At 34.2% G+C, this 57,671-nt stretch carries 56 protein-coding genes and 1 riboswitch (2 of these 57 only partly in view); of the genes, 29 read left to right on the top strand and 27 right to left on the bottom strand.

Annotation, left to right across the window (positions count from 1 at the left end; all coding sequences use genetic code 11):
* Positions 1 to 196 carry the 5' end (the start) of a DUF4199 domain-containing protein gene (locus M666_RS18205; protein WP_029445730.1) on the bottom strand. Its footprint begins 311 nt before the window's first position, so 196 of the gene's 507 nt are visible here — the first part of the coding sequence; its start codon is at positions 194 to 196; the stop codon falls past the left edge of the window.
* A 31-nt stretch (positions 197 to 227) separates the two neighbouring features.
* Positions 228 to 734, bottom strand: a complete 507-nt coding sequence (locus M666_RS18200) for a DUF4199 family protein (RefSeq protein ID WP_158400258.1) — start codon at positions 732 to 734, stop codon at positions 228 to 230.
* Positions 735 to 900: 166 nt separating this feature from the next.
* On the opposite strand from M666_RS18200, the gene M666_RS18195 reads away from it, so the two are divergent.
* The 3 genes from M666_RS18195 to mtaB all read left to right on the top strand — a co-directional run bounded on the left by M666_RS18195 (position 901) and on the right by mtaB (position 3,748).
* Positions 901 to 1,152, top strand: coding sequence for a type B 50S ribosomal protein L31 (locus M666_RS18195; RefSeq protein ID WP_024479823.1), 252 nt, complete (start codon positions 901 to 903; stop codon positions 1,150 to 1,152).
* Positions 1,153 to 1,240: 88 nt separating this feature from the next.
* Positions 1,241 to 2,416 (top strand): GlmU family protein, encoded by a 1,176-nt coding sequence (locus tag M666_RS18190; RefSeq protein ID WP_029445732.1) that lies wholly within the window; start codon positions 1,241 to 1,243, stop codon positions 2,414 to 2,416.
* 3 nt (positions 2,417 to 2,419) lie between these two features.
* A complete protein-coding gene (gene mtaB / locus M666_RS18185; RefSeq protein ID WP_024479825.1) occupies positions 2,420 to 3,748 on the top strand; it encodes a tRNA (N(6)-L-threonylcarbamoyladenosine(37)-C(2))-methylthiotransferase MtaB in 1,329 nt (442 codons plus the stop codon).
* A gap of 33 nt (positions 3,749 to 3,781) precedes the next feature.
* Here the strand turns inward: mtaB and M666_RS18180 are convergent, their stop codons facing one another.
* Positions 3,782 to 4,078, bottom strand: a complete 297-nt coding sequence (locus M666_RS18180) for a GNAT family N-acetyltransferase (RefSeq protein ID WP_024479826.1) — start codon at positions 4,076 to 4,078, stop codon at positions 3,782 to 3,784.
* A 168-nt stretch (positions 4,079 to 4,246) separates the two neighbouring features.
* On the opposite strand from M666_RS18180, the gene M666_RS18175 reads away from it, so the two are divergent.
* Both M666_RS18175 and M666_RS18170 read left to right on the top strand, forming a co-directional pair.
* Positions 4,247 to 4,924 (top strand): alpha/beta hydrolase, encoded by a 678-nt coding sequence (locus tag M666_RS18175; RefSeq protein ID WP_029445733.1) that lies wholly within the window; start codon positions 4,247 to 4,249, stop codon positions 4,922 to 4,924.
* A 29-nt stretch (positions 4,925 to 4,953) separates the two neighbouring features.
* Positions 4,954 to 5,901 (top strand): lytic transglycosylase domain-containing protein, encoded by a 948-nt coding sequence (locus M666_RS18170; protein WP_024479828.1) that lies wholly within the window; start codon positions 4,954 to 4,956, stop codon positions 5,899 to 5,901.
* A 77-nt stretch (positions 5,902 to 5,978) separates the two neighbouring features.
* On the opposite strand, the gene M666_RS18165 is transcribed toward M666_RS18170, so the two are convergent.
* Complete coding sequence (locus M666_RS18165) at positions 5,979 to 6,494, bottom strand: hypothetical protein (protein WP_024479829.1); 516 nt, start codon at positions 6,492 to 6,494, stop codon at positions 5,979 to 5,981.
* A 195-nt stretch (positions 6,495 to 6,689) separates the two neighbouring features.
* On the opposite strand from M666_RS18165, the gene rpmH reads away from it, so the two are divergent.
* Both rpmH and carB read left to right on the top strand, forming a co-directional pair.
* Positions 6,690 to 6,857, top strand: a complete 168-nt coding sequence (rpmH, locus tag M666_RS18160; RefSeq protein WP_013548937.1) for a 50S ribosomal protein L34 — start codon at positions 6,690 to 6,692, stop codon at positions 6,855 to 6,857.
* A gap of 107 nt (positions 6,858 to 6,964) precedes the next feature.
* On the top strand, positions 6,965 to 9,817 hold the full coding sequence (gene carB / locus M666_RS18155) for a carbamoyl-phosphate synthase large subunit (protein WP_029445734.1): 2,853 nt from the start codon (positions 6,965 to 6,967) through the stop codon (positions 9,815 to 9,817).
* 92 nt (positions 9,818 to 9,909) lie between these two features.
* On the opposite strand, the gene M666_RS18150 is transcribed toward carB, so the two are convergent.
* Positions 9,910 to 13,185 carry a ligand-binding sensor domain-containing protein gene (locus M666_RS18150; protein ID WP_029445735.1) on the bottom strand — a complete coding sequence of 1,092 codons (3,276 nt, stop codon included), beginning with the start codon at positions 13,183 to 13,185 and terminating at the stop codon, positions 9,910 to 9,912.
* Positions 13,186 to 13,580: 395 nt separating this feature from the next.
* Here M666_RS18150 and M666_RS18145 point away from each other — a divergent pair, with 395 nt between their 5' ends.
* Positions 13,581 to 15,152: a sulfatase gene (locus M666_RS18145; RefSeq protein ID WP_039326016.1), complete on the top strand. Its 1,572-nt coding sequence runs from the start codon at positions 13,581 to 13,583 to the stop codon at positions 15,150 to 15,152.
* A gap of 38 nt (positions 15,153 to 15,190) precedes the next feature.
* Here the strand turns inward: M666_RS18145 and M666_RS18140 are convergent, their stop codons facing one another.
* From M666_RS18140 to gndA, 3 genes are all read right to left on the bottom strand, one after another.
* Complete coding sequence (locus tag M666_RS18140) at positions 15,191 to 15,592, bottom strand: DUF4345 domain-containing protein (RefSeq protein ID WP_024479833.1); 402 nt, start codon at positions 15,590 to 15,592, stop codon at positions 15,191 to 15,193.
* Positions 15,593 to 15,669: 77 nt separating this feature from the next.
* The gene (locus tag M666_RS18135) at positions 15,670 to 16,053 is read right to left on the bottom strand and encodes a DUF805 domain-containing protein (protein WP_029445737.1); all 384 of its coding nucleotides are present in this window, start codon (positions 16,051 to 16,053) and stop codon (positions 15,670 to 15,672) included.
* 134 nt (positions 16,054 to 16,187) lie between these two features.
* On the bottom strand, positions 16,188 to 17,600 hold the full coding sequence (gene gndA, locus M666_RS18130; protein ID WP_029445738.1) for an NADP-dependent phosphogluconate dehydrogenase: 1,413 nt from the start codon (positions 17,598 to 17,600) through the stop codon (positions 16,188 to 16,190).
* 216 nt (positions 17,601 to 17,816) lie between these two features.
* Between gndA and zwf the strand changes: the two genes are divergently transcribed.
* Together zwf and pgl are read left to right on the top strand one after the other, a co-directional pair.
* Positions 17,817 to 19,349, top strand: coding sequence for a glucose-6-phosphate dehydrogenase (gene zwf, locus M666_RS18125; protein WP_025614427.1), 1,533 nt, complete (start codon positions 17,817 to 17,819; stop codon positions 19,347 to 19,349).
* Between the two features lie 13 nt (positions 19,350 to 19,362).
* Positions 19,363 to 20,073 carry a 6-phosphogluconolactonase gene (gene pgl / locus M666_RS18120; protein ID WP_029445739.1) on the top strand — a complete coding sequence of 237 codons (711 nt, stop codon included), beginning with the start codon at positions 19,363 to 19,365 and terminating at the stop codon, positions 20,071 to 20,073.
* 1 nt (position 20,074) lies between these two features.
* Here pgl and M666_RS18115 read toward each other — a convergent pair whose 3' ends face one another.
* The 9 genes from M666_RS18115 to M666_RS18075 form a co-directional block, all read right to left on the bottom strand.
* Positions 20,075 to 20,590 (bottom strand): GNAT family N-acetyltransferase, encoded by a 516-nt coding sequence (locus M666_RS18115; protein ID WP_029445740.1) that lies wholly within the window; start codon positions 20,588 to 20,590, stop codon positions 20,075 to 20,077.
* A gap of 196 nt (positions 20,591 to 20,786) precedes the next feature.
* Complete coding sequence (locus M666_RS18110; RefSeq protein ID WP_029445741.1) at positions 20,787 to 21,332, bottom strand: acyl-CoA thioesterase; 546 nt, start codon at positions 21,330 to 21,332, stop codon at positions 20,787 to 20,789.
* Positions 21,333 to 21,334: 2 nt separating this feature from the next.
* Complete coding sequence (locus M666_RS18105) at positions 21,335 to 21,700, bottom strand: hypothetical protein (protein ID WP_024479840.1); 366 nt, start codon at positions 21,698 to 21,700, stop codon at positions 21,335 to 21,337.
* A 90-nt stretch (positions 21,701 to 21,790) separates the two neighbouring features.
* Entirely contained in the window at positions 21,791 to 23,185 is a 1,395-nt protein-coding gene (gene rmuC, locus M666_RS18100; RefSeq protein ID WP_029445742.1) for a DNA recombination protein RmuC, read from the bottom strand.
* A 119-nt stretch (positions 23,186 to 23,304) separates the two neighbouring features.
* Positions 23,305 to 24,039, bottom strand: a complete 735-nt coding sequence (locus M666_RS18095; protein WP_029445743.1) for an SDR family oxidoreductase — start codon at positions 24,037 to 24,039, stop codon at positions 23,305 to 23,307.
* Between the two features lie 84 nt (positions 24,040 to 24,123).
* Entirely contained in the window at positions 24,124 to 24,822 is a 699-nt protein-coding gene (locus M666_RS18090) for an ABC transporter ATP-binding protein (RefSeq protein ID WP_316932442.1), read from the bottom strand.
* A 98-nt stretch (positions 24,823 to 24,920) separates the two neighbouring features.
* The gene (locus tag M666_RS18085; protein WP_029445745.1) at positions 24,921 to 25,964 is read right to left on the bottom strand and encodes a serine hydrolase domain-containing protein; all 1,044 of its coding nucleotides are present in this window, start codon (positions 25,962 to 25,964) and stop codon (positions 24,921 to 24,923) included.
* 9 nt (positions 25,965 to 25,973) lie between these two features.
* A complete protein-coding gene (locus tag M666_RS18080; protein ID WP_029445746.1) occupies positions 25,974 to 27,005 on the bottom strand; it encodes a FecCD family ABC transporter permease in 1,032 nt (343 codons plus the stop codon).
* The gene (locus M666_RS18075) at positions 27,006 to 28,151 is read right to left on the bottom strand and encodes an ABC transporter substrate-binding protein (protein WP_029445747.1); all 1,146 of its coding nucleotides are present in this window, start codon (positions 28,149 to 28,151) and stop codon (positions 27,006 to 27,008) included. It lies immediately after the preceding gene.
* A 228-nt stretch (positions 28,152 to 28,379) separates the two neighbouring features.
* Positions 28,380 to 28,613, top strand: a riboswitch (cobalamin riboswitch).
* Between the two features lie 73 nt (positions 28,614 to 28,686).
* Between M666_RS18075 and M666_RS18070 the strand changes: the two genes are divergently transcribed.
* Positions 28,687 to 30,546, top strand: a complete 1,860-nt coding sequence (locus M666_RS18070) for a TonB-dependent receptor plug domain-containing protein (RefSeq protein ID WP_029445748.1) — start codon at positions 28,687 to 28,689, stop codon at positions 30,544 to 30,546.
* 129 nt (positions 30,547 to 30,675) lie between these two features.
* Positions 30,676 to 32,577 (top strand): DUF5011 domain-containing protein, encoded by a 1,902-nt coding sequence (locus tag M666_RS18065; RefSeq protein WP_029445749.1) that lies wholly within the window; start codon positions 30,676 to 30,678, stop codon positions 32,575 to 32,577.
* A gap of 81 nt (positions 32,578 to 32,658) precedes the next feature.
* On the opposite strand, the gene M666_RS18060 is transcribed toward M666_RS18065, so the two are convergent.
* A complete protein-coding gene (locus M666_RS18060) occupies positions 32,659 to 34,146 on the bottom strand; it encodes a GFO_1087 family putative carboxy terminal peptidase (protein ID WP_029445750.1) in 1,488 nt (495 codons plus the stop codon).
* Between the two features lie 210 nt (positions 34,147 to 34,356).
* On the opposite strand from M666_RS18060, the gene M666_RS18055 reads away from it, so the two are divergent.
* The 6 genes from M666_RS18055 (at position 34,357) to M666_RS18030 (ending at position 38,019) form a co-directional block, all read left to right on the top strand.
* Complete coding sequence (locus tag M666_RS18055) at positions 34,357 to 34,866, top strand: GFO_1088 family ECF-type sigma factor (RefSeq protein WP_029445751.1); 510 nt, start codon at positions 34,357 to 34,359, stop codon at positions 34,864 to 34,866.
* Positions 34,853 to 35,287 (top strand): PG0215 family putative anti-sigma factor, encoded by a 435-nt coding sequence (locus tag M666_RS18050; protein WP_029445752.1) that lies wholly within the window; start codon positions 34,853 to 34,855, stop codon positions 35,285 to 35,287. Before M666_RS18055 ends, M666_RS18050 begins: the two co-directional genes overlap by 14 nt.
* A 10-nt stretch (positions 35,288 to 35,297) precedes the next feature.
* On the top strand, positions 35,298 to 35,840 hold the full coding sequence (locus M666_RS18045) for a GFO_1090 family protein (protein ID WP_029445753.1): 543 nt from the start codon (positions 35,298 to 35,300) through the stop codon (positions 35,838 to 35,840).
* A 28-nt stretch (positions 35,841 to 35,868) separates the two neighbouring features.
* Entirely contained in the window at positions 35,869 to 36,414 is a 546-nt protein-coding gene (locus M666_RS18040; protein WP_029445754.1) for a GFO_1090 family protein, read from the top strand.
* Between the two features lie 59 nt (positions 36,415 to 36,473).
* Positions 36,474 to 37,010 carry a GFO_1091 family lipoprotein gene (locus tag M666_RS18035; RefSeq protein ID WP_029445755.1) on the top strand — a complete coding sequence of 179 codons (537 nt, stop codon included), beginning with the start codon at positions 36,474 to 36,476 and terminating at the stop codon, positions 37,008 to 37,010.
* A 166-nt stretch (positions 37,011 to 37,176) separates the two neighbouring features.
* Positions 37,177 to 38,019: a mechanosensitive ion channel family protein gene (locus M666_RS18030; RefSeq protein ID WP_029445756.1), complete on the top strand. Its 843-nt coding sequence runs from the start codon at positions 37,177 to 37,179 to the stop codon at positions 38,017 to 38,019.
* 69 nt (positions 38,020 to 38,088) lie between these two features.
* Here the strand turns inward: M666_RS18030 and purB are convergent, their stop codons facing one another.
* The 3 genes from purB to M666_RS18015 all read right to left on the bottom strand — a co-directional run bounded on the left by purB (position 38,089) and on the right by M666_RS18015 (position 40,788).
* Entirely contained in the window at positions 38,089 to 39,432 is a 1,344-nt protein-coding gene (gene purB, locus M666_RS18025; RefSeq protein WP_024479857.1) for an adenylosuccinate lyase, read from the bottom strand.
* Between the two features lie 94 nt (positions 39,433 to 39,526).
* Positions 39,527 to 40,087: a hypothetical protein gene (locus M666_RS18020; RefSeq protein WP_029445757.1), complete on the bottom strand. Its 561-nt coding sequence runs from the start codon at positions 40,085 to 40,087 to the stop codon at positions 39,527 to 39,529.
* Complete coding sequence (locus M666_RS18015; protein WP_029445758.1) at positions 40,087 to 40,788, bottom strand: SIR2 family NAD-dependent protein deacylase; 702 nt, start codon at positions 40,786 to 40,788, stop codon at positions 40,087 to 40,089. Before M666_RS18015 ends, M666_RS18020 begins: the two co-directional genes overlap by 1 nt.
* A gap of 59 nt (positions 40,789 to 40,847) precedes the next feature.
* Here M666_RS18015 and M666_RS18010 point away from each other — a divergent pair, with 59 nt between their 5' ends.
* Positions 40,848 to 41,504, top strand: coding sequence for a TrmH family RNA methyltransferase (locus M666_RS18010; protein WP_029445759.1), 657 nt, complete (start codon positions 40,848 to 40,850; stop codon positions 41,502 to 41,504).
* A gap of 17 nt (positions 41,505 to 41,521) precedes the next feature.
* Here the strand turns inward: M666_RS18010 and M666_RS18005 are convergent, their stop codons facing one another.
* From M666_RS18005 to M666_RS17985, 5 genes are all read right to left on the bottom strand, one after another.
* On the bottom strand, positions 41,522 to 42,346 hold the full coding sequence (locus M666_RS18005) for a metallophosphoesterase (RefSeq protein ID WP_029445760.1): 825 nt from the start codon (positions 42,344 to 42,346) through the stop codon (positions 41,522 to 41,524).
* Between the two features lie 85 nt (positions 42,347 to 42,431).
* Positions 42,432 to 44,123, bottom strand: a complete 1,692-nt coding sequence (locus M666_RS18000; RefSeq protein ID WP_029445761.1) for an alpha-amylase family glycosyl hydrolase — start codon at positions 44,121 to 44,123, stop codon at positions 42,432 to 42,434.
* A 75-nt stretch (positions 44,124 to 44,198) separates the two neighbouring features.
* Positions 44,199 to 44,984 (bottom strand): carboxypeptidase-like regulatory domain-containing protein, encoded by a 786-nt coding sequence (locus M666_RS17995; protein ID WP_024479863.1) that lies wholly within the window; start codon positions 44,982 to 44,984, stop codon positions 44,199 to 44,201.
* Between the two features lie 166 nt (positions 44,985 to 45,150).
* Positions 45,151 to 47,064, bottom strand: coding sequence for a DEAD/DEAH box helicase (locus tag M666_RS17990; protein ID WP_024479864.1), 1,914 nt, complete (start codon positions 47,062 to 47,064; stop codon positions 45,151 to 45,153).
* Between the two features lie 213 nt (positions 47,065 to 47,277).
* Positions 47,278 to 47,856 (bottom strand): non-canonical purine NTP diphosphatase, encoded by a 579-nt coding sequence (locus M666_RS17985; protein WP_025614453.1) that lies wholly within the window; start codon positions 47,854 to 47,856, stop codon positions 47,278 to 47,280.
* Positions 47,857 to 47,913: 57 nt separating this feature from the next.
* Here M666_RS17985 and M666_RS17980 point away from each other — a divergent pair, with 57 nt between their 5' ends.
* The 6 genes from M666_RS17980 to M666_RS17955 all read left to right on the top strand — a co-directional run bounded on the left by M666_RS17980 (position 47,914) and on the right by M666_RS17955 (position 53,627).
* The gene (locus tag M666_RS17980) at positions 47,914 to 48,366 is read left to right on the top strand and encodes a methyltransferase family protein (protein ID WP_029445762.1); all 453 of its coding nucleotides are present in this window, start codon (positions 47,914 to 47,916) and stop codon (positions 48,364 to 48,366) included.
* 81 nt (positions 48,367 to 48,447) lie between these two features.
* Positions 48,448 to 49,053, top strand: coding sequence for a SatD family protein (locus M666_RS17975; protein WP_025614455.1), 606 nt, complete (start codon positions 48,448 to 48,450; stop codon positions 49,051 to 49,053).
* A 1-nt stretch (position 49,054) separates the two neighbouring features.
* Positions 49,055 to 49,753, top strand: coding sequence for a DUF3307 domain-containing protein (locus tag M666_RS17970; protein ID WP_029445763.1), 699 nt, complete (start codon positions 49,055 to 49,057; stop codon positions 49,751 to 49,753).
* Positions 49,754 to 49,757: 4 nt separating this feature from the next.
* Positions 49,758 to 50,543, top strand: coding sequence for an alpha/beta fold hydrolase (locus M666_RS17965; RefSeq protein ID WP_029445764.1), 786 nt, complete (start codon positions 49,758 to 49,760; stop codon positions 50,541 to 50,543).
* Positions 50,544 to 50,713: 170 nt separating this feature from the next.
* Positions 50,714 to 52,606 carry a phosphoglycerate dehydrogenase gene (gene serA, locus M666_RS17960; RefSeq protein WP_025614458.1) on the top strand — a complete coding sequence of 631 codons (1,893 nt, stop codon included), beginning with the start codon at positions 50,714 to 50,716 and terminating at the stop codon, positions 52,604 to 52,606.
* A 172-nt stretch (positions 52,607 to 52,778) separates the two neighbouring features.
* A complete protein-coding gene (locus M666_RS17955; RefSeq protein WP_029448470.1) occupies positions 52,779 to 53,627 on the top strand; it encodes a type IV pili methyl-accepting chemotaxis transducer N-terminal domain-containing protein in 849 nt (282 codons plus the stop codon).
* A gap of 2 nt (positions 53,628 to 53,629) precedes the next feature.
* Here the strand turns inward: M666_RS17955 and rlmH are convergent, their stop codons facing one another.
* Complete coding sequence (gene rlmH, locus M666_RS17950; protein WP_029445766.1) at positions 53,630 to 54,103, bottom strand: 23S rRNA (pseudouridine(1915)-N(3))-methyltransferase RlmH; 474 nt, start codon at positions 54,101 to 54,103, stop codon at positions 53,630 to 53,632.
* Positions 54,104 to 54,212: 109 nt separating this feature from the next.
* On the opposite strand from rlmH, the gene nadC reads away from it, so the two are divergent.
* The 4 genes in view from nadC to priA are tightly spaced (at most 11 nt apart) and all read left to right on the top strand, a layout consistent with a single transcriptional unit that may run on beyond the window.
* The gene (gene nadC / locus M666_RS17945; protein ID WP_029445767.1) at positions 54,213 to 55,070 is read left to right on the top strand and encodes a carboxylating nicotinate-nucleotide diphosphorylase; all 858 of its coding nucleotides are present in this window, start codon (positions 54,213 to 54,215) and stop codon (positions 55,068 to 55,070) included.
* Positions 55,071 to 56,051, top strand: a complete 981-nt coding sequence (locus tag M666_RS17940; RefSeq protein ID WP_029445768.1) for a YihY/virulence factor BrkB family protein — start codon at positions 55,071 to 55,073, stop codon at positions 56,049 to 56,051.
* The gene (locus tag M666_RS17935; RefSeq protein ID WP_029445769.1) at positions 56,038 to 56,475 is read left to right on the top strand and encodes a DUF2147 domain-containing protein; all 438 of its coding nucleotides are present in this window, start codon (positions 56,038 to 56,040) and stop codon (positions 56,473 to 56,475) included. The genes M666_RS17940 and M666_RS17935 overlap by 14 nt, the downstream gene beginning before the upstream one ends.
* 11 nt (positions 56,476 to 56,486) lie before the next feature.
* On the top strand, positions 56,487 to 57,671 hold the 5' portion of the coding sequence (gene priA / locus M666_RS17930) for a replication restart helicase PriA (protein WP_029445770.1). The gene runs 1,272 nt beyond the window's last position; 1,185 of the gene's 2,457 nt are visible here — the first part of the coding sequence; the start codon lies at positions 56,487 to 56,489; its stop codon lies off the right edge, out of view.

Raw genomic sequence — 57,671 nt, 5'->3', positions numbered from 1 at the left:
TTTTCTTTTTAAATATATAGATAGCTGTGATTATGGGAACAATTAAAACGACGAAACCACTAAGGGTCTTTTCTATAGATTGATTATAAAGCACGTTTAAAGCAATCAATACCACTGTAAAAATAATGCCAATAACTCCAGTTATGATGCCGTATTTTGTTCCAAATTTTAAAACTTCAATTTGATGTGGTTTCATATGTTGCTATATATAAATGGATGTCCTTGTTTTAACGGTTTCTTACTATAGTTCCTACGATAAAAGAAACTAGAATGCCAAGTAAAGAGAATTTAAGAATGCTACTGATAATGCTAAAAATAGAACTCGTCTCTTGAATACGGTCTCCTTCATTCATCATTTTTTCTACATCCCCACTTTTTCCATAGAGGTTAGCCCATTCCAAAGCGGTCTCTCTTTGAAACTCTGGATCTATATATACATCATATAAATACGATTGAATGGCGTATAAACCACCCACTATTACCATAAACATAACACCAACAATTAAGGCTTCTTTTAGATTTATGCTGTTATTTTGACTTTTCTTGTACTTTTTTATGATATAAATGATGGCTAGTACCTCAAAAACAAAAGCAACTAAAAAAGTAGCGTAGTAAACTTTACTATTGGCGCCTGCTATTTTGGGAATTAAATCGAAGATAATTCTTCCAGCCCCGAATATAAGGGCTATTGGTAAAACTATTTTTTTAATTGCACTAGAGTTATCTGATTCCAAAATTTGCTTATTTTTGACTTTAATAGCACAAAAATAGGCTTTAATTCTTGGGAAAGAATCACTCAGAATATTTTTTATTGAATTTTTAGTGATTAATAATTGTAGGTTTAAGAAAAAAACATAAATTTGCATTCTCTAAAAATAGAAGTTATTAAGTTTTTTAAAAATGAAAAAAGATATACACCCACAGAATTATAGATTAGTTGCTTTCAAAGACATGTCTAATGAGGATGTTTTTATTACGAAATCTACTGCAGATACGAAAGAGACGTTAGAAGTTGAAGGTGTAGAGTATCCTTTAATTAAATTAGAAATTTCAAGAACATCACACCCTTTTTATACTGGTAAAGCTAAATTAGTGGATACTGCAGGGCGTATTGATAAGTTCAAGAACAAATACAAGAAGTTCGAAAAATAATATTTTTTGCTACTTTTAGCAATTAAGTCACGTTCCGTTAAACAACGGAACGTGACTTTTTTTATTTTTACCAAAAAATTACTGACTGATGAATTACATTCTTTTTGATGGTACCGTACGGACAGCGCTTTTGCCTTTTACTTTTACAAAGCCTGTGGCCGATATCCGTGTTGGGATTTTTACGATTCGTGAAAAGTGGGAAAATTATTTAAAAAGTACGACCACGTCCATTACTGAGGAATATTTATCGGAAAAATACCCAATGGTAGAGTTGGAAGAGAATGTGTTGATTAATGCGTCTTTTTTGCCGAATGAAACCTTGGTGACTATGGTTACTGAGTTGTCAGAGAACCAAGCTATTTTTTTTGGAGAAGAAGTTATTGCATTTTATACTAAAGAGTCGCAAGAGGAGGTAGATTTAGCTACCTATGAGGCTATTGAATTTGATGGTGACGTACTACGTATCGAAAATTCATGGGATATTTTTTCTAAGAATGCAGCGGCGATACAAGAAGATTTTGATTTTATTACAGAAGACCGTAAGAGTCAGCCTATTTCTAAAACAAATACAGTAATTAATCCTGAGAACATATTTTTAGAAGAAGGTGCTGTGGTTGAGTGTAGTATCTTAAATGCATCTTCAGGACCAATTTATATTGGTGCTAATGCTGAAGTTATGGAAGGTGCTATGATACGTGGCGCTTTTGCATTATGTGAAGGAGCTATAGTGAAGATGGGGGCTAAAATATATGGAGCAACTACAGTAGGACCACATTCTCGTATAGGAGGAGAAGTTAATAATTCTGTTTTGTTGGGATATGCTAATAAAGGTCATGATGGTTATTTAGGGAACTCGGTAATTGGGGAGTGGTGTAATTTAGGAGCAGATACCAATAATTCTAATCTAAAAAATAATTACGATCATGTCCGATTATGGAATTATGAAACCGAGGATTTTTCGAAAACGGGGCTTCAGTTTTGTGGTTTAATGATGGGTGATCATAGTAAATGTGGCATAAATACCATGTTTAATACAGGAACTGTAGTTGGGGTAAGTACAAATATTTATGGAGCAGGTTTTCCTAGAAATTTTGTGCCGAGTTATAGTTGGGGCGGTGCTTCTGGCTTTACAGAATATTTGCCTAATAAAGCATTTGAAACTGCAAGATTAGTGATGTCTCGCAGGGGAATAGAATTTGATGAAAAAGAAGAGGCAATTTTAACCCATGTTTTTGAGGAAACTAAAAAGTGGAGAAATTACTAAGCGATGAAAAAGAAAGTTGCATTTTATACCTTAGGATGTAAATTGAATTTTTCAGAAACATCTACAATTGCGAGAGATTTTCAAGAAGAAGGTTTTGATCGTGTAGATTTTTCTGAACATGCAGATATGTACGTTATAAATACATGTTCTGTTACAGAAAATGCAGATAAACGTTTTAAAAGTATTGTAAAACAAGCGCAAAAAGTAAATCCAGATGCTTTCGTTGCGGCTATTGGTTGTTACGCGCAATTAAAACCAGAAGAATTAGCGTCTGTGCACGGTGTAGATTTGGTTTTAGGAGCTACCGAAAAATTTAAAATTACAGATTATATAAACGATTTGTCTAAAAATGATTTTGGAGAAGTGCATTCTTGTGAAATTGTTGAGGCAGATTTTTATGTAGGGAGCTATGCTATTGGCGATAGAACCCGCGCTTTTTTAAAAGTGCAAGATGGTTGTGATTACAAGTGCACCTATTGCACTATTCCTTTAGCTCGTGGAATTTCGCGTAGTGATACTTTGCAGAATGTGCTTAAAAATGCAAAAGAAATTGCAGCGCAAGACATTAAAGAAATTGTACTTACCGGTGTAAATATTGGTGATTATGGTAAAGGGGAGTTCGGGAATAAGAAACACGAACATACTTTTTATGATTTGGTAGAAGCTTTAGATGCTATTGAGGGAATCCATAGGCTTAGGATTTCTAGTATAGAACCTAATTTATTGAAAAATAAAACGATAGATTTTGTGGCTAAGAGTAATTCTTTTGTGCCGCACTTTCATATTCCACTTCAAAGTGGGAGTGATGAAATCTTGAAATTAATGCGTCGTAGGTATTTGAGTGGTTTATATGTAGACCGTGTTACGCGTATTAAAGAGGTTATGCCGCACGCTTGTGTTGGTGTGGATGTTATAGTTGGTTTTCCAGGAGAAACCGATGAGCTGTTCTTAGAAACCTACCATTTCTTAAATACGTTGGACATCTCTTACTTGCATGTATTTACCTATTCAGAACGTGATAATACCGTTGCTGCAGAAATGAATGGAGTGGTCTCTAAAAATGTGCGTAGTAAACGTAGTAAGATGTTACGGGGCTTATCTGCTAAAAAAAGAAGGGCTTTTTATGAAAGTCAGCTCGGAACAACCCGTACCGTTCTCTTTGAAGGAGAAAATAAGGAAGGGTATATCCATGGTTTTACAGAGAATTATGTTAAGGTAAAATCACCGTGGAATCCAGAATTGGTCAATCAGTTAAAGCAAGTTACGCTTACCACTATTGATGAAGATGGTTTGGTTCGGTTTGATTTTGTGTCAGAAAAAATAGAAGCATAAAAAAACCGCTCTTTTGGAGCGGTTTTTTTAGGATTAGATGCGAATACCAACGGGCAGCATATCTTTATATTTCCTGCTATTTTTTCTTAGAAATCCAGCAATTTGCGGACTTGTAGGTACTACTCGTAAATTTCTTTCTTGAATTACGTTTAATACAGCTTCGATGAATTGTTCTTTAAAGCCTTCTTGAGTAACAGTTTCAGGGATTATCAATTTAGTTAAGAAAATCTTTCTTTCCTGAGCAGAATATTCAATCTTTGCTAAGTGCCCATTAACCGTTGTTTCAAATTGACGTAAGAAACTATTGTCTGTAATGTTTACTTCATTCATATAGTTTTGATTTTAGTTCATTAAAATTAACCCATACAAGGTTCTCAAAGTTGTAAAGGTTGATTGGTGATAAGATGTAAAAATAAATGTTTAATATAAAAATTAGCAAGAGCATAAAAGTACTTATTTTTTTGCTAATTTCCTAGTTTTCTGATAGTTTACTTTCCTATGACACAAATTAAAATCCCCGTTTATTTTATGCCAGGTATGGCTGCTTCTTCTTTAATTTTTGAGCATATCAAATTGCCTGAAGAGTTATTTATCGTTCATAGGTTAGAATGGTTTGCTCCAGAAAAAGGAATTTCTCTAGTCGCCTATGCAAAACTAATGAGTGAACAAATAACCGAACCTAATCCGGTGCTCATTGGCGTTTCTTTTGGGGGTATCCTCGTTCAGGAAATAGCACGAATTATTCCTGTGAGAAAGCTTATTATAATTTCAAGCGTAAAAGCGCAGTCAGAGCTTCCAAAAAGAATGCAGTTTGCTAAATATACCAAGATTCATAAATTGCTTCCTACAGGGCTTGTGAACAATGTAGAGTTGCTGGCAAAATATGCTTTTGGCGAAACAGTGGTAAAACGATTGGAGTTGTATGAGCGGTACCTGTCTGTACGGGATAAATATTATTTGGATTGGTGTATAGATCATATCATAAATTGGAAAGAAGGGGAAGAGCTTAAAAATTTGATTCATATTCAAGGGGAGAAAGACCCTGTTTTTCCTGTAGAAAACATTAAAAATTGCATAAAAGTTAAAAATGGGACTCATACCATGATAATTCATAGATATAAATGGTTTAATGAGCATCTTCCTACAATTATTTTGCAAAACGAAAGTTCTATTTAATATCTTTGATGTATAAAACTATGGTAGCTATGAAATTTTTAAAAAATACGTTAATGCTTTTGGGAGTGCTATGTGTCGTGAGTACACTTATTTTTGCAGTCCAAAATTCTACAGATGAAAACCAGATTGCAAAAGATGCAACAATGGTGTCAGAAAAAGCAACAGGATACAAAATATCTGCTATTGATATTCCAGATGACCTAAATTTTGCGGGGGAGGCTGTTCCTTTTGAAGATCCTGAAATTATGGAGCGTGTAGATCGTGAATTTTTAGTTAATACTTACTGGCAATCTAACGCGCTTTTATTAATGAAACGCGCTAATAAATACTTTCCAATTATAGAACCTATTTTGGCTAAAAATGGAATTCCAGATGATTTTAAATACTTGGCTGTAGCAGAAAGCGGTTTAGAGAATGTAAAGTCTCCTGCAGGTGCTTCTGGTTTTTGGCAGATTATGAAAACTACAGGTAGAGAGTATGGTTTAGAAGTGAATGATAACGTAGATGAGCGTTACCATATAGAAAAAGCTACAGAGGTTGCTTGTGATTACTTGAAAAAGTCTAAAGAGAAATTTGGTACATGGACTTTGGCGGCAGCGTCTTACAACGCGGGATCTTACGGAATTCAGAAATATTTGAATGCGCAAGATGTAAATGCGTATTATGATTTACTTTTAGGTCAAGAAACTGGTCGTTATGTCTTCCGAATTTTAGCTATTAAAGAGATCTTATCGCACCCTAGTAAATATGGTTTTGATATTGCTAAAGAGGATATGTATACACAAGTGCCTACGTTCAATGTGGAAGTAGATGTTCCAGTGACAAACTTTGCAGATTTTGCTAAGCAATATGAGATTAACTATAAGATATTAAAACGTCATAATCCTTGGTTGCGTGAGCCGCATTTAAACAATAATTCTAGAAAGAAATATATTATCGAAATTCCGAATAAGGGCTATTACAAGGAATCAAAATAGACATTTAAGTACCATTTAGATATAAAAAAAGCTTTAGCGAACCGCTAAAGCTTTTTTATTGGATGTTGTTAAGAAGCTTATATTTTCTTCAATTGCTCTTTCATCATTTTTATTTGATCCGAAAGCATATTCTGTTTGTCTAATTTTTTAGCCTCATTAAGAAGCATTGTAGCTTCTCTTTTTCTTCTTTTCTGCATAGAGATACCCGCAAGGCTTAATTTAGCCATAGCGACGTCGTAATCCATTGTTAAGCCAAGTTTTAAAGCTTTCTTAAAGTATTTCTCAGCGGTAGTTAAGTTTGTTTGAGAAAAAATGATGCCATGTAAATAGTTATAATACCCTTGTTGCTTCAGTGTTAGCGCTGCTTCTGGATTTTTTATTTTAGAAAGCCATTTTTCAGTTCCAGCTAAATCTTGCTTTCGCATTCTTAAAAAGGCTAGAAGTATAATTTCATTTCTGAAATAAAGGAATATAAAAATTAATGAAAACAAGATTAAAAAGATACCATTACCAATGTTACCTTCAATAAATTGGTATATAGCATAGGCTATAATTAATCCGGCAATTATTAATTTAAAAATTTTATTAAACATGTTATTTGTAAATTTGAAAAGGAGTTAGTTTTTACTTCTATTTTTTAATTTGGCAAAAGTAATAAAAACAAACTAAAATATTTTTTAAATTAGATTTGTCAATGCGAAAAGTCTTTGTATATTTGCGCCCAGTTTTGGACGAGCCATCGACAAAACTAATAATTGAAAATTAAAGGATACTAAAGATATTATAAGATGCCCGGACAAAAAAGAACATATCAGCCATCAAAGCGTAAAAGAAGAAATAAACATGGTTTTAGAGAACGCATGGCGTCTGTAAATGGAAGAAAAGTTATTGCTAGAAGAAGAGCAAAAGGAAGAAAAAAATTAACTGTATCTTCAGAAACAAGACATAAAAAATAATGATTCATTTGTTATTTAAAATATTAGGTGTTACTTTTTTATAAGTAACACCTTTTTTTTTGCCTATTTTTAAAAATAATTAGCGAACACTATATAATACAAGTACAATGCCGAAGAAGAAAAGTATCAAATCTGTTTTATTAATTGGATCTGGACCAATTGTAATTGGACAAGCATGCGAGTTTGATTATGCTGGTTCTCAATCGCTTAGATCATTGCGCGAAGACGGGATAGAAACTATTTTAATCAATAGTAACCCTGCTACGATAATGACTGATCCGAGTATGGCAGATCATGTTTATCTAAAACCTTTAACGACCAAGTCTATTATTGAAATCCTGAAAAAGCATCCAAATATTGATGCGGTTTTACCAACAATGGGAGGTCAGACTGCTTTAAATTTATGTATTGAAGCCGATGAAAAAGGAATTTGGAAAGATTTTGGAGTAGAACTTATTGGGGTAGATATTGATGCTATCAACATCACAGAAGACCGTGAAAAGTTTAGAAATTTAATGTTGGAAATTGGTGTTGGCATGGCACCACAGGCAACAGCAACATCATTCTTAAAAGGAAAAGAGATTGCGCAAGAATTTGGTTTTCCTTTAGTAATTAGGGCATCTTACACTCTAGGAGGAGCAGGAGCATCTATCGTTTACAAACCAGAAGATTTTGATGAGTTACTAAGTCGCGGATTAGAAATATCTCCAATTCACGAGGTAATGATTGATAAAGCCTTAATGGGGTGGAAAGAATATGAACTAGAATTACTACGTGATAAAAATGATAACGTAGTTATTATTTGCGCTATAGAAAATATGGATCCAATGGGGATTCATACGGGAGATTCTATTACCGTAGCACCTGCAATGACATTATCTGATAAAACTTATCAGAAAATGAGAGATATGGCTATTCATATGATGCGTAGTATTGGAGATTTTGCAGGGGGATGTAATGTACAGTTTGCTGTAAGTCCTGATGAAAAAGAAGATATTATAGCTATAGAAATTAACCCAAGAGTATCGCGTTCATCTGCACTTGCATCAAAAGCAACAGGATATCCTATTGCAAAAGTAGCAACAAAGTTAGCTATAGGATACAATCTAGATGAATTAGACAATCAAATTACCAAATCTACATCAGCCTTATTTGAGCCAACCCTAGATTATGTCATTGTAAAAATACCACGATGGAACTTTGATAAGTTCGAAGGATCGGATAGAACTTTAGGCCTACAAATGAAATCGGTAGGAGAAGTAATGGGAATTGGGCGTTCTTTTCAGGAAGCCCTTCATAAAGCTACACAGTCTTTAGAAATTAAGAGAAACGGCTTAGGAGCAGATGGTAAAGGATTAAAAGATTACGATAAAATCATAAGTAAACTAACGATTCCTAGCTGGGATCGTGTTTTTATTATTTATGATGCCATACAATTAGGTATTCCGTTAAGTAGAATTCACGAGATTACAAAAATTGATATGTGGTTCTTAAAGCAGTATGAGGAATTACATATTTTAGAGAAAGAAATAGAAACCTATACAATTGAGACCTTACCAAAGGATATGTTACTAGAGGCTAAACAAAAAGGTTTTGCTGATAGACAAATAGCACATATGCTAGATTGTTATGAAAGTGAAGTTCATAGTAAAAGAACAAATCTTAATATCAATAGAGTTTTTAAATTGGTAGATACCTGTGCGGCAGAATTTAAGGCAATGACGCCTTACTATTATTCTACTTTTGAAGAAGAAATAGAAACAGCTGATGGAAAGCGCTACGTTGCTAACGATAGTGTGGTTAGCGATAAAAAGAAAATAGTTGTTTTAGGGTCAGGACCGAACAGAATAGGACAGGGTATAGAGTTTGATTATTGTTGTGTACATGGTGTACTCGCAGCTGCAGAATGCGGTTATGAAACTATTATGATTAACTGTAATCCAGAAACAGTATCTACAGATTTTGATACGGCAGATAAACTTTACTTTGAGCCTGTTTTTTGGGAGCATATTTATGACATTATTCTTCATGAAAAGCCAGAAGGTGTTATTGTACAACTTGGTGGACAGACAGCACTTAAACTTGCTGAGAAATTAGAGAAATACGGTATTAAAATTATAGGAACTAGTTTTGCAGCCTTAGATTTAGCGGAAGATAGAGGACATTTTTCTAAAATGTTATTAGAGAATAACATTCCTTTTCCACAATTTGGAATCGCAGAAACAGCAGATGAAGCCTTAGCACTTTCTGACGAGTTAGACTTTCCATTATTAATAAGACCATCCTATGTACTAGGAGGTCAGGGAATGAAAATTGTGATTAATAAGACCGAGTTGGAAGAGCATGTTATTGATCTTTTAAAGCAAATACCGGGTAATAAGTTGTTGCTTGATCATTATTTAGACGGAGCAATAGAAGCTGAAGCAGATGCAATTTGTGATGGTGAAGATGTGTATATCATAGGGATTATGGAGCACATTGAGCCTTGTGGTATTCATTCAGGGGATTCTAATGCAACATTGCCTCCTTTTAATTTAGGGGAATTTGTAATGCAACAAATAAAAGATCATACGAAGAAAATTGCTTTAGCATTAAACACTGTAGGCCTTATAAATATTCAGTTTGCAATTAAAGATGATACGGTTTATATCATTGAAGCAAACCCGAGAGCATCTCGTACCGTACCTTTTATTGCAAAAGCATACAAAGAGCCGTATGTAAATTATGCTACGAAGGTAATGTTAGGAGAGAAAAAAGTAAAGGACTTTAATTTTAACCCTCAATTGGAAGGTTATGCTATTAAACAACCTGTATTTTCTTTTGAGAAATTCCATAATGTAAATAAAAATTTGGGACCAGAAATGAAGAGTACTGGTGAAAGCATATTATTTATTGATAGCTTAAAAGATGATGAGTTTTACAACTTGTATGCGCGTCGTAAAATGTATTTGAGTAAGTAAGAAAGAACATATTTATTACAGGAAATAGCTTGAGCGTATTGCTCAAGCTATTTTTTTTGCCTCAATTTCTTGGTCGACTACTGATAGGATCTTCAAGATTCCAAGTCATTAGTCATCATGTTTTGGATTTCTTGATCTACGATGTTGGGGATTTCCACATAAAAAGTAGTTCCTTTTCCTGTACCCTCAGATTTAGCATAAATAGTACCGTTATGTGATTCTATAATCTGTTTAATCATATATAGACCTAAGCCGGTTCCTTTTACGTTAGCATGAAATCGCTCAAATGGTGAGAAAAGCTTTTTTAAAGATTTTTCATCCATTCCAGAACCATTATCAGAAATAGAGAATTGTATGTTGTCGGCATTTTCTTGTGCTTTAATATGAACTACGGGTTCTTTTTGTTCGCCCATATACTTTATAGCGTTATCTAGTAGATTGCCAAATACTTGTATAATTCTATTTCTGTCTCCATAAATACTAGGTAAGTTTTTTTCCACGATGAGTTTTACCTTGGCTACTTTTAATTTTCCTTTGACTAAGGTGGTTGATAATGCTACAATCTCATTGACGTCAAGTATTTCATTTTGGTTCTCTATTTTACCAATTTTTGCAATTTTAGTAATATCCCCAATAAGGTTATTCATCGTATCACATGAAATATTAATCATCTCTAGATATTGCTCTAATTCAGGATAGTCTTTCATTGCAAACTCCATAGGAATTAAGCTGGCAATACCTTTAATACCACTAAGCGGACTTTTAAGATCATGTGAAACGGCAAAAGTAAAACGCTGAATTTCTTGATTTTTTGTAGTTAACTCATCAGCTATTTTTTTAAGTTCTTTCTTTTGTTGTTGTAATTGTTGTGTTCGCTCGTCTATCTCTTTTTCTAGTGTTAGTTGGTATAATTTTATACTTTTAAGTCGTAGGTAAACCACCAAATAAATTCCTAATATTAAGGAAAGAACCAAAAGCAAGCGAAACCACCAAGTTTCCCAGAAAGGAGGTGTAATGGTAATGTTTAGAGTTGTCTCGTTGTTATTCCAAATCCCATCAGAATTGCTCGATTTTATTCGTAACGTATAATTTCCTGGCTCTAAGTTGGTGTATGTCGCATTCTTTTTGTGTCCCACATAGTTCCAGTCCGTTTCAAAACCATCTAAGAAGTAGGCATAGTTCACCTTATCCGGATGACGAAAAGTTAATGCGTTGTACTCAAAATTAAGTACATCATTATCGTAGGAGATTTTAATGGAGTCTACTTGAGAGATGTGCCGTTCTAAAATTTTAGAGGCATCACCTGCATAAATTGGTTTGTTGAATATTTTTAAACTGGTGATATTTACTTTTGGGGTATCTTCTCTTTTTTTAATATTTTTTGCCTCAAATAAATTGAAACCATTGCTACCCCCAAAAAGTAACTCGTTATTTCTAGTTTTATAAAAAGAATTTGAGTTGAATTCGTTGCCTTGTAAACCATCATTAATATCATAATTTATAGATACGTCGTTTTCAGGATTGTATTGAATAATTCCAAAACCGGTACTTAACCATAATAAATGGTTTTCGTCTTCTATAATTCCTTTCACGGCATCATTTTTCAATCCGGTTTTACGGGTGATCGCTTGAAAATAACCTGTACTAGCGTTGTATTTATTTAAGCCAGCTTGAGTACCTACCCATAAAGTGCCCTTACTATCTTCTACAATAGCATTAATAAAATCATTACTCATGAGGTGTTTAGGCTCTTGACTATTATAACTGGTGTATTGCCATTCCTCATTTATTTCAGTGAGTTTAAAGAGCCCAGATATTTGTGTGCCAACCCAAATATTTCCATTTTTATCTTCCGTTATGGTTGTAATGGTAGAAATATTAGTATTGTTAATGCTGTTTGTAAGCGGTATGTTTTGATGCGTTTTGGTGTCTGGATTATAGACTTGTAATCCGCCGTGAAAAGTTGCTATCCAAATGCGATCCTTGCTATCCATCATTAAATTAAAAACATTGTTTGATAGTAGAAAGGAGTTTTCTTTGGTTAATACTTCGTAGTGCTTATTCTTTAAATTTAATATAGTAATTCCCTTACCCCAAGATCCTAACCATACATTGTTTTTTTTGTCTTGCAGGATGCTTAATACTACATTGGTATTAAGGGTATTGTTGTCTAAACTGTATTTTTTAAATGAATTAGCACTTCTATCCCAATAATTTAATCCGCCTCCATCCGTTCCTATCCAGAGATGATCTGTGGGGTCATTTTTATCTTGAATAAAGCAGTTTATATTGTTGTTATTTAAAGAACGAGAATCAAAAGGTTGGTTTTTTATATGTTCAAATTTATGATATATGGGATCGTAGAAGCTTAGTCCCTTTTTATAAGGACCTAGCCACATAATTCCTTCACTACTGTATATAGACCAGATAGAGTTGCTGGAGATGGAATTTATATTGGTATTATCATATTTTAAATTTGATAATTGTTTGGTATTTTTTGAGTAAATAAAAAGACCATCATTTTCACTACCCATCCAATAATCGCCGTTTGGCGCAATGGCTAAAGATAAAATAGGATACCCATTACTTATTTTTTTTCGTTCAACCTTTAAGGCATGGCCTGGTTGTATTTTTAATTCAAGGAGCTCACCGTTATGCAGGCCAATTAAAAACTGGGTTGAGTTTTGTTGTATTACACTTCGTATTCTCTGATTTTCATGAAACTTTGATACTATTTGCAATTCCTTATCCAACAACCAGATGTCATTATCGATAAAAACTAGCGTGTTTTGATTATCTAGTCCTGCAATTTTAACAAAATAGTTGTTCTTTAGTATGTTGGGGGTCCCTTCCTGATAGACAAATTCTTTAAGGTCCCCTGTGGTTGTATGATATTTGAATAAGCTTGTTGTGGTTCCCAGCCAAAGAATATCTGAGGATTTAGTAATGGAATAAAAATGTTCTAAGGCTATTTTTTTACCTTCTCCAAAAAATGGATAGGGTTTTAGCACGTCCATCTCCCTTTGATATATATTTAAACCCTGTACAGTTCCTATATACAGTTGTCTATCGTCATCTTCGTAAATATCTTCGATATAGCCATTGGTGAGGCCAGTTGTACTATCTACAGCCTGCTCATATATTTCAAAACTTTTACCATCATATTTATTAAGTCCATTTCTGGTGCCTATCCATAAATATCCATAACTATCTTCAAATATCACATTAGCAGAGCTCTGTGATAAACCTCCTGGTAAGTGTTGAAAAGAGATATCAGTCTGGTTTTGTTGTGCAAGAACAGGTGTACAACATTGTAGTAGTAACGATAACCATAACATTAGTGTAGCTGCTTGCTTCAGTAATAACATATTAATCAACAGGGGTTTATATTAAAAAGTAGGTTAAGGATTACAATATTAGGAATATTAACCGTACGTATATATTTTTTGTTGCCTATGAACGCTATGTTGTGGTAAAAAACTGATTTATAGAAGAGTGCATGACTTATTCTCTGGTCATGATTTGAAATCATTGCTTTCCCTTTGTCAATAGGGGGAGCTCTATATGATATAGATTAGGGAGGGCATGCAATAAACAATAAGATTCATTTGTTGGATAATTAAGGTCGATAAATGTAATAATGAATATCCTATTTTAAGAATATCATTAAAAGAAACCTCCTGAGGTAACTATACTACTGGGAGTTTCTTTTTGTATGAAAATTGATTTATTTTTATTCGAGACAACTATCTAAAATTAGAGTATGACAAAGAAGATATATTTGCAATTATGGTTAATGCTGTTAGGAGTTGTATCGCTTGCAAATAGTCAACAGCAAGAATCTAAAAATGAAAAACCAAATATTCTTTTTATTTCAATAGATGATCTTAGACCAACCCTAGGTGCTTATGGGGATACAGCAGCTATAACACCCAATTTGGACGCCTTAGCTTCACAAGGAATGACTTTTATGGACACTTACGCTCAGGTTGCTGTTTGTGCGCCCTCCAGAGCGAGTCTAATGACAGGATTACGGCCCGATGCTACACGTGTGTGGCATTTAGGTGATAAGTTTAGAGATATAAATCCAGAAGCGGTTACTATGCCGCAATACTTTGCAAAGCATGGCTATCATACCGTGAATATGGGTAAAATCTATCATAATTACATGCCTGATTCTATATCATGGGATGAGCCAGATTTAAGACCTTCTAGGTATCTTAAAAAAGAATGGCTGAAAAGAGATGGTGAGACTTTTTACATTAGCGAAGCGGTGAATAAATCACAGGTAATTAAGAGAGACTCTTTATTAAAATTACGTCCAGAACGGTATGCAGATGGTTGGAATACAGGACCTGCTTGGGAAGCTGCCGATGTACATGACACTATGTATTATGATGGTGCGCAAACTAAATTGGCAAAACAAACGCTCACAAGGCTTTCTAAATCAAAAGCACCATTCTTTTTCGGATTAGGATATTTTAGACCGCATTTACCATTTACTGCACCTAAAAAATATTGGGATTTATATGACCGAGACAAAATTCCTACGGCAATAAATCCTGAAATACCTAAGGGAGCACCACTGCATACCATGAACTCTATGTATGAGTTGCGGCATTATGATGGTTTTGGTCACATTGGCCATCCTACGTCTCCTAATCGTATTTCTAAAGATACCATTCTAAGCTTAAAACATGGTTATTATGCCAGTGTTAGCTATGTAGATGCATTACTAGGAGACCTAATTGCTCATATGAAAACTATTGGCATCTATGAAAATACAATTATCATTGTATTTGGTGATCATGGTTGGAAATTGGGAGAGCATAATAGCTGGGGTAAAATGACCAATTACAATATTGATTTGAAAGTACCTATGATAATTAGATATCCTAATCAGCAGGTAAAAGGAATAAAGAGTTATGCTATCACAGAATTGATAGATATTTTTCCTTCCCTTTGTGAGCTTTCTGGTATTCCTGTTCCAGAGTATATGCAAGGTACAAGTTTTGTACCGCTACTGGATAAGCCAGATTTACCTTGGAAAAAAGCTGCTTTTAGTCAGTTTCATAGGCGACCAAAAGTGTCCGCAGATGGTAAGCGTTATATGGGCTATTCTATCAATACAGGGAAATACCATTATATTGAATGGTATGAATGGGATGATAAAAAAGGGAGTAGAGGAGAATATAAAACATCAGAACTATATGATTCAGAGAACGATGCTTATGAGACAATAAATCTTGCTAAGGAGGAGAAATTTACAACGGTAGTTAAAGAACTTTCGGTGCAATTGCTAGAAGGTTGGGAACAAGCAAAGCCAGCACGTTAATATTGTATATGAATTAGGAAGGGCTAGTGTCGTAAATTTTAGATAATTCTTCTATGTTGCCTTAGGTTGTAAATACCCCAGAGCATAAAAATAAATTCTAGAATAAATCCTACCATAAATTGAGGTGAAATACCATCCAGAATAGTACTTACAAGTCTTCCTAGCGCTAAGCCACCCATAAATAAAATATTAACGAGCGTAGCAGATTCCCAATAGTTTTTATTTCGGATTCCGTAAATCCAAAAACAACCAATAGCAAGATACAGTCCCATAATGGCTCTGAAGATATTTTTTAAATCAATATCTGTAACATCAAAACCAAACACATAAGGTAAAAAGACACTTGGGTTACCGCCATATACGAAGCTAACACTGATAACCACAATTGCCGATAAGGTTAACTGTAGGTTTTTGTATTTAGGGTTCTTAAAGAAAGCCATGCGCTAAAAGTAATAGGTACTTTAAAAGTATACAATAAACCATCCATTATCCTGTGATGGATGGTTTATTTTTGAGATTAATGACTTTGAATAAGTTCTCTAATTTCTTTAGGATCTTCGCCGTAATCATTAGGTCCATGTGTTCCTTCCGTTACTTCTAATACAAGCAACCATATTCCTCCAACAAATGGAATAAACCCCACAAGAAACATCCAACCGCTGTTATTGGTATCGTGTAAACGTCTTACCGTGATAGCTATACTTGGTAGTATTATTGCTAAAATGTATAATGGGGTAAAGATGAAAAGAGGAATATCTGCGAGCATAGCTATTAAAAAGTCTATTACTAGCGCTGTAAACATAAACAAGACAGAGAAAAGTCTAAACATCCAATATTCTTGCCTTCTTGAGCGTCCATCAAATTGTGCATATTTTTTTAATGCATCTAAATACCATTTCATAATTAAGTAGGTTAAATTTATATCGTATTAAACCTAAATTTTATCATATTATTGTGCTGAAATAGTCTCAAGCAGAAATAAAAAAAGCCCAATAGTTCACTATTGGGCTTTTTTATACATTATTATCTATAAGGTTATGCGCCCCATTCAGTGTGAAAAATGCCTTCCATATCATTACGTTCATAGGTGTGAGAACCAAAATGATCACGTTGTGCTTGTATTAAATTTAAGGGTAACTTACTTGATGTATAAGCATCAAAATACGTCAAAGAGTTAGATAATCCTGGCATTGGAATTCCGCTTTTAGCAGCAAAAGCAACTAATTCTCTCGAGGAAGAAACGGTTTCTTGCACTTTAGGAACAAAAGACGGTGCTAATAATAAATTGTTTAAATTTTTATCTTGTACATATGCATTAGAAATATCAGCAAGCAAACCTGCTCTAATAATACAACCGGCTCTCCAAATTTTTGCAATCACAGATAGGTCTAATTCATAATTGTACTCTTTAGAAGCATCTGCTAATTGATGTAAGCCTTGAGCGTATGTAGTTATAAAAGCAAAATATAAGGCTTCTTCTGCCATTGCAATTAAATCTTCTTTGGCAATTGAAGCAATCTCTGGTCTGTCATATAATGCATCTGCAGCCACACGTTCTTCTTTTAAAGCAGATATTTCACGCATACTCACAGCAATATCAATCGAGGGAACAGGAATACCTAAGTCCATCGCATTTTGTGAGGTCCATTTCCCAGTTCCTTTCTGTTTTGCTTTATCTAAAATTTTATCTACCAATCGGCCATCACCTTTGTCATCTTTTTGATTGAAGATTTCGGCTGTAATTTCAACTAAAAAAGACTGTAATCTTCCTTTATTCCAAGTATCAAAAACAGTATGTAATTCGTCATTAGATAAGCCACCTGCTTTTTTAAGGATATCATATATTTCAGAAGTCAGTTGCATTAAACCGTACTCAATACCATTATGTACCATTTTAACATAATTACCGGCAGATTTAGGACCTAAATAAGCAACGCAAGGTTCGCCATTGTATTTTGCAGAAACAGCTTCAAAAATTGGCTTCACATGTGTATAGGCTTCCTTGTTTCCGCCAGGCATAATACTTGGACCTTTACGAGCTCCTTTAGCTCCTCCAGAAACTCCAGAACCAAAAAAGTGAATTCCTTTTTCTTGTAAGTAAGCTTCTCTTCGGTCTGTATCCGTAAAGAAAGAGTTTCCACCATCAATAATAATATCATCTGTAGCTAAGAAAGGTAAAAGGTTTTCTATGACCGCATCTACAATTTTACCTGCAGGTACTAACAACATTATTTTTCGAGGGGTAGCTAATGCCTTTACAAAAGTTTCAATATCAGTAGCGGCATTTACTTTTTCTAAATTTCCACCTTCTGTTTTTAAGGCGTCTACTTTCTCCTGGTCTAAATCGTAACCAAAAGCTTTAAAGTTATTATCGGCTACATTTAAAATAAAATTACGCCCCATAACTCCAAGTCCTACCAATCCAAAATCATAATCTGTATGCTCCATGTATGTATATGTTTTAATCCCTAACATTAGGTGTCAATATTGTGTAAAGTATTCGACTAAACTATTAATTGATGTAAATAAGTCTTAATTTAGCCAAAGAATTACATCAAAATTAATTTAAAATATTCAATTAGGCGGGTTATACGCAAGAAACTAACCAATGTGTCTGTAAAAATTGAAAATACAACATAAAGAGTTTAAAAAAAGCAAAGATTTATGAACAAGACGGCAAATCAAATGCTTATTATTTTTGGAGCTTCAGGAGATTTAACGGCGAGGAAATTAATTCCTGCTATATATAACTTATATAAAGGAAAACACCTGCCAGAAAATTTTGTTGTTTTAGGAGCAAGTAGAAGTTCAATTACCGATAGTGAGTTTAGAAAAAAGGTAGTACACGAAAGTGAATACCTAAAATCTAGCATTAAGAAAGAAGATCATGATTTTATCGCTACGTTTTCTGATAAGTTATTTTACGAGGATTTAGGAGATGATTATGATACAGATTATGACCGATTAAGCAAACGAATTGGGGATCTAAACAATAAATACAATACCGAGAATAACTATATATTCTACCTTTCTACACCACCGAGTTTATACGAAGCCATTGCAAAAAACCTTTCGGATAAAGGACTTAATAATGAAGCGGACGGCTGGAAGCGTATTTTGGTTGAAAAGCCTTTTGGTTATAGTTTACAAACTGCACAAGATTTAAATAAGGGCTTACAGAAATATTTTAAGGAAAAACAAATTTATAGAATTGATCATTATTTAGGGAAAGAAACCGTTCAGAACCTATTGGTGACACGTTTTGCCAACTCCATTTTTGAGCCTTTATGGAATAGAAACTACATTCACCATATTGAAATTACCAATGCAGAGACGGTAGGGGTAGAAAAACGTGGTGGATATTATGATAAATCTGGTGCTTTGCGTGATATGTTTCAAAGTCATTTATTACAAATAGTTTCTTTAATAGTGATGGAGCCACCCATTAATTCTAATGCAGAAGAGATTAGAAATGAAAAAGTAAAAGCACTTAAGTCGCTTAGAATTATGACCGATGAGCAAACGCTTTTTGATCACACCATTAGAGGGCAGTATGTAGCTTCTGAAATAGATGGGCATCCTGTTAAAGGCTATAGAGAAGAAGAAGGTGTAGATCCTAATTCTAAAACAGAAACCTTTGCAGCAGTAAAATTCTTTGTAGATAACTGGAGATGGAGTGATGTTCCTTTTTATGTGCGTACCGCTAAACGTATGCCAACTAAGGTAACTGAGGTCGTGATTCATTTCAAAACACCACACCATCAGGTATTTAATGAACAAGATATTAATAATAAGCATAATAAATTAGTCATTAGAATACAACCAGATGAAGGTATTTTAATCAAATTTGGGGTTAAAGTTCCTGGACAAGGGTTTCAGGTAGAACGCGCCAATCTTGATTTCTATTATTCTAGTTTGGTAGACACAAATGTGATGCAAGCTTATGAACGTTTATTGTTAGATGCTATGCAAGGTGACGCTACATTATATGCTAGAGCAGATGAAGTAGAGGCTGCATGGGCATTTGTAGATCCTATATTAAACTACTGGGAACATAGTAAAGACGTAAAAACTTACGGGTATTCTGCAGGAGTTTGGGGACCAGAAAATTCTAATGATTTGATTGAAGGAAATTTTGTTTGGCGTAATCCAGGTCCACATCTAGTAGATGATTCTGGGTTCTGTGTAATTTGTTAAAAATAAGAATAATATGCAAGCAAGAATATATAGCACAAAGCAAGAGGTTGCAGAAAAGTTCTCTGCCTTTTTTAAAGATGAAGCAAAAAAGCAAGATGCTTTTCATGTAGCACTTTCTGGAGGGAGCACGCCTAAAATTGTTTTTGATTATTTAGCATCCCATTTTGGAACGGATATAGATTGGTCTAAGGTGTTCTTTTATTGGGGAGATGAACGCTGTGTGCAACCAACCGATGATGAGAGTAACTATAAAATGACTGTGCAACATTTGTTGTCTAAAATAGAGATTCCTGCAGGGAATATTTTTAGAATCCTTGGAGAGAATGATCCTAAAAAGGAAGCAATACGTTACAGCGATGTTTTAGAAAAAAACGTGCCTAATGAAAATGGAGTGCCAAAATTTGATTTGGTAATTTTGGGAATGGGTGATGACGGACATACCGCTTCTGTTTTTCCACATGAAATAACGCTTTGGGATGCAGATGAGAATTGTGTAGTAGCTATTCATCCAGAATCTGGACAAAGGCGTGTCTCTATTACCGGTAAGATTATCAATAATGCCGAAACAGTCGCTTTTCTAGTAACCGGAAGTAGCAAAGCAGAGAAAGTAGAAGAAATTATACGCCCAAAAGCAGATACCACCATATATCCTGCGACATTGGTAAAACCTAGTTCTAATAAACTAATTTGGTTTTTAGATGAGGATGCCGCAAAGGGACTTTAATTTATCGTCCTAGATCTATTTCAAATAAACAAGCAGGTTGGTCCTGATAATGATCAGAGAGCATATCTGTATTTTTCAAATCGAACATTCCTAAAAAGTCGAATCCGGCCTTTTGGTAATGTTCGATTAGTTTGGTATTATTCCCTAAAGTATCTAAACGTATAAACCGTTTTTCTATAGATTGTGCATAGGTTTTTGCCCATGTTACAATAGTGTTCATATAGTTATTACCTCTAAACTTAGGATTGGTAGCAATCCTGTGAATGTAGATAGATGTAGAATTATCTCGTTCCTCCCATATTTGTGCATCACTAAAGGTAATAGCCCAAAGACAAGCTACTTCATCATCAATTATCAATTTCCATTGTCTTTTTTCTGCTATTTCGGTATCGACCAAGGCTCTTTTAAAATCTGGCCACACAACCACTTTCTTTTTTTCTTTTTGATAGTCAGAGGCTATTTTATAGAGTCTAAAAATTTCGTCAATATCGTGAATAGCACTAGTAGTTATTTGCATAATTCCTATAGTTTATTTTCAAAAAGTCTGTCTCAATAAGCATTCATACCTTCTTTACTGTCTGTGTAGCCTGGATTTCTTTAGAACGTTTTAGGCAAGAATTTAGCACAATCTACAAATGAGTTCTTAATAGCTTTTTCTGGGAAAATGCTGAGCATCACTTAAAATTGCTTCAATGAGCAACGAAATACCGTTCTTACTTTAAATTTAATTTGACATTCTCACCGTCTAAATGTGCGATATAGTCTTCCACTTTAAAGTTAGAAGAGTCAAAACGACTTGTTCTAGAAGAGGCTTCAGATTTTCTTTGGATACTTCTTGCAAACCTACGAACATCTTCAATAGAATCTACCACCAAACCAGGAACAGGAATACTTTTGCCATCAAGGTCTTTGGCCACCATTGTAAAATAAGAAGAGTTACAGTGCTTCTTTTTTCCAGATCTAATGTTTTCAGACTCCACACGCACGCCCACCACCATAGAGGTTCTTCCGGTATAGTTTATAGAGGCTTTTAAAGTCACCAGTTCACCTACTTCAATAGGGTTAAGGAAATCTACTTTATTTACAGAAGCTGTCACACAATAGCTTCTAGAGTGTTTAGAGGCACATGCAAAAGCAATCTGATCCATTAAGTTTAATATATACCCTCCGTGAACTTTACCACCAAAATTAGAGTGCGCAGGCAGCATTAATTCTGTGATAGATATTCTAGATTCTTTAGATGACTTGTATTCTTTCATAATTAATTGCGGTAACCGGGTGATTTTTCCTTTTGTACTTTGGTGATGAAATATTTAGAATCTCCTAACCAAAAGAACGTTCTATAGCGCTCTACATAATCTAGTTTTACGTATTGGCCTTGATAATCTTTTAATTGCTGAATGACTTCTTTGTCTTTATCTAAAACAGAAAATTGAAAAATTTGAGCGCCAGAGATTCCTTGGCTTATTTCTCCTTCCCATGTTTTTATAGCAACTCCTTTATGGCTTATTTTAATAAGTTCTCCAGAGCGTATTCCTTCACTGTAGGGCACAAAATATACAAAAGCATAGTAGGCTCCAAATATTGCTATTATTGCAACAATTATTAATCCAATTATTTTTTTCATTCTTATTATTTGTTAGTTGCGTCCTAAAGCTTACCATTATTGGTATTAATTTTAGGCTAGTTCGTTGTTTTTTGCTCTTGTAAAGGTAAGTTACAAATTTAGATTAGGTATTTCTTTGGTGTCTTCTTCATCATCAGAATCATCATTGGCTCTTTTTAGTAAAGAATCAGGAATAGATTTCTTTGCTTTAGCGCCCATTTTTTTTAATTTCTGAATACTGGTCACAATATTACCGCGGCCATCTACTAGTTTGTTCATAGCACCCCGATATTCTACCTTAGCTTCGTCCATTTTTTTGCCCACTTTCATTAAGTCGCTCACAAAACCTTCAAACTTATCATATAGCGCCCCAGCTTGTCTGGCAATCTCCAGGGCATTACGTTGTTGCTTTTCATTATTCCACATACTATCAATAGTACGTAGCGTAGCCAATAGGGTAGAGGGGGTAACGATAATAATATTTTGTTCAAATGCTTTATTGTATAGCGTGCTGTCATTGTTAATAGCGACTGCAAATGCAGGTTCAATTGGCACAAAAAGAAGCACAAAATCTGGACTTTCCATTTCATACAGATCTTCGTATTTCTTAGCAGATAGTTGGTCTACATGGCGGCGAAGAGAATTGATGTGATCTTTTAAGAATTTATCTTTCAATTCGTCTTCCGCATTTACATAACGTTCATAATCTGTTAAAGAAACTTTAGAATCTACAATCATTTTCTTACCGTCGGGCAGATTAATAATCACGTCTGGTAATACTCGGGAACCATCTTCTCTAGTGAAACTTTGTTGTACAGAATACTCTCTGTCTTTTTCTAATCCAGACTTTTCTAAAACACGTTCTAGGACCAATTCTCCCCAATTTCCTTGCATTTTACTATCGCCTTTTAATGCTTTAGTTAAATTTTCGGCTTCTTGGGTAATCTTTAAATTTTGTAATTGTAAGGTTGCCAGTTGTTCTTTTAATGCAGAATGCATACCTACACTTTCTTTTTGGCTGTCATCTACCTTTTTCTCAAATAAGAGTATTTTTTCTTGCAGCGGATTTAAAATGTTTTTAATATTCTCTTTATTCTGTTCCGTGAATTTACTGCTCTTTTCATCTAGGATTTTATTGGCAAGATTTTCAAATTCTTTGGTGAATTTTTCTTGGAGTTTTTCTACTTCTTCTTTTTGCTCTGTATTTTTAAGCTGAAGATTCTCTAAATCTGCTTGGTATCTTGTAATTTGATTTCCTAAAAGTTCTTTTTCATTCCGAAGTTCGTTCTTATCTAATTCTGCTAAGGAGCGTATTTCTGCTATAGTCTCTTCTGCTTGAGAAAGTTTTTGCTCTAAAGAAGTATTGTTGATACGTAACTGCTCCTCACGTGCTATCAAAGCACTTTGTGATGAAGTGGTCTTAAGCTTTTGGATATAATTCCCTAAAAAAAAACCTATCCCAATACCTACACTAGCAATAAGGAAATAGATGATGTACTCGTTCATTTATATTTTAATTAGCAAAAAAGTAAAGATACTAGATTGGCTAGAATATAAATACAGCTTAAAACTATTTTGTTTTAAACTTATGAACCCGTAATAGCGAGTATTTATAGATCTTAAATTTACACCATAGCACCATTTGCGCCTATTACTTGGCCAGAGATCCATTTAGAATCATCACTGGCTAAAAACAACACGATTTTAGCAATATCTATAGGGTCTGCTAACCTGCCAAAAGCATTCATGCCTTTAAGCTTCGTTATAAACTCTTCAGATTTCCCTTCTAAAAATAGTTCCGTATTGGTAGGTCCTGGAGCAATAGCATTAACAGAAATGCCTCTTCCTACTTCCTTAGAAAACACACGCGTCATCTGTTCTACCGCAGCTTTAGTAGCAGAGTAAATACCATAACTTGGAAGCATCAATTTTGTAGTGCTCGAAGAAAAATTAATGACAATACCATTATCTGCTAGCTTTGCAGATGCTTCTTGCATGGTATTGAAAACACCACGTACATTTACATCAAATTGTGACGTAAAATCATCTTGATTATAATCTTTAAAAAGCTTATTTTTCATAATCCCAGCATTATTAATCAACACATCAACTTGACCAAATGCCGCAATGGTCTCCTCGAATAAGCGAATTACGTCTTCTTTCTTGCTCACATCTGCTTGTACAGCAATTGCGGTACCTCCATTTTTAAGTATAGTGGCACTAGTTTCTTCCGCTTCGTCTTTACTATTGGTATAGTTCACGACAACCTTGGCGCCATTATCTGCTAAGAGTAATGCTATTTCTTTTCCAATACCTCTAGAGGATCCGGTAATAATGATGGATTTGTTTGCTACTTTCATGCGTGTGGTTTTGAAATTTAAAATTAAAGAATAAAAAGCAGGTGTACTTTTAAATTAACGTTAAAAAAGACTGGTAAAAAGGTGTTACACTATTTTAAAACTCCCTAGAATAGGATCAAATTGTATGGTATTTGCTGGGAATAATTTTTCAAAATACTTTCCTTGAATTAAAGCCTCTGGCGTGTCAAAATAACTTTCTTCCTTACGGAGTAAAAGCATTTTATCGCTTAGTTGTAGCGCAACCTCAATTTCATGGGTAGTAAACAGAATGGTCTTTTGCGTTTGGTGTGCTATGGTTTTGAGTAATTTTAAAATTTGAACTTTATGGTACAAATCTAAATGTGATGTGGGTTCATCTAACAAGATAATAGGAGTGTCTTGTGCTAATGCACGTGCAATCATCACCCGTTGTAATTGGCCATCACTTAGTTCATAGCATTTTTTGTGTTGTAATGCTTCAATTTCTACGAGTTGAATAGCTTCTTTAGTCTTTGCTTTGTCTACTTCTGTGAGCGTACCGAGCCAATTGGTATAAGGCTGCCTACCTAAAGCAATTAACTCAGCTACGGTAAGGTTTTTAGAAGCTATGGCTTCTGTTAGTACAAGACTTATTTTAGTCGCTAATTCTAATGGCGTGTAGTTTTGGAGTGCTTTATCTTCAATGGCTATAGCTCCTGAAATCGATTTTTGGACGGCGCCAAGCGTACGCAGTAAGGTAGATTTGCCTATGCCATTAACACCAACAATAGCAGCTAGTTCTCCTTTATTTAAAGCAAAGGAGATGTCCTGAGCAATAATTATATCCTGCTTTTTACGCTGGTAACCAATACTAAGATTGGCAATTTCTAGGGCGATATGTTTTTTGTTTTCTAGGATGATTTTTATTCTTTAGTCAGCGTTTGTCTAAATATCTCTCTGATTTTCATTTCAAAATAGAATGTTTGACGAATAGCATCATCATTCCAATCTAAATTTTCTAAAACAATAATACTAGTTTTATACTCAGGATAGTATAAATTCATAGAAATATATCCAGGAGCGTATCCGGTATGTCCAATTTCTTTAAGCCGGTTTTCATCAGAAACTCTTATGCCATATGCATACCCTATTGGCCCAAAAAGAGAATGGTTTTGAGTGGCACTCGGAGTAATCAGTAATTGATAGCTTTCTTTTTGTAGTAATTTCTGTTGGTGCAAAGCGGTATTCCATTTTAATAAATCACAAATACTTGCTATTAAATAGCCCGCAGGAATATATGCGGTGGTAAAGTCGGTTGTACTTGTGGTGTAGCTATTGTTCTTATTTTTTATTTTTCCTTCAACAAGATTAGGCTGTTTAGTGGTTAAGCTTGCTAGATGGTTTGCAATACCGCATAATGTAAATAAATTGGAAGCCAACTGTACATAAGTACTATTGTAACGTTGTTCCAAAATCTCACCTAGAAGTTGATATCCGATATTAGAATAAGAAAAATCTGTTCCGGGAGCAAAAGCCAAATCTTCTTGTAGATCTATAATACCGTGCGTATGATTTAAAAGTTGATGAATTGTAATGGTATTCTTCCATTCCGTTTTTAGATTAGGAAGGTATTTTGAAATTGGGTCGTTTAAATTTAGTTTTTCTTGCTCTACGGCTCGGAGAATGAGCACTGCAGTAATTTGCTTGCTAAGGGAGCCAATAATGAATTTATCTGTTTGTGTAAACTCCGTTTTATCTTTAGAAAAGCCTATAGACTTCTTATAAAAGATAGCATCATTGACGGCTAGGATTATTTGTCCGTTAAAAGGCCTGGGGTGATTTGTTTGCAAAAGGGAGTCTACAGCATCACTTATGCCTTGAAAGTTGGTAGATTGACTAAAGCTCACGTTATAGCTAGCGGTAAAACTAAATACGATAATGATTTTATGGAGTAGCTTTAGCTTCATCTTTCGGAATTAAAAAATCATTTTTCGTTTTCGAACCAATAGCCATACAACCACTGGTGCACCTACTAAGCTGGTGATGGCATTGATGGGTAAAACGCTTGCAGATAAAGGTAGCTGTGCAATACTATCACATAGCAACATTAAAATAGCGCCGTACACAAGAACTGCTGGCACCAATATTTTATGATCTGTGGTATTAAATATTTGTCGCGTTAAATGGGGTACTGCTAAGCCAATAAAAGCAATGGGGCCAGCAAAAGCTGTAATACCACCAGCTAATAAACCCGTAGCGATGATAATAATGAATCTTGATTTTTTTAAACTTACTCCGAGACTCCGAGCGTAATTTTCACCTAATAAAAAGGCATTCAAAGATTTAATAGAAAAGATACTTAAGAGCACTCCTATACTGGTTATTCCGGCTAGTAATCCTAATTGCGGCCATGATAAATCTCCTAAACTTCCAAAACTCCAATAGATGTATTGCTGTAATTGTTCTGAAGTTGAGAAATAGGAGAGTACACTAACTAAGGCGCCGGTTATACTCCCAAACATAAGCCCTATGATAAGTAGAGACATAGTATCTTTTACTTTCATGGCAACAGACAGAACAGCGAGTAATACAAGAAAGCTACCTAAACTAGAAGCAATGGCTAAGGAGGCATCATTAAAAAGTGAAATTCCAAAAACGCTAGAAAATAAACCCGCTCCCATAATTAGTATTGCAGCACCTAAGCTTGCACCAGAACTTATACCCAATACAAAGGGGCCGGCTAACGGATTTCTAAAAAGTGTTTGCATTAACAAACCGCTCAAAGATAATCCGCCACCCACAAGAATAGCCGTTATAGCTTTTGGAACTCTGTAGTTCCAAATAATATAATGCCAAGACTCATTAGGGTCAGCGCTACCCAAAAGTGTATTAAGAGTGTTTTTTAAAGGAATGTGAACAGAACCTAAACTTATATTTATTAAAAAAAAGACACACAGCAGTAGTACTAAACATAAAAAATAAAAGGAGTACTTTTTGGTAGAATGCACTTAATCTATGGGTTTGAAAAAAGTTGGTGTATACTCAGGTATTAGTTCGGGGTGAAATATATGAATTAAATCTTTAAGAACTAAATCTGGCCTGTTAGGGGCCAACTCATAATAAAGGAGTCCTCCCGTTTCGCCAGTAGTATTAGCAAAAGAATACACTTTTTTATGTTTAAAGGCATCAAACTGTTGATAATGCAGACTGTTTGCAGTCATATCTTTATAGGAGGTAAATTGAGAAGGAGAGATCCAATAGTCTGCTTTTTTTCCTTTATCCAAAACACTTTCCCAACTCAACGATAAACTACCTGCATCGTCTGTATCTTTAAAAATATAAGAGGCATTGGCATCTTCAATAAATTTTGAAGCCCAACTTTTTCCTCCGGGTAAATACCAAACATCATTATAAATAGCACCACTTAATACGGTAGGTTTATTTGTAGCTTTTGTCGCTAATTCTTTTGCGGCTAAATAATTGTTTGTAATGTCTTGAAAAATAGCATCTGCTTTCTTTTCGAGTCCGTAAAAAGGTGCGAAAAATTTAATCCATTCCGCTTTTCCTAAGGGTGTTTCTTCTGTCCAATCACCATTGTATACTACAGGAATATTTGCACGCTGAATGGTTTCGTACATTTTATTCTCATTATGAATGCTAAAGCCTACCACCAAATTTGGCTGTAATGCTAAAAGTAATTCGGTATTAATGGTCTCATTCTGCCCTAATTCTTTGACTTTCCCTTCAGAAATTAATTTTCTTGTTTTTTGAGATGAGATATATTTGGTGTCAGGGAAACCTACCAAAGTGTGCTCTACACCCAAGGCTTCTAAAACGGGAATGTGCGTGGTAGAGGTAACCACCACATTGGTAATAGGAACAGTGACAATAGCATCATATTCATCACGATTTAAAGTCATAGAAGCTGCCTTTTCTTTTGGGATTAGTGCGTAGGTGAAAACAGCTTCTGCATTTGGCCAAGGCGATGTAATTTTAATAATGGTAACACCGCTGGGTTGTTTTTCTACAGAAAACCCTTTGGCATATAATATGTCAGTACTTGGAATAATTTTTTCTACAAAATCAGGTGTTTTCTTGGTTTCCTCCTTGCAGGAGAGGAATACTAGCGTGATAAGTAGAAAAAAGTATTTCATTTATTTTAGGGATATATTTTTTTTGCAAGGTAGCAAAAGTCATATTTTTTATGGTTTTAAGGGCTTAAATTTATGAAAATTTAAACATGAGAGGTAATTCTAATTTAACATTATATATTGTTGCAGGCATAATTATACTTCATTTTGTGGTTGGTTTTATCTGGTTGATGATCAAGATGAGTAAAAAAAATAACGATGATAAGTGATTTTTTTTCTACTTAAAGCAATATCTTCGCGCCGAATTTTGGTTTAGATAAACGCATAGGGTTTATTTGATTAAAAGGGAATCTAGTGTAATTCTAGAGCTGTTCCCGCAACTGTAAGTTATGCCGAATCGGCACTGATATTTATATCGGTTCGTAATAGGTGGCTATCATATCTTCAAAATACCACTGAGTATAAACTTGGGAAGGTGATTGATAGTACACAAGTCAGGAGACCTGCCAAATTCAAAACAATAATGTTAAACTTTCGGGATAAAGGTTTACGTATGGGTACAGACATACTATTCTCCCGTTTATTCGATTTTTACGAAATGAACAAACAATTTTTAAGTTTATGTGCTATTGCTTTAGCATATACAAGTGTAGCTGCTCAAGATGAGCCAAATGAATCTATGAAACTTCAAAAATTAGATGAAGTTGTTATTAGTGACTCACGATTTGAATTAAAACGTGAGAATTCTGGAAAAACTGTAATTAAAATAACGGCGGAAGAATTACTTCAAAACCAAGGTAAGACAGTAGCAGAAATTATTAATACTAAAAGTGGTATTGAAATTAATGGAAGTAGAGGTAGAGATGGTGCTGTTCTTGGAGTTTCTGCAAGAGGTGGGCGCGGTAAGCAAGTTTTAATTGTGATAGATGGCGTTCGTGTTTCAAATCCTTCTTCACCATCTTCAGAGTATGATTTAAGATTATTAGCAACGGCAAATATTGAATCTATTGAAATTATTAAAGGAGCAGCAAGTACGCTTTACGGTACAAATGCAGCTACTGCAGTAATAAACATAACGACTAAGAAAGCATCAAATGAAGCAATCTCTGGTAATTTTCAAACAAGTCTAGGAACGCAACAAACAAAGGACAATCAAAATTATAACCTCTCTAGGTTTTCAAACAGTGCGCAAGTTAGCGGAACTTTAAATAAGTTTGATTATTCAGTAGGTTTTTCAAATAGATATTCAGACGGACTTTCTGCTTTTGTAAGCTCTGCTGATGAAAAAGATTTCTATTCAGATTATAGTACTGATGTAAAAATTGGATACAAATTTTCAGAAAGCTTTAAAGTTCAAGTGTATGGAAATCAGACTAAAATAAAAACAGCATATGACGAAAGCTTTGGAACCGTTGCAAATCCTTTATATGAGAGTAAGCAAGAAAGAGTTGGTTTAGCCTCTGTGTTTTCATATAATGAAAATGGTTCTATAAATATGAACGCAGCGTATTCAAATTATGATGCAGAAGATATGGGGTCTTACCCAGGAGCTTTTAAAGGAGATAATTATACTGTTGATGTCTACAACAAATATAATTTTAATAATAAATTTTATACCATTTTAGGAGTAAACTATATTCAAGACGAATCAGAGTTTTCAGAACTTAAAAAAATAACCATTACAGATCCTTATGCTAACATCGTGTATGTTTCTCCTTTTGGATTAAATGTAAACGCAGGTGCTCGTTTTAATAATAATTCTGAATATGGTTCTCATGTGGTCTATAATATAAACCCATCGTACAGTTATAAATTAGATAATGGCTATGTTAAAGTCTTATCGTCTTATGCAACATCGTACATTACACCATCACTTAGTCAATTATTTGGTTTTTTTGGAGCTAACCCAGAGCTAAATCCTGAAGAGAATTCTACTATTGAAGGAGGTTTAGAATATGCAAATGATAAACTAAGGCTTAGTGCGCTATACTTTAATAGAGATGAAAATGAAACAATTGTTTACGGAAGTGAAGGATATGAAAATATAGATGGCTTTATTAAAGCGCAAGGTGTCGAGGTTGAATTAGATTGGAGCTTATGTGAAAATTTAACTTGGAATGCTAATTATACCTTTACAGAACGTAAAGGAGATAACGCAATACGTATCCCTAAGCATAAAGTAAATACATCATTTAATTATCAACTTTCTGATGCCACTTTTGCTTCGGTAAGTTATGCATATACAGGAGACCGTTTAGATACAGATTTTAGTACTTTTTCTGACGTTAGTTTGGATTCGTTTTCACTGGTGAATTTATATGTAAGTCACCAACTTATAAATAATAAATTGAGAGTTTTTGTAAATGCTCAAAACTTACTTAATGAAGAATTTGTTGAAACGGTAGGATATACTACGTTGGGTAGAAACTTTAGTTTAGGACTTAATTTGAATTTGTAGGGTTTTCAAATTTTTAATTGAAAAGGGTCAACAATACTGTTGACCCTTTTCTGTTTACAATTAAGAAGAAAAATTTTCGTTATATTAAGGACTTTAGCGTATGCTAGAATCAACCTATACCAAGACCTTATGCAAGCTATAAAGCATCCATTGATCCGTAAAGCTTTTATGTTAGTGCTTTTAGTAGGCCTATGCATTTCGTGTACTAAGGAGGTCAAACTATTTACGGAGGTAGAATTTGAATTGATCACCTCTCACACCAATCAAGGGTATGTAAACGGACTACTGGCCACCACTATAGAAGTTATACCAGAAGAGGTATTGGAAGAGATCAGTTATGGATTTTCATATAGTGTTAAGAATGGAGAAGGATACTTTGTAGATGCGAACGGAGTTTTACTAGCTCCTAATTCTAAAACCACCTTGAGTCCACTCGCCACAAGCCTATCTTATATAGGAACAAGTGTGGGCGACCATGAAGTGAAAATTATAGCATCCGATAATTTTGGGATGGAAAAAGAGGAAACCTTACTGTATACTATTGATGAGGTATCTGTCATATGGACCGCTGCAAGCACGGCTACACAGGTAGAACTTGGTAAAACAGTAGCTATTGTTGTCAATTTTGAAATAGACGATACAGAAAGCGGGATTAGCTTTGTACGAAATTACCAATTAGAGGCTGGTCAGGGAGAATTAAAAGATCATGATACGGAAAATAATATTGTTTTAAACGAGGATGTTCAAATTACTCCAGGGACTTATACGCTAAATTTCACACCGAATACTTTAGGGGTAGTACCCATAAATTTTGTTTTAACAGACAGCAACAATCAAGAACGTAATGTTATACTAAGCTTTGAGGTAGTTGAAGATATTATTGATACTATGGCTCCAGAGCTTACCATTTTAGGCGATAATCCTTTTGATGTATTTCTGGGAGTTACCTATCAAGATGCGGGTGCAACGGCGCTAGATGATATTGATGGGGATATAAGTGCTGAGATAGTGGTTGATGACACTCAAGTTGATACTATAGTAGAAGGTGTGTATGAAGTAGTGTATACGGTTTCTGATGATGATGGAAATACTGCCACGGCTTCTCGTATGGTAAATGTTGTTCGTGATGTTAATGGTAATATGCCTCCAACGGCGAATGACATTACTAGAACTAGTGCTAATACAGAAGCATCTATTTTTTCTGTTTTGGAGGCTACTAGTGATCCTGAATCAGATCCAATTACTATAGTACGTATAGGGAGTGTTATTCCAACGGAAGCGGGCACGGTTTCTTTTACAGGGTCGGACATTAGTTTTACACCTTCAGCTAACTATGTGGGCACTGCAGAATTTACCTATACCATAAGTGATGGTAGGATGTGGAATGAAGCAACAGGAACTGTAGAGCTAACAATAACCCAAGGAAATAGACCCCCAGTAGCAGTAGCAGAATTGTTAACAGATTATGATCCTACAACCTTAACGAGAAGCTTTAGTGGTGTTGGCTCGTCTGATCCTGACGGTGATACGCTAACCTACCAGTGGAATTTTAGAGATTTTGCAAATCCAATTTCAGGAGCTTTCGGCGACAATACATCATGGCCTTTCACTTCTGCAGGTACCTATCAAGTAACTTTAACGGTATTTGACGGTAATGGCCTTCAAGATTCAGATACCATAGAGGTGGTCGTAGATGAGGCTTCTAATATCATTTTTTCTGATGGGAAGATTGCACAATCCATTTATGTTCAGGAATTTGGAGGTATTCAAACACAAGGTACTGTTACAGTTGTTAATAACCCTTCCAGTTTTATAATTAGAGCTAGTGGATTGCAAGCTACTACATATTTCATAATTGATGGTGTAGAATATTCTGTTAGTTCTTCTACTCTGGGATTTGGCGATAATAGCCAAGAAACTTTTATAACACCTGTTTTCCCATTAGGAACTTATACTTATGAATTCAGAGTTTTTAATAGTGCATCAGGTGTGGGTGGAGACGCAAGTGGCGGCGTTGGAGAGAATAACTAAAAGTTTAGAGAATTAGACTTAAATAAAAAACGGTTTGAATCGCGATTCAAACCGTTTACATACTTCTGGTTTCTATGAAAATTAATTAAAATCTCGGATCAAAACCATATCATTATATTTTTTTAACCTTAATGAACTACCAACAAATTCCGTTTTCATACTTTCAGGAACAACACTTTTTAAACTCTTGCTGGTAACTCCAGTAATATCTTCTATTGCTTTGGCTAGTAAAGGCTCTTCTAAATCACCTAATTGTCCTAAGTTGCCTAAGGTTTCATTTATTGCGATATCAGGTTGTAGACCAGATGCAAAATCATTAAAGCCATCTGCATTTGCATACGTACCACAAATAGGTTGTAACGCATATTTGTGATTAGGATTTACGCCATCTAAACCAACACTTTGAGCGTAATACGCATACGGCGGATATCCGCCTGATGTTTGTGCCGTGTTATCTAAGAGTGTTATAGAAAATTCATTTTTACCAACGGTTGTTTCACCTACCTGAACTACGGTGATGTATGGCTTTAAATTATTAATTAGCAATTCACTAGCAGAAGCGGTATCACCAGTAGTGATAACATATACCTTTGTTAGACCCAAACTCGTTAATGGAGTATTTTCATAATCAGATTCAAAAGGATCTGTAGATCCGAAATTTCCATTTCTTTTTGAATTATAGATGTATTCGATAAAGGGTTGTCCTGCAAATTGGCCTGTAATTCTTGCGGCTATTCTATTAGCTACTCCTGTAGAGCCTCCAGGATTATATCTAAGATCGATAACTAATTCCGTAGCGCCTTCCGTTTTTATTTTAGCAAACGCATCATCAATAATATCTTCATTATCTCTAGTAAAACCGTTATACATTATATAGCCAATTTTTGTAGCATTCACTTCTAGAGTTTTAGCAATCAAAATAGGGTTTTCTGTTATTTCTAAGCGATTCACTTCTATATTTACATCATTGGGTGTAAATAATTCATCTTCTATAGTTCCAAAGTTTAAAGTAAATGTACTAGCACTTAGTAAATCTAAATTACTTGAAGTTATAGATCCATCAGCATCCGTATCTGCGAATAATTCGGTACCATTAACGGCGTAAAAAATATCACCCCTTTTAATACCTTTAGTTGCAGCATCAGAATTTGCCCAAACATAGCGAACTACTCCTAATACTCCATTTCCACTATCAGAAGGCAGCCTTGTTAATGTAAATTCAATCCCTGTAGTGGTTGAAGTACCTCCTAAAGCGCTAATCAAATTATCATAGTCATCTGAAATAAAGCTAAATCTATCTTGTGGTACTTTTACAGCATTGTATAAATCTTCCGGAGCGCCGTATCCATTTAGAAAACTATAAAATTCATCTATCGTGGCAAATCTATCGTCAGCTAAATTTGCTTGTTCCGGTTGCCAATAGTACCAATAGTTCATCGCCTTCCAAACAAAATCATTCACTTCACTATTTAATTCTATAGTAACTGTTTCTGAAGGTTCATCATCTTTATCAGAACAGGAAACAGCAAATAGGCCTAGGCCTAAAAACAAAAGGAGAAACTTTTTCATATTTTTTTTCTTTAAATATAACACTAATTATACCAAAGTATATCCTACAGTATGCCTCTTGCAGTCCTATAAAAGCCGTTTGTATCTTAATATTATGGCACTAAAATAAACACATCTAAAAAATAAAAGAAATTATTTGTAACAAAATTCGTTATACTTCGTCTTCCTAGTATAAACCACTTAATACTGGTTTACAACAACCCAACCACAATGAAACAGGTAGAATTTTTAAATGTTGTGATGCCTTTTAAAGACAAACTCTTTCGGTTAGCCAAAAGATTGTTGGTTTCCACAGAGGAAGCAGAGGATGCAACTCAAGAAATATTACTGAAGTTATGGACAAAAAATTCTGCTATTGAAGAATATAAAAATGTAGAAGCTTTTGCCATGACGATGACTAAGAATTTTTGTTTAGACCGATTAAAGTCGAAGCAAGCAGGAAATTTGAAATTAGTTCACAGTAATTATAAGGATGATAATACATCATTACAAAAGCAAGTAGAAGCCAAGGATAGTATATCATGGGTAGAAAAAATTATGGAAGAGTTGCCAGAACAACAAAAACTGGTATTACAATTGCGAGATGTAGAAGAGTATGATTATGACGAAATAGCGAAAATGTTAGACATGCAGCCTACCGCAATACGCGTGGCCTTGTCAAGAGCTAGAAAAACAGTAAGAGAAAAATTAGTAGAAAAACACAGTTATGGAATTGGATAATATAAATAACATACTAGAAAAATATTTTGATGCAGAAACGACTATTGTAGAAGAAAAAGCATTGAAAGACTATTTTGTAAATGGGCCTATACATTCAGAGCATCAACAATATGCCCCGATGTTTACGCATCTTACAAATGCTAAAGAAGAAAAATTTACCAAACAAATACCTTTACAGCAAAAGAAATCAAAAGTCAAGTGGTTTTCGGCAGCAGCAGTAGCCATGTTATTAGTGGGTTTGTATTTAGGTACTAATTATATGGAGCAACAACGTATAGAAAAAGAGCAAGCAGCATATGCCTACCAAGAAACAAAAAAAGCTTTGAATTTATTGGCACAAAACTTTAATAAAGGAAAAGAAAAGATAGCCTATTTAAAAGAGTTTGAACAAACAAAACAAAAAATTTACAACAATAATTAAAAAAAAAATCATGAAAAAGTCCCTTATACTATTATTCCTAGCCGTTACCCCTTTTATAGGTTTTTCACAGTCCTTATTTGATAAATACGAGGATTCTGATAATGTATCTGCTGTAATTGTGAACAAAAGCATGTTTAATCTTTTAAGTAAGATAGATGTAGAAGTAGATGATCCAGATGCTAAAGATTTTATGGATATCGCCAAGAGCGTAAGTAGTCTTAAAGTTTTTACCACAGAAGACAAAGCAGTAGGAGCAGATATGGCTGTAAATGTGACGAAGTATCTAAAGTCTTCTTCAATGGAAGAGCTAATGCGTGTAAAAGATAAAGATGCAAACGTAAAATTTTATATCAAGGCAGGTAAAGATGATGACCATGTAAGTGAGTTACTTATGTTTGTTACCGGCGTAAAAAACATACAAGCAGGAGGTAGAAAGGTAGAAACGGTACTGCTTTCTTTAACAGGAGATATCGATTTAAATAAAATTGGTTCCTTGACAAGTAAAATGAACTTACCGAAAGAACTTAATAATGCAGGTAAGAAAAATCAATAATTAATTAATCAATCAAAAATCATCAATCATGAAAACAATCAGTTTATTTTTAGTAATCGCAATTTTACCATTATTTGGATTTTCTCAATCTATCTTCGACAAATATGAAGATATGGATCGTGTGTCATCTGTAATCGTTAATAAGAGTATGATCAATTTTGTCAGTTCTCTTGGAATAGATGAGCATGATCAAGAAGCCAAAGATTTTATGGATATCGCTAAAGGAGTAAAGAGCTTAAAAGTCTTTATGACGGAAGATAAGACGGCATCTTTAGAAATGGGGTCTACCGTTAAAAAGTATTTAAAATCTTCTAAAATGGAAGAGTTAATGCGTGTAAAGGATGAAGATGTAAATGTAAAGTTTTACATTAGAGAAGGTAGAGATAGTGATCATGTAAAAGAACTTTTAATGTTTGTAACCGGTATTGGTAATGTCAAAACAGACCTAAACGGTAGAAATATAGAGACTGTTTTAGTGTCTATCACAGGAGATATAGATCTAAATAAAATTGGTGCTTTGACTAATAAAATGAATTTGCCGAAAGAATTAAATAAAGCAGGTAAAGCAAAATAATTCAATAATAAAAAACAGCATTTGGTACGCCAAATGCTGTTTTCTCTAATTATGTTAAAATGAAAAATGTAAAGTTTAGTCTCGTAATAGCATGGGTTCTGCTATTTTTTAGTTGTTCCTCTACACAAAGTCTTCAAGAGTATTACGTAGATAATGCAGAGAATCCAAATTTCCTATCTTTTGATTTACCAGCGAGCCTTTTAAATATTGATCAGGTAGAGCTTACTCCGGAACAGAAGAAAGCATATGCTTCTCTTAAAAAGTTGAATGTATTAGCTTTTAAAAAGACCCTAGATAATGCAGCTTCTTATGTGACAGAGAAGGCAAAAGTAAAAGCTATTTTAAAGAATGATAAATATCAAGAGTTAATGAAGCTGAATACCAGTTACGGTAAAGGATCTATTAAGTTTTTAGGAGATGATGATGCAATAGATGAGGTTATTATTTATGGTGATACCGATGATAAAGGATTTGTTCTGGTGCGCGTTTTAGGCGATAATATGAACCCAGCGAATTTAATGCAATTAATAAAAGCCATGGAGAAATCTAATTTTGATGGGAAACAGCTAGAAGGTTTGCTAGACGTCTTTAATTAGAAATTAAATTTTTACATAAAAGCCTCTTTATCTATAACATATAGATAAAGAGGCTTTTTTAATAGTAATGGGCAAAAGTTTTTGTTTTTATAGAGAATTCTTCTCTGATTATCCGTAATTTGCCAGTAACTATTAACAAATAATTATATAAACACTATTTAGAATTATGGAAGAAAATGCAGAAATTATTAACGAGACTGCAGGAACGGCTGACTTATGGATGGCTAAAGGAATTGATTTTGTAACAGATTATGGGCCAAAAATTTTAGGAGCCATAGCTATTTATTTAATTGGTTCATGGGTTATAAAGAAGCTTATTGGAGCGGTTAGAAAAGTATTGAATAAAGGAAACTACGACGAATCATTACAAAGCTTTTTATTAAACCTTTTATCATGGGGATTAAAAATCTTTTTAATCATTATGGTGATTTCAAAACTGGGTGTAGAAACGACAAGTTTTGCAGCCATTCTTGCGGCGGCTGGTTTAGCGGTAGGTTTAGCATTACAAGGATCACTCTCTAACTTTGCCGGTGGTGTTCTTATAATGATTTTTAAACCTTATAAAATCGGAGATTTAGTAGAGGCACAGGGTGTCTTAGGAAATGTAAAAGAAATTGAAATTTTTACCACTAAATTAATCACGCCTCAAAATAAATTGGCAATTGTACCTAATGGGGCAATGGCAAATGGTAATATCATTAACTATACCGCAGAAGGCAAAATGCGTGTAGATACCACTGTAGGTATAGGATATGGAGAAGATATGAAGAAAGCAAAAGAAGTGCTTTTAGAAATGCTTGTGGCAAACCCTTTGGTTTTAAAAGATCCTGCTCCTTCAGTAAATGTAGAAGCCTTAGCAGATAGCTCTGTGAATTTGGCGGTAAGACCTTACTGTAAGCCAGAAGATTACTGGGATGTATACTTTGCAACTATAGAAGGTTCTAAATTGGCTCTTGACAAAGCTAAGATTGAAATTCCTTACCCACACGAAGTTCAAATTAATAAGTAATTAAATACTTATAAGCATAAAAAAAGACCGCAATTTGCGGTCTTTTTAAGTTTATAGTGACACTAGTTATTAAATGCCAGTGTAATTACTTGGTGTAATTACTTTTAATTCTGCCTTAATAGCATCAGACACCTCAAGAGTATCAATAAAGTTAGCAATAGATTGCTGATTTATCTTTTCATTAGTTCTTGTAAGCCCTTTTAATGCTTCATATGGATTTGGATATGCCTCACGTCTTAAAATGGTTTGTATAGCCTCTGCAACTACAGCCCAGTTGTTCTCCAGGTCTTGTTCAAACTTTTCTTTATTCAGCAATAACTTACTTAAGCCTTTTAAGGTAGATTGAAAAGCAATCATGGTATGTGCAAAAGGCACACCAATATTTCTTAGGACCGTACTATCCGTTAAATCGCGTTGTAATCTAGAAACAGGTAGTTTAGCCGATAAATGCTCAAAAATAGCATTCGCAATTCCTAAGTTACCTTCAGAGTTTTCAAAATCTATTGGGTTAACTTTATGTGGCATAGCAGAAGAACCTACTTCACCTGCTTTAATTTTTTGTTTAAAGTAATCCATCGATACGTAGGTCCAGAAATCACGATCTAAGTCAAGAATAATAGTATTTATTCTTTTTAACGTGTCAAACAAAGCCGCCATATGGTCGTAATGCTCAATTTGAGTTGTAGGAAAAGAGTGGTAAAGTCCTAGTTTCTCTTGTACAAATTCTTGTCCAAATTCTTGCCAGTTAATAGTAGGATATGCTACCTTATGTGCGTTGTAATTACCTGTAGCCCCGCCAAATTTTGCAGCACTAGGAATATCATTCAGTAAATTAAATTGTTCTTTTAAACGTACCACATATACCTGAATTTCTTTCCCTAAACGGGTAGGAGAGGCTGGTTGTCCGTGAGTACGGGCCAACATAGGTATTGCTTTCCATTCTGATGCTAAGGCTTCTAGTTCTTCTAAAACTTCAAAATATTGCGGTACATACACATCATTCATGGCTTCTTTTAAAGAAAGAGGAATGGCAGTGTTATTAATATCTTGAGAGGTTAAACCAAAATGGATAAACTCTTTATAAGCTTGAAGTCCTAATCCATCAAATTTATTTTTGATAAAATATTCAACAGCTTTAACATCGTGGTTGGTTGTTTTTTCAATCTCTTTAATGGCTAAAGCATCGTCAGAAGAAAAATTAGTATAGATTTCTCTTAATGCCTCAAATTTAGAAGTATCAAAACTAGAAAGTTGTGGTAATGGAATTTCGCATAAAGCAATGAAATACTCGATTTCTACACGAACTCGATACTTTATTAATGCTTCTTCAGAAAAATAATCAGCTAAATTTTCAACTTTGTTTCTGTAACGACCGTCTATCGGAGAAATCGCATTCAGTTTGTTTAAAGACATTTTATAGAAATTGATTGGTTTTATAGAAGCGGCAAATATAGGGATTCCTTAAGCACCTAAAAAGCTAACAAGTAAATAAATACATGGATTTGATCTATTTTATTTTGGCTAAGGTGAGTCTAGCTCTGGCTTTGTATGCAGCACTCCCTTTTGGGTAGTTTTGTTCTAGAATGATTTTTAACTCGGGTAAAATCCATTTAAATTTTTTACCCATTAACAGTAAACTTGTCATAGCATATGCTTGTGCTGCTACTTTTTGATCAGTAATGAGCCAATCAAAGCATGCTGCAGTAATTTTTTCAAGATGCTTTTTACTCAAGGCGTCTTGCGTTGTATTTGGAGTCTTTGAAAAATAACTTTTGGTTAAGTATTCGCAGATTTTTGCCATAGGACGTACTGCTGAGTCTAAATGTACGCTGGTTAGGTTCTTGGAAAAAGTGTCTAAATGCGGAAAAATAAAGGGCAAGTTTTCCTTGGCTGTAAATTCTAAAACCCAACAGGCTTTGCAAGATATTGGGTCGTTAATAGTAAAGGCTACTTTTAATAATGGCGTAATTAATTCAGGATTATTGGAAATTAGCCCAGCCATTTCAGCTCTTTTTTCTCTTGAGTGATTCACGTAGTTTAAAGAAGTATAGAGCTCTTGCGTAGTCATTAATTTGTTTTTATTAATTGAGTTACTAGTTCTGGTATTCCTTCTAGAGCAGTTTTTTCAATAATAGTTAAGTTGTTAAATGCATTTTTGGAGATATTAGGTCTAGGGTCAACAAAGTAAATAGGGGTGTCATCTTTTATGAAATTGACAAGACTAGCAGCTGGATACACTTGCATAGAAGTGCCAATGATGATTAAAATATCTGCTTCTTGGGTAATTTCAATAGCCCTATCAAGCAAAGGCACTGCTTCGCCAAACCAAACAATATGTGGTCGTAGCTGATGCCCATTAATACATTTGTCGCCTATTTTTAAATCTTTTTTCCAGTCTAGTATTACTGGAGCTCCAATTCTGGAAATCTTGGTGCTTCTAACTTTAAGCAGCTCCCCATGTAAATGAATTATAGCTTTGCTGCCAGCTCTTTCATGCAAGTCATCAATATTCTGAGTAATTATGGTGGTCTCAAAATACTCTTCAAGATTTTTTAATGCTAGGTGTGCCTCATTCGGTGCTACCTTTAAAAGTTGTTTTCTACGCTGGTTGTAAAAATCTAAGACGAGTTTAGGGTTTTTTTCAAAACCTTGGGGAGAAGCAACTTCCATTACGTCATAACCCTCCCAAAGGCCATCTGCATCTCTAAAAGTTTGAATGCCACTTTCTGCGCTTATTCCCGCACCTGTTAAAACAACAATTTTTTTCATATCATGTACGAATTTGATTATAAAAATATACAATTTTAGATTTTTATTATCTTCGATTTATGATTGATTTAAAACTTTTAAAATATTTAGAAGAATTTATATCTGAAGAACGTAAAGATCGCTTTCTTCAGATCTTGGAAGAACGTACCTATAAAATTACGGTGGCTATTGAAGATGTGTTTCAAATGCACAATACCAGTGCTGTTATTCGTAGTTGCGATATCTTCGGAATTCAGTCTGCCCACCTTATCGAACGTAAGTATGGAGATCAATTGGATGTACAAATAGCTATGGGCGCGCAAAAGTGGGTAGATATACATAGGTATGAAAGTACAAGCACTTGTATAGATGCGTTAAAAAAAGAAGGGTATAAAATAATAGCAACAACGCCGCATAACGATTCCTGTTTGTTAGATGATTTTGAATTTGATAGTAAAACAGCCTTGTTTTTTGGAACAGAAAAAAAAGGTTTAAGTGATGAAGTTTTGGAAAAAGCCGATGGGTTTTTGAAAATACCAATGGTGGGTTTTACGGAGAGCTTAAATATTTCGGTTTCAGCGGCCATCATCTTACAAAGCTTAACTACTAAATTAAAAAAAGAATGCGCTGATTGGCAGCTTACTGACGATGAGAAAATTATTAAGCAGATAGATTGGGCAAAAAAATCGATTAAGAGTATTGATGGGGTCTTATCCCGGTATTCTGAGGACACATGAGTTCAAAATTTAATTTGCTACACATAAAAGATTGATGCTTCTGCTCGGGCAAAAAAACGAATAGGAAGTGCAGTGGTACCTATGCCTTTAGAGACATACATTTTTGTAGTTGTTTTTTGATACCAACCCTTTACATAGTCTCCGCTACCGCCAGGAGTATAAAATGGAATACCAAAAAATGTTATTTGTCCTCCGTGGGTGTGGCCAGATAAGACAACTTTAATTTTTAAGTTCTCTTCACTATTTAGAGCATCAATAACATCTGTATATGCTGGGCAATGGTTGAGTACTATGGTGTCTAATTGTGTATCTATATGATGAATTGCCGTTTTAAAATTAGAAGATCCTCTTAGAAAATCGTCAATACCTATAATGTTTATGACTCTTTTGTCTTTTAAGAAAGCATAGTTTTCATTGATTAGGACAATGCCGTTATACTTTTTAAAAGTAGCTTTAAAAAGTGGCATGGCTACTTTAGCATCATATTCTTTATTTCCAAGGATTGATATTTTAAATATTTCTGGATCAATAAGCTTAAGGAATTGTTCTAAAATATAATAGGTGTTTTTTCTAGAAATAGTATCGCCGGTAAACACTACAATATCTGGTTTTTCGGTATTAATTTTCTCGGCTATGGTTTTATGAAAATACTTGATCTCTTTTAAATGTAAATCAGACAATTGGATTATCTTAATCTTTTGCTTAGCGCCGTCACTTAAATCATGCGTGTTCCAATCTATAATATATTTTTCGATCCAAAAACTATCTAAATAAATAAAGCCAATAAGACCTAAAAATCCTAGAATTAGATTTTTTATGAACACTCTTCTTTTGATATGCATGGTTTGCTAGAAATAAAACTACGCTGCAAAGAAACCCTATTCTATAAAAAGAAAATGCTCATTTAATAAAGTTTTAGTATACTATCTATTCTACCAATTCTAATAGTGCAATATCAAATTCGTTCTCTAGCTCTACCTTACCATTTTTTACAACAACAAAAGTGTCAGAATATGCTTCGTGTAATTTTGTAGCATCACCAAAAAACCCTTTTACGGGTAGGGATTTTTTCCCTTTAGGAAGGTTTAAGCCCACGACAACTTTGTCCTTATACTGGCTATTCGTATACGTTCTTTCAAAAACATATGGAGCCTTAGAAAGTATCTTATGGGTACCAGCACCAACAGCAGGGTGGTTTGCTCTAAATGTACCTAGTTTTTGCCAGTGAGCTAATATTTTTTTTGTTTCAGGAACGCTGTCAATTTCATTCCAATTCATGTAAGAACGTAATGTAGCATCACCTTGGGCGCCTTCTATGGTTAAGTTTCTAGAAGATTCATCACCATAGTACACTTGAGAAGCTCCTGGAGTAAGTAATAATACATTAGCTGCATGGTAGGGGTCCTTACGTTCTTTGTCAAAAGGACTACCATCATCATGTGAGGTTAAATAATTTACGACACTTTTTCCGTATAGTTTAGATTGTAGAAGTGTGTTGTATTTTTTGAAAATAGTCTCATAATCTTTCTTAGCATCGGTCTTAAGTTCAAAATTGATTAAACTTTTAAAACCGGCATTGTAATAATCTACTTTTTTATCGCCAAAATCATATGCTCTGCCACTAGAAATGCCGTAGTTATATACTTCTCCAACCATATAAAAAGGATTGTCATCTAAAACAGCATCTGGGTTTTTTCTTTTCCAAGTATCAAAAGCAATAGAAGCTTGTTTGTAAAGTTCGCTCCAGGCACTTTCGTCTGCATGTTTTACAGTATCTACTCTAAAGCCATCAATGCCAAAATCATTTACATAATCTGTTAACCATTTTGTGATGTAAGCTTTTGAGCTTCTAGAACAACCAGAGCGTTTAAAAAATAAATCTAATTCATCTAACTCAGAGCTTAAACGGCCTTCTTCTTTCCATTTGGCAAGCAAATGATCAGGAAGAGCAACTTCTTCATCACTTTCTGTTTTAATATCTGGTAAGTTGTTAACTAAGGTGCAGGCGGTAGTTGTTTCGTAGTTTTCAAAAGTACAGGTAGGAGATGTACGTACCCATTCTTCTGGCCATACAGGGTCAATTTCTGTAACAGGTCCCGTATGGTTTAAAACTACATCCATCAAAACGCGAATTCCGTTTTTATGCGCAGTTTTTACCATTGTTTCTAAATCATCTCGGGTACCAAAATTTGGGTCTAGTGCCGTCCAATCTTTGGTCCAATACCCGTGGTAACCATAGCTATTTCCAGTGCCTTCATCTGTAGCGCCATGTATTTGTTCTACTACAGGAGTAAACCAAATGGCATTGATTCCTAATTTCGTAAAGTACCCTTCTTCTATTTTTGCGGTAATTCCTTTTAAATCGCCTCCCATGAAACCTCTAAGAACTCCGGTTTCTTCTGTTCTTTCAAAATTGATATCATTAGTGGTATCTCCGTTGTTAAAACGATCGGTAAGTAAAAAATAAATATTAGCGCCCGCCCATACAAATGGTTTTTTCTTAGGGGTGACTATGCTATTTTCTACAGTGCTTGATTGTTCTGGTGAAGGAGTTTTTTTTTCTTCTTTGCAAGAGGTAAAAAGAGCAAATCCTAATAGCAATAGCAGGCCTTTATTCATCATCATTTATTTTTGATAAAGCTATAAAATGATAATGGAAATAGAAAATTTATTTAGAATACAAAGAGCTCAAAATTATTTCTTACGATTTAAAACCTTGTAGTCTTCGTAGCATCCACTTATGGCATCTAAAATCTGTAAATCATTAGCTGTTGCTATGAAAGATTTTGAATAGTTACAATTGTTTAAAATGTCTTCAATGTCTACTTTTTCTATTTGTAGAAGTTCCATTAATGTTTCTCTATCAAACTTAGAAGCCAATAAATCTTTTATGGCATCATCTTCTTTAACTTTTCTAAGCTTTCTCATCTGATTCGGCTTTTTTCCAAATAAATTCCGAAGTAAATCTGCGGGATTGAGAATAGCTCCTAATACTTTAGTTACAGCACTCGGATTCTTTTTTCCGGCTTCATAGCTCGTGTTAAGTCCAGAAATACTATATTGATAAGAGTCATTTAAAGGTAGGTTTTTTACATCAATTTCTAAGTAGCCTGTTAAATCATAAGAGGTAACAATAACCTCTTCTAAAGCGTATGCTAACTCTGTTAAGGTAATTTTGGTATCCTTAAATTTCAACATGTCATTAGTGACGCGTACTTTTTGAGATTTAAAGCCTAAGTAACTAAAATATAAAGTATCATTAGCAGTAGCGCGAATGTTGAATTCCCCTTTTTCATTAGTAATGGTACCTACAACTTGGTTTAAGTTTACCACGTGCACACTTTCCATTAAAGAGCCGTCTTGGGCATTTACCACAATAGCTTTTAAGAATTCATTTTTTTGATTCTCTTCCTCATTTTCTTGAGAAAAGCCAAGAGTGACAAAGGCAAATATAAATAGGTAAATAAGGTTGTTCTTCATCTGAAAAATTTGGTTTTAGGTGTCAGATGTAATTCACTTTAAAAACTGCAATAGTACAGTGTCTTTGATGTTTATTACGTTTGACAAAGAAAGGCCTAAAATACTAAACAAAACAAAAAAATACGCCGAAGCGTATTTTTTAATATGAAATTAACTAAATTTTAGACTAGAAAAAGCCGCTTCTGCGTTTGCTTTTGCTGCCGCTACTAGATTCTCTACTTCCACTACGGGAGCTAGATCTTGAGCTAGAACCAGAGTCAGATGATCTTCTTCTAGATCCTCCGCCTTCAGAAGAACCCCCTCCGTAGCCACCATCTCTAGAAGATGAAGATCTACGTTTTTTGAAGTCGCCTCCGCCGCCACCGCCACCGCGGTTACGATCTCTTCCTCCGCGGCTACCGCCACCACCGCCACTACGGTTACGATCTCTTCCGCCGCGACCTCCGCCACCACCTGGGTTGCTAGAAATCTCAACGTTTACAAATCTACCATCTACCTTAAAGTCTTTAAAAGTCTCTAAAATTTTAGGAGTAATCGCTGCATCGGTATTAAAGAAAGAAAAACTCTCTTTAACGTCTACTTTGAATATATCATCTTGACCTACTTCTAGAGTATCTCTTAAGAAGTCTTTAAGTGACATCCAGTCATATTCGTCTTTTTCTCCAACATTGATAAAGTAACGAACAGAACCACTAGTAGGTATTTCACCACTACCAGTATTGCTACCTCTTTCTTCTCTATCTCCTCGGTCAGAGTTTCCAGAATTTAAATCTCTGGTTTTGTTGTAGTAGTTAAAGAAACGTGTGAACTCTACAGAAACTACTTTCTTGATAAGTTCTTCTCTATCGATATCTTTAAAGACATCGTTGATAGCAGGTAAATATGATTCAACCTCTTCGTTTACTTCAGTATCTTTTATTTTGTTTGCTAAGTGATATAATTGGATCTCACAAATTTCCATTCCAGAAGGAATATTTTTTGTGATGAATTTTTGTCCAATTTTATTCTCGATTGCTTTTATTTTTCTAAGCTCACTTCTGGTAATAATTACCATAGAGATACCAGATTTACCAGCTCTACCTGTTCTACCACTACGGTGCGTATAGGTTTCTATTTCATCTGGCAATTGATAATTAATTACGTGTGTAATGTCATCAACATCAATACCACGTGCCGCAACATCTGTTGCAACTAACATTTGTATTTGTTTTTTACGGAAAGAGCTCATGACCAAATCTCTTTGGTTTTGACTTAAATCTCCATGTAATGCACCAGCATTGTAACCATCTTCAATAAGACTTTCTGCTACTTTTTGTGTATCTCTCTTAGTTCTACAGAAGATTACAGAGAAAATATCAGGATTAGTATCTGCTAATCTTTTTAAGGCAGGGTATCTATCACGACCACTTACTACATAATACTCATGTTGTACTGTTGATGCTCCTGAGTTTTTTGTTCCCACAGTAATTTCTTGTGGACTACGCATAAACTTCTTAGCGATTGTAGCTACTTCTCTTGGCATTGTAGCAGAGAATAACCATGTGCTTTTTTCTTTAGGAGTATCAGAAAGAATTTCTTTAATATCTTCAAAGAATCCCATGTTAAGCATTTCATCAGCTTCATCTAAAACACAATAATCAATTTTAGAGATATCTACTAATCCACGGCTCATCATATCTTTCATACGACCAGGAGTCGCTACGATAATTTGTGCACCACGCTTAATTTGTCTTGCTTGGTCTGTAATGCTAGCACCACCATAGATAGCAACTACATTAATATTTTTTTCGTATTTAGAATACGCTTGCATTTCGTTTGTAATTTGCAAACAAAGCTCACGTGTTGGTGATAGTATTAAACCTTGAGTGGTTCTGCTATCTGCATTTATTTTTTGAATTAATGGGAACCCAAATGCTGCTGTTTTTCCTGTACCTGTTTGGGCAAGGGCTACTAAGTCTGTATCATCACCTAGTAAAATTGGAATTGCTTTTTCTTGTACGTCAGATGGGTTTTCAAAACCCATGTCTGTAATAGCGTCTAAAATAGACTTTTTAAGGCCTAACGCTTCAAATTTTGTCATAATATGTAAATGTTAATCGCAAATATGTCTGTTGCATAGAGCGATTACATTTTATAACCTATTTAGACTCAGCGCAACACATGCTATACCAGCGGCGTTATTTAAAGTTGCAAAGGTACTGCTAATTCATTAGATATTAAATTAAATTTTTAATTGAGTAATTTTGGATGTAAATTATTGATTTGGTGTTGTTTATGATTTATAAAGTTATTATTATTCAAATTTATTTAAATAATCTAGTAACTTTTTCATGGCTTTTCCGCGATGGCTGATGGTGTTTTTGATTTCTACAGGTAATTCGGCAAAAGTTTTGTCATAGCCCTCAGGTTTAAATATAGGGTCATAGCCAAATCCTTTAACGCCACTTTTTATTATGGTGATCTCACCGGGCGCTACTCCGTTAAAAAGTATTTGTTGTCCGTTCAAGTTTAGGGCTATAACCGTTTCAAATTTAGCTTTTCTATTTTCCTTGTTTTCTAAAGCAGCGAGTAGTTTATCCATGTTATCAGTAGCATCTTTTTGTTCTCCTGCGTAGCGTGCGGATAAAACTCCAGGAGCCCCATTTAGGCTTTCAACAAGTAAACCAGTGTCATCTGCAAAACAAGGAAGCTTGTAATTTTGAGTGACATAATCTGCTTTTAGTTTTGCATTTCCTGCTAAGGTATCTGCTGTTTCAGGTATTTCATCAAAGCAGCCAATAGCTTCTAGTGAAAGTATTTTTATATGTTTAGGAACTAATAACTGAACCTCATATACCTTATTTTTGTTGTGCGTTGCAAAAACAATTTCCATTGTAGTATCGTATCATTTAATTCAAAAATAGTATTTTAATCGCTTAATTTTTTTCAAATGCATTTAAAATTACCACCAGTAGTTGTTTGTTTGCTAGCAGCAGTATGTATGTTTGGGCTAGATCGATTTTTACCATTTGGAGAATTTGACTTTACAGGTCGGATTTATTTTATATATCTGTTTTTAATTTTAGGAGGGGCTATAGGAGTTGTTGCTGTTATTCAATTTATAAAAAAACAGACCACTGTTAATCCTACTAAACCAGAAACGGTTTCTAAGTTGGTCATAAATGGTTTGTATCGCTTTACGCGTAATCCTATGTATTTAGGGCTGTTATTGGTGCTTTTAGCTTGGGGAGTATATTTGGGGAATGCTTTTAATACTTTAATCGCTGCCGGTTTTGTATCGTATATGAATAGGTTTCAAATACTGCCAGAGGAAGAAGCGCTTGCTCAAACTTTTGGATCAGAATATGCTGCGTACTTAAAAAATGTTAGAAGATGGTTTTGATATAAGCTATTTGACTTATAATTATAATTATTACGTATTTTGCTTATATTTTAGTATATTAGCGTTTTAACTTATATATGTATGATAGCAGTACTAACAGGAGATATCGTTAATTCAGAACGATATAAGACTTCGGAGTGGATGAGTGTTTTGAAAAAGCAACTGTCAGAAATAGGTGAGGCGCCTAGAGATTGGGATGTGTTTAGAGGAGATGAATTTCAGTTAAAGGTTCCAATAGTAGACGCTTTACGAGTAGCTATTCTTTTAAAGGCTAAAATCAAAATGATCAAAGGCTTAGATGTTCGGATGGGTATTGGCTTAGGAGAGGAAACCTTTGTTGGTTCTAAAATAAGTGAATCTAATGGCAGTGCGTATCATTTTTCAGGTAGAATTTTTGAAACATTAAAAGAACAAAAATTAAAATTAGCTCTAGCTACAGAAGATAAAAAATTAGAGCGCATCTTAAATTTAATACTTAAATTGGCATTAGATTTTATGGATGACTGGAGTGTTGTTTCTGCGGAAATTATTACAATTTCTTTAGAGAACCCAGAATTACAGCAGCAAGAAATTGCGGATCAATTAGGGGTGAAGCAATCTGCCGTAAGTCAAAGACAAAAAAGAGCGAGGTTAGACCTTGTTTTGGAACTATTATCCTTTTATAAGGATGCAATTAAACAGAAATAGTATGATGTTATTTACTAAGCTCTTTTTAGCGCATTTGCTGGGAGATTTTATTTTTCAATCTTCTAAATGGGTAAAAGATAAAGAAGAAAAAAAAGTAAAATCTAAGTATATTTATTACCACACCTTAATTCATTTTGCCTTAACGCTTTTAATTTTATGGGATTTAAAATATTGGAAGATTGCAATAATTATTGCTTTAAGCCACTATTTGATAGATCTTCTGAAACTTTATGTAACCCCTAGTTTTAAAAACAAAAATCTTCCTTTTTTAATAGATCAAGTGTTGCATATAGCAGTATTATATGTTTGTGCATATTATGGAGATTTCTATACGCATACGTTAGCGCTCCTACAGGCAATAGATGTGCGTTTAGTGACGGCATTAGTTTTTGTTAGTTTTCCAACGGCCATACTAATTAGTAAAGTCTTGCAAGGAATGTCAAAATATATAGAAGATGATCATGAGTCATTACCAAATGCAGGAATGTATATTGGCATTATTGAGCGTTTATTTGTAGTGGCGTTTATCATTTTAGGGCGTTGGGAAGTCATTGGTTTTTTAATTGCTGCAAAATCTGTATTTAGATTTAATGACTTAAAGGATAGTAATAATCGAGAGCTAACAGAATACATTTTAATAGGAACATTGTTGAGTTTTGGAATTGCCATTCTAACAGGGGTAATTTATACTGGTGTTTAAAATTATGAAGCGTATCCTGATTTTATTTTTATTGCAAATTTCATTTGGGGTGCAAGCCCAAAAACAATTCTTTATTTCTTTTGATGGAATAGAAATTGCCTACACAGATGAAGGTAAAGGTACGGCAGTAGTATTGGTACACGGTTTTATTAATGACGGAAGTTCTTGGAATGCTACCGTATTAAAAAAAGAACTTTTACAAAAAGGGTATAGAGTTATTGTTCCTGATTTAAGAGGAAACGGATCTTCTGGTAAACCACAGGAGGAAAAATTTTATACAGATGATGCAGAAATAAAAGACTTACAAGGGTTAACATCCTATTTAAAACTTAAGAAATTTACAGTAGTAGGGTATTCTAGAGGTAGTATTATTACCGCTAAATGGCTTACGGTAGATAAGCATATTAAGAAAGCGGTATTAGGGGGTATGGGGATAGACTTTACAGATCCTGACTGGGAGCGTCGCATCCTATTTGCTAATGCATTTGCAGAAGGGGCGGTACTTACGGAGGAAACAAAAGGAGCTGTGGCATATGCAATATCAATAAACGCAGATGTAAAAGCCTTACATTATTTACAGAAGCATCAACCCGTAACTGGCCCTATTGCGCTAGGAGAAATAAAATCCAAAGTCTTGGTTGTTGCAGGAGATGAAGATTTAGAAAATGGAAACCCAAAGGCATTGCATAGCGCAATTCCTAAGAGTGAGTTTGTGTTACTAAAAGGGAATCATAATGATGTTTACAAAACGGATTCTTTTTCTAAGGCCATAATTTCATTTTTAAAATAATAAGCTATTCCGTTGAAGTTTAGAATTGCGATTTTCATAATTTTTAAGGGTTCATAAAAACAATTCTGTATCAAAATGTTACAATTACTAATTCGATAGTAGTTTTAATCTAATTTAAAAGAATCGCAGCAAATAAATTTTTACTTTTGACGCTTAATTTTATTCAAAAAATGGTTGCAACAGGAAGAAAGTATGTATTTGATTTTGATAGTACTTTAACGCGAGTTGAAGCGCTAGATGTTTTGGCGGAAATCACACTCAAAGGCAGGTCCAATAAAGAAGAAATTATTAATGAAATTCAGGAGATTACCAATTTAGGTATTGATGGTGATATTTCATTTACCACATCTTTAGAGCGCAGAATTAAATTGCTACATGCGCATAAAAATGATTTACCGGTTTTGGTGGAAGAATTAAAGACTAAAATTTCAAAATCTATAGAGGCTAATAAGGACTTTTTTAGAGACTATGCGGATGATATTTATGTAATATCTTGTGGATTTAAAGAGTTTATAGACCCTATAGTAAAGGAGTATAACATTCCTTCAGATAGAGTATACGCTAATACATTTGAATTTGATGAAGAAGGTAAAATTGTTGGTTTTGATGAAACCAATGTTTTAGCGATGCATAATGGTAAAATAGATTGCCTAAAAAACATGAATCTTGACGGTGAGGTTCAGGTAATTGGTGATGGTTATAGCGATTATGTAATGAGAGAAGCCGGTATCGCAGATAAATTTTTTGCTTATACCGAAAATGTACACCGAGAAAAAGCTGCAAAAAATGCAGATTATATTACACCTAACCTTGATGAATTTTTATTTGTGAACGATTTACCTAGAAAAATCTCTTATCCTAAAAACAGGATAAAGATGTTATTGTTAGAAAATGTGCATCCAGATGCTTTTAAAAGTCTGTCTGAAGCAGGTTTCTCTGTAGAAACTGTTGGCCATAGTTTAACAGAAGAAGAATTAATAGAAAAAATAAAAGGCGTACATGTACTTGGTATACGTTCTAAGACGCAAGTAACCAAAAATGTACTAGAAGCAGCTAATAAGCTTATGGTTGTGGGAGCTTTTTGCATCGGAACGACGCAAATAGATTTAGATGCCTGTAAGAGCAAAGGGGTTGTTGTGTTCAACGCTCCTTATAGCAATACCCGTTCTGTTGTAGAACTGGCCATTGGAGAGATTATTATGCTGATGCGTAGTGTCTTTACACGTAGTACGGAAATACATCAAGGGCAATGGAATAAAACTGCTGCAAATTCTAGAGAAGTACGTGGTAAGAACTTAGGTATTGTTGGTTACGGAAATATTGGTAAGCAACTCTCAGTTTTGGCAGAAGCTTTAGGAATGCGTGTATATTATTATGATGTTAATGATCAATTAGCGCTAGGTAATGCTATAAAATGTAATACACTAGAAGATTTATTAAACATTTCAGATGTTGTAACCCTTCATATAGATGATAACAAAGCAAACCTTAATTTTATTGGTGAACGAGAAATTAACCAAATGAAAAATGGGGCTATTTTCATCAATTTAGCGCGTGGTTTTGTGGTAGATATCCCTGCGTTAGCAGCTGCATTAAAAAGTGGTAAAATTGCCGGTGCAGCAATAGATGTATTCCCAGAAGAACCAAGAAGTAATGGTGCGTTTGAAACAGAACTTAAAGGTTTAGAAAATGTTATTCTTACACCGCATGTTGGTGGTAGTACAGAGGAAGCTCAAGCAAATATTGCAGATTTTGTGCCAAGTAAAATTATGGATTATATGAATTCTGGAAATACAGTTGATGCTGTAAATTTCCCGAATATTCGTCTGCCAAAGCAAAACAAATCACATCGTTTTTTACATATCCATAAAAACGTTCCTGGCGTTATGGCTAAAGTAAATAAAGTTTTAGCAGAGTATGAATTGAATATCACGGGTCAGTATTTATCTACCGATAATGAAGTGGGCTACGTAATATCTGATGTGAATAAGGAATATAATAAAGATGTTATAAAGGAATTGAAGAAAATAGAAAACACGATTAAATTTAGAGTTCTTTATTAGTCATTTTCGAAATAAAATGGAAGCCCAAGAATTTTTTTCTTGGGCTTTTTTTAGTTTTAAGGACTTAACTATCGCTTCCATGCTGTTTCACAACAATTTGTTGCGCTTGGTGGCGTTATGAAATATCTTGTAGGAAAATTCTATAGTAATTGTCTAGGTATAAATTATTAGTGTGAAAAAATTTTATAAATATTATTTATTAGTTATAACCATCATTGTGTTAACGGTGCTCATTCAGTCTATTATCCAATATTCTTTGAGAAACCAAGAGCGTATGGCTGCGGTTATTAATGTGGCGGGTAAGCAACGTATGCTCAGTCAATTAGTGTTGAAAAATTTTTATGAGTGTAATCATTATGAATGTGATTATTCTGAATTAAAAATAGCCCTTGCTAAATTATACAGAACAGATGAAATCTTAGAAAAAGGAGATGAGAAACTAGGTTTTTATCCTGTTGAAAATACTGAGATCATTGCTGATTTTAAAAAAATGCAACCTCATTTAGAGTATATCTATACGCATTTAAATGATATGGATCATATCGCTGAAGTTCCTGTAGAGGAGCTTACAAGTCATGTAGATGATTTCTTGGAAATTATGGATGGTATTGTTCTTAAATTTCAACAAGAATCGGAAGAAGAGATAAAGACAATTATGATTATTGAGGTAGAATTAGCGGTACTTTCGCTTTTTATTATTCTTTTTGAAATCTTTTATATTGTCAATCCGATTATTAGGAAAACAAGTTCTCAAAATAAAAAGCTTAAAGAAATTTCATGGCATCAATCACATGCCTATGCGTCCCATATGAAGAATATTAAGGACCTTCAGCATGTACTAAAAATAGAGAAAAAAATAGAAAACAAAGAAGATTTAGTCGCTTGCGTAGTAACAGAATTAGACGCGCTGAATGAGGTTTCAGAAAACATGATAAAATCTCTAGAAAGCGATAAGAAAGAGCTTAGCAAGTTAGATACCCTGTTAAATAGGTTAGATGGTTTTTTTAGCAATAAAAAATAATGCTATTGATGGTGATAAGGTTCATTTTTTAAAATGGTAAACGCTCTATATACTTGCTCTACAACAAATAGTCTTATCATTTGATGTGAGAACGTCATTTTCGATAGACTTATTTTTCCTTGTGCTTTACCGTAAACAGCCGCACTAAAGCCATAAGGACCCCCAATAACAAAAACAAGTTGCTTAATGCCTGAATTCATTTTTTTCTGTAAGTAATTAGAGAAATCTACAGAAGTAAACTGTTTTCCATTTTCGTCTAACAAAATAAGCGCATCGGTCGGATTTATTTTTTTTAAAATCGCTTCGCCTTCTTTTTCTTTCTGTTGCGCTTCTGATAAATTTTTGGTGTTTTTGATGTCAGGAATGAGTTCTAATTCAAATTTGACATAATGTTTAAGTCTATTTTCGTATTCGTCAATGAGTTGCGATAAGTTGTTGCTATCTGTTTTGCCGATAGCTAAAAGTTTGATGGTCATAGTGCAAATTTAATTAGAATTTTTACGTTTAATATTATAGAATATAAATTTATAGGGATTCTTCTCTGAGTAAAGTATTTAGTAAATTAGCAAATAAGAAAATGTAGGAATGATTTCAAAAGAGCAATTTAACAAAGAAATAGCATTAATTATAACAAATGCGATCCGTGAAGATGTAGGTGATGGGGACCATAGTTCGCTTGCTTGTATACCTTCAACAGCAACAGGGAAAGCTAAACTATTGGTGAAAGATACCGGAATTATCGCAGGGATAGACTTTGCAAAGCAAGTGTTTAATTACGTAGATAAAGACTTGAAAATAGAGACCCTTTTGCAGGAGGGAGATACTGTGAAGCATGGTGATATTGTGTTTTATGTAGAAGGTAGTTCTCAAAGCATTTTAAAATCAGAACGTTTGGTGTTGAATGCAATGCAACGTATGAGTGCTATTGCCACAAAAACAAATTATTTTGTAAAGCTCTTGGAAGGTACAGGGACTAAAATTTTGGATACCCGAAAAACAACTCCTGGAATTAGAGCCCTAGAAAAATGGGCGGTAAAAATTGGAGGAGGAGAGAACCATAGATTTGCCTTGTATGATATGATTATGTTAAAAGACAATCATATAGATTTTGCGGGGGGCTTAGGGAAAGCTATTGAAAAAACAAAAAATTACTTAAAAGAGACGAATAGGGATCTGAAAATTATTGTAGAAGCAAGAGACTTACATGAGGTTCAGCAAATTCTTGATGCTAAAGGTGTGTATAGAATACTATTGGATAATTTTTCATTTAAAGATACCAAAGCGGCAGTTAAATTAATCGGCAATCAATGTCTCACAGAATCTTCTGGAGGTATAAATGAGCATACTATTCGCGATTATGCGGAATGTGGTGTAAATTATATATCATCAGGAGCATTGACACATTCAGTGTACAATATGGATCTGAGCCTTAAAGCAGTATAAATGTCTGCATTAGAAGAAAAGATAGATAAAATACCGATCGTAAATTGGTTTGCGAGATTACTAAAAAAAGTAAAATTTGCAGCGCTTGAAGGTTTGTCATTGTATGAGCTGATAGAAATGTACTTGTCGGGAATAGTTCAAGGGGCAATGTCAACCAGGGCAAGTGCAATTGCCTTTAGTTTATTTATGGCACTTTTTCCTTTACTGATATTTTTACTGAGTTTATTACCATTCTTAATACCTTATATTCAAATAGATGGTGAAACAAATTTTGAGGCCGATTTTTTGGCCTTTCTTGAATCTTTTTTGCCAACAGCCACGGGAGATTATTTTGAAGAAATTTTTATTCAAATAAAAGATCAAAAAAGAGGAGGCTTACTTTCTTCTACTTTTGTGATTTCTATTTTCTTGGTAGCTAATGGGGTTAATGCCATCTTTGGTGGCTTTGAAAATTCATACCACGTGAATTTAACGCGCAACTTCTTTAGACAATATTTATATGCACTTCTGGTAGGTTTAATCTTATCAATTCTTTTAATCGTTGCGGCAATTTCATTTGTGTATTCCGAGTTTTATATCGTAGAATATGCCAGTGATTTGGTTACTAAGACCTATGGTACTAATTTAGAAGAAACAGATATTATAGGGGTACAGATTGCTAAGGTTTTATTCTTTATTATATTGTCTTATTTAACTACCGCAATACTGTATTATTTTGGAACGGCAGAAGGTAAAAAAGCAAAATTTTTCTCGGCAGGAGCAACAATGACCACTTTGTTGTTTATTTTTACATCGTATCTTTTTGGGGTATATGTGGAGAAATTTGCGAGATATAATGAGTTATACGGTGCTTTAGGAGGTTTATTAATATTAATGGTGTTTATTTGGTTAAATTCTAATATATTGTTGCTAGGTTTTGAACTGAATGCAACAATAAATGCTGTTCGAAATAACATAAACCAAAAGGATGAAACACCATAAGCTATTACTTTTTTTTATAGGTCTTTTTTTAATTAATTTTAGTTACGGTCAATCCATCTTTGATGAATGGAAAACAATTGATGATCGCACTGGGAAACCAAAAGGCGTAATTAAAATCTACAAGAAAGATGGCCAGATGTATGGCGATATTGTAAAGGTATTAGAAGAAGGGAAAGAGAATTTTAAATGCACTAAATGTGAGGGCGATTTAAAAGATGCACCTGTTTTAGGAATGACGATTATAAAAGGAGCAGAAGATGATGGTGATGGAGAATGGAAAGGAAAATATTTATTTGATCCAGAGCAGGCAATGACCTTTCGTTGCAAGATTTGGTTAAATCCAGATAATCCTGATGAGCTTAAAGTTCGAGGGTATTTAGCATTTATTTACCGTACACAAACTTGGATACGTGTAAAAGATTAGAACACCGTAGCATGCCTTATTTTATTAATGTAATTCTTCCCATACCGTTAGAAAAACTGTTTACGTACAGTATTTCTGAGGCTGAAGCTGCTTTTTTACAGCCAGGAATGCGTGTTGCAGTTCCCTTTGGTAAATCTAAGATATACACCGCTTTGGTGCATGAAGTGCATCAAAAACCACCCGTTATTTATGAAGCTAAAGAAATTCATCAAATTTTAGATGAAGCACCCTTAGTAACTGTGATGCAATTAAAGCATTGGTTTTGGATTGCAGATTATTACATGTGTAGTGTAGGGGAGGTTTTTAGATCTGCTGTGCCTAATGCATTTTTATTAGAAAGCGAGACGTTAATATTAAAGAATAAGAATTTTCAGCCCGATGAAAATGAACTACTAGATGATGAATTTTTAGTATTTGAAGCTTTAGAACATCAATCTATATTGCGAGTGCAGGAGATAAGTGCAATTCTAGGGAAAAAAAACGTACTTCCGGTGTTAAACCGCCTTTTAGATAAAAATATCATCATTTTAAAAGAAGAGGTATATGAGCAATATAAGCCGAAAATGGTTCGGTATGTTCGTATGGGAAATGCCTACAAATCAGAAGAAAAGTTAGAAGAATTATTAAATACCTTGACAAGGGCTCCAAAGCAAAGTCAAGTAGTGCTTACATTGTTTCAATTACAAGCAAGTTCAAAGAAGCCAATTAAGGTTTCGGATTTAGAAGTTGCTAGTAAAAGTTCTTCGGCCATTATAAAAACATTGATAGATAAAGCTGTGTTGGAAGAATATTTTATTCAAACAGATAGAGTAGTTTACCAAGACGACGGAGCAAATGAAAGTTTAAAATCTTTAAATGAATATCAATTAGAGGCATTAAAAGATATCAAACTAAGTTTTGAAAAAAACTTGCCGACTCTTTTACATGGAGTTACTTCTTCTGGTAAAACGGAAGTATATGTAAAGTTGATAGAAGAATGTATTCGGTCTAATAAACAGGCCTTGTATCTATTACCGGAAATTGCCTTAACAACGCAATTAATTTCTAGACTTCAAGAGTATTTTGGAGAAAAAGTGGCGGTATACCATTCTAAATATAGTGTGCAAGAACGTGTAGAAGTCTGGAACAATGTTTTGGCAAATAAAGTAAAAGCTCAAATTGTTATTGGGGCAAGATCTGCTCTATTTATGCCTTTT

This window comes from Cellulophaga baltica 18 (genome assembly GCF_000468615.2).
GTDB classification, from domain to species: domain Bacteria; phylum Bacteroidota; class Bacteroidia; order Flavobacteriales; family Flavobacteriaceae; genus Cellulophaga; species Cellulophaga baltica.
The sequence above is the reverse complement of the archived record's forward strand: the minus strand, read 5'-3'. Positions and strand labels throughout refer to the sequence as shown.

What these genes read in the sequence shown, in the direction of transcription:
- M666_RS18195 (WP_024479823.1), top strand. Translation starts at nt 901, where the DNA reads ATGAAAAAAGATATACACCCACAGAATTATAGATTAGTTGCTTTCAAA.
- M666_RS18190 (WP_029445732.1), top strand. Translation starts at nt 1,241, where the DNA reads ATGAATTACATTCTTTTTGATGGTACCGTACGGACAGCGCTTTTGCCT.
- mtaB (WP_024479825.1), top strand. Translation starts at nt 2,420, where the DNA reads ATGAAAAAGAAAGTTGCATTTTATACCTTAGGATGTAAATTGAATTTT.
- M666_RS18180 (WP_024479826.1), bottom strand. Translation starts at nt 4,078, where the DNA reads ATGAATGAAGTAAACATTACAGACAATAGTTTCTTACGTCAATTTGAA.
- M666_RS18175 (WP_029445733.1), top strand. Translation starts at nt 4,247, where the DNA reads ATGACACAAATTAAAATCCCCGTTTATTTTATGCCAGGTATGGCTGCT.
- M666_RS18170 (WP_024479828.1), top strand. Translation starts at nt 4,954, where the DNA reads ATGAAATTTTTAAAAAATACGTTAATGCTTTTGGGAGTGCTATGTGTC.
- M666_RS18165 (WP_024479829.1), bottom strand. Translation starts at nt 6,494, where the DNA reads ATGTTTAATAAAATTTTTAAATTAATAATTGCCGGATTAATTATAGCC.
- rpmH (WP_013548937.1), top strand. Translation starts at nt 6,690, where the DNA reads ATGCCCGGACAAAAAAGAACATATCAGCCATCAAAGCGTAAAAGAAGA.
- carB (WP_029445734.1), top strand. Translation starts at nt 6,965, where the DNA reads ATGCCGAAGAAGAAAAGTATCAAATCTGTTTTATTAATTGGATCTGGA.
- M666_RS18150 (WP_029445735.1), bottom strand. Translation starts at nt 13,185, where the DNA reads ATGTTATTACTGAAGCAAGCAGCTACACTAATGTTATGGTTATCGTTA.
- M666_RS18145 (WP_039326016.1), top strand. Translation starts at nt 13,581, where the DNA reads ATGACAAAGAAGATATATTTGCAATTATGGTTAATGCTGTTAGGAGTT.
- M666_RS18140 (WP_024479833.1), bottom strand. Translation starts at nt 15,592, where the DNA reads ATGGCTTTCTTTAAGAACCCTAAATACAAAAACCTACAGTTAACCTTA.
- M666_RS18135 (WP_029445737.1), bottom strand. Translation starts at nt 16,053, where the DNA reads ATGAAATGGTATTTAGATGCATTAAAAAAATATGCACAATTTGATGGA.
- gndA (WP_029445738.1), bottom strand. Translation starts at nt 17,600, where the DNA reads ATGGAGCATACAGATTATGATTTTGGATTGGTAGGACTTGGAGTTATG.
- zwf (WP_025614427.1), top strand. Translation starts at nt 17,817, where the DNA reads ATGAACAAGACGGCAAATCAAATGCTTATTATTTTTGGAGCTTCAGGA.
- pgl (WP_029445739.1), top strand. Translation starts at nt 19,363, where the DNA reads ATGCAAGCAAGAATATATAGCACAAAGCAAGAGGTTGCAGAAAAGTTC.
- M666_RS18115 (WP_029445740.1), bottom strand. Translation starts at nt 20,590, where the DNA reads ATGCAAATAACTACTAGTGCTATTCACGATATTGACGAAATTTTTAGA.
- M666_RS18110 (WP_029445741.1), bottom strand. Translation starts at nt 21,332, where the DNA reads ATGAAAGAATACAAGTCATCTAAAGAATCTAGAATATCTATCACAGAA.
- M666_RS18105 (WP_024479840.1), bottom strand. Translation starts at nt 21,700, where the DNA reads ATGAAAAAAATAATTGGATTAATAATTGTTGCAATAATAGCAATATTT.
- rmuC (WP_029445742.1), bottom strand. Translation starts at nt 23,185, where the DNA reads ATGAACGAGTACATCATCTATTTCCTTATTGCTAGTGTAGGTATTGGG.
- M666_RS18095 (WP_029445743.1), bottom strand. Translation starts at nt 24,039, where the DNA reads ATGAAAGTAGCAAACAAATCCATCATTATTACCGGATCCTCTAGAGGT.
- M666_RS18085 (WP_029445745.1), bottom strand. Translation starts at nt 25,964, where the DNA reads ATGAAGCTAAAGCTACTCCATAAAATCATTATCGTATTTAGTTTTACC.
- M666_RS18075 (WP_029445747.1), bottom strand. Translation starts at nt 28,151, where the DNA reads ATGAAATACTTTTTTCTACTTATCACGCTAGTATTCCTCTCCTGCAAG.
- M666_RS18070 (WP_029445748.1), top strand. Translation starts at nt 28,687, where the DNA reads ATGAACAAACAATTTTTAAGTTTATGTGCTATTGCTTTAGCATATACA.
- M666_RS18065 (WP_029445749.1), top strand. Translation starts at nt 30,676, where the DNA reads ATGCAAGCTATAAAGCATCCATTGATCCGTAAAGCTTTTATGTTAGTG.
- M666_RS18060 (WP_029445750.1), bottom strand. Translation starts at nt 34,146, where the DNA reads ATGAAAAAGTTTCTCCTTTTGTTTTTAGGCCTAGGCCTATTTGCTGTT.
- M666_RS18055 (WP_029445751.1), top strand. Translation starts at nt 34,357, where the DNA reads ATGAAACAGGTAGAATTTTTAAATGTTGTGATGCCTTTTAAAGACAAA.
- M666_RS18050 (WP_029445752.1), top strand. Translation starts at nt 34,853, where the DNA reads ATGGAATTGGATAATATAAATAACATACTAGAAAAATATTTTGATGCA.
- M666_RS18045 (WP_029445753.1), top strand. Translation starts at nt 35,298, where the DNA reads ATGAAAAAGTCCCTTATACTATTATTCCTAGCCGTTACCCCTTTTATA.
- M666_RS18040 (WP_029445754.1), top strand. Translation starts at nt 35,869, where the DNA reads ATGAAAACAATCAGTTTATTTTTAGTAATCGCAATTTTACCATTATTT.
- M666_RS18035 (WP_029445755.1), top strand. Translation starts at nt 36,474, where the DNA reads ATGAAAAATGTAAAGTTTAGTCTCGTAATAGCATGGGTTCTGCTATTT.
- M666_RS18030 (WP_029445756.1), top strand. Translation starts at nt 37,177, where the DNA reads ATGGAAGAAAATGCAGAAATTATTAACGAGACTGCAGGAACGGCTGAC.
- purB (WP_024479857.1), bottom strand. Translation starts at nt 39,432, where the DNA reads ATGTCTTTAAACAAACTGAATGCGATTTCTCCGATAGACGGTCGTTAC.
- M666_RS18020 (WP_029445757.1), bottom strand. Translation starts at nt 40,087, where the DNA reads ATGACTACGCAAGAGCTCTATACTTCTTTAAACTACGTGAATCACTCA.
- M666_RS18015 (WP_029445758.1), bottom strand. Translation starts at nt 40,788, where the DNA reads ATGAAAAAAATTGTTGTTTTAACAGGTGCGGGAATAAGCGCAGAAAGT.
- M666_RS18010 (WP_029445759.1), top strand. Translation starts at nt 40,848, where the DNA reads ATGATTGATTTAAAACTTTTAAAATATTTAGAAGAATTTATATCTGAA.
- M666_RS18005 (WP_029445760.1), bottom strand. Translation starts at nt 42,346, where the DNA reads ATGCATATCAAAAGAAGAGTGTTCATAAAAAATCTAATTCTAGGATTT.
- M666_RS18000 (WP_029445761.1), bottom strand. Translation starts at nt 44,123, where the DNA reads ATGAATAAAGGCCTGCTATTGCTATTAGGATTTGCTCTTTTTACCTCT.
- M666_RS17995 (WP_024479863.1), bottom strand. Translation starts at nt 44,984, where the DNA reads ATGAAGAACAACCTTATTTACCTATTTATATTTGCCTTTGTCACTCTT.
- M666_RS17990 (WP_024479864.1), bottom strand. Translation starts at nt 47,064, where the DNA reads ATGACAAAATTTGAAGCGTTAGGCCTTAAAAAGTCTATTTTAGACGCT.
- M666_RS17985 (WP_025614453.1), bottom strand. Translation starts at nt 47,856, where the DNA reads ATGGAAATTGTTTTTGCAACGCACAACAAAAATAAGGTATATGAGGTT.
- M666_RS17980 (WP_029445762.1), top strand. Translation starts at nt 47,914, where the DNA reads ATGCATTTAAAATTACCACCAGTAGTTGTTTGTTTGCTAGCAGCAGTA.
- M666_RS17975 (WP_025614455.1), top strand. Translation starts at nt 48,448, where the DNA reads ATGATAGCAGTACTAACAGGAGATATCGTTAATTCAGAACGATATAAG.
- M666_RS17970 (WP_029445763.1), top strand. Translation starts at nt 49,055, where the DNA reads ATGATGTTATTTACTAAGCTCTTTTTAGCGCATTTGCTGGGAGATTTT.
- M666_RS17965 (WP_029445764.1), top strand. Translation starts at nt 49,758, where the DNA reads ATGAAGCGTATCCTGATTTTATTTTTATTGCAAATTTCATTTGGGGTG.
- serA (WP_025614458.1), top strand. Translation starts at nt 50,714, where the DNA reads ATGGTTGCAACAGGAAGAAAGTATGTATTTGATTTTGATAGTACTTTA.
- rlmH (WP_029445766.1), bottom strand. Translation starts at nt 54,103, where the DNA reads ATGACCATCAAACTTTTAGCTATCGGCAAAACAGATAGCAACAACTTA.
- nadC (WP_029445767.1), top strand. Translation starts at nt 54,213, where the DNA reads ATGATTTCAAAAGAGCAATTTAACAAAGAAATAGCATTAATTATAACA.
- M666_RS17940 (WP_029445768.1), top strand. Translation starts at nt 55,071, where the DNA reads ATGTCTGCATTAGAAGAAAAGATAGATAAAATACCGATCGTAAATTGG.
- M666_RS17935 (WP_029445769.1), top strand. Translation starts at nt 56,038, where the DNA reads ATGAAACACCATAAGCTATTACTTTTTTTTATAGGTCTTTTTTTAATT.